Annotated in this window: 49 protein-coding genes and 1 tRNA gene (2 of these 50 running past the window's edge); 34 read left to right on the top strand and 16 right to left on the bottom strand. The window is 55.1% G+C overall.

All coding sequences use genetic code 11. The features are described 5' to 3' along the window. On the bottom strand, positions 1 to 34 hold the beginning of the coding sequence (fliS, locus tag HFD95_RS11820) for a flagellar export chaperone FliS (protein ID WP_010247609.1). It extends 374 nt beyond the left edge of the window; the window shows 34 of its 408 coding nt (coding positions 1-34); it begins with the start codon at positions 32 to 34; its stop codon lies off the left edge, out of view. 8 nt (positions 35 to 42) lie between these two features. Further along, complete coding sequence (gene fliD, locus HFD95_RS11825) at positions 43 to 1458, bottom strand: flagellar filament capping protein FliD (RefSeq protein ID WP_167430278.1); 1416 nt, start codon at positions 1456 to 1458, stop codon at positions 43 to 45. Positions 1459 to 1792: 334 nt separating this feature from the next. Between fliD and HFD95_RS11830 the strand changes: the two genes are divergently transcribed. From HFD95_RS11830 to HFD95_RS11875, 10 genes are all read left to right on the top strand, one after another. Further along, positions 1793 to 3103, top strand: a complete 1311-nt coding sequence (locus tag HFD95_RS11830) for a FliC/FljB family flagellin (RefSeq protein ID WP_167430279.1) — start codon at positions 1793 to 1795, stop codon at positions 3101 to 3103. A gap of 158 nt (positions 3104 to 3261) precedes the next feature. Continuing rightward, positions 3262 to 4464, top strand: coding sequence for a flagellin lysine-N-methylase (gene fliB / locus HFD95_RS11835; RefSeq protein WP_167430280.1), 1203 nt, complete (start codon positions 3262 to 3264; stop codon positions 4462 to 4464). Positions 4465 to 4769: 305 nt separating this feature from the next. Further along, positions 4770 to 5738: an HNH endonuclease signature motif containing protein gene (locus HFD95_RS11840; protein WP_167430281.1), complete on the top strand. Its 969-nt coding sequence runs from the start codon at positions 4770 to 4772 to the stop codon at positions 5736 to 5738. Between the two features lie 144 nt (positions 5739 to 5882). Further along, entirely contained in the window at positions 5883 to 6605 is a 723-nt protein-coding gene (locus HFD95_RS11845) for an RNA polymerase sigma factor FliA (protein WP_003854529.1), read from the top strand. Positions 6606 to 6655: 50 nt separating this feature from the next. Further along, the gene (gene fliZ, locus HFD95_RS11850; RefSeq protein WP_010247591.1) at positions 6656 to 7159 is read left to right on the top strand and encodes a flagella biosynthesis regulatory protein FliZ; all 504 of its coding nucleotides are present in this window, start codon (positions 6656 to 6658) and stop codon (positions 7157 to 7159) included. Between the two features lie 218 nt (positions 7160 to 7377). Further along, positions 7378 to 8364 (top strand): D-cysteine desulfhydrase, encoded by a 987-nt coding sequence (locus tag HFD95_RS11855; protein WP_122458274.1) that lies wholly within the window; start codon positions 7378 to 7380, stop codon positions 8362 to 8364. Between the two features lie 113 nt (positions 8365 to 8477). Next, on the top strand, positions 8478 to 9278 hold the full coding sequence (tcyJ, locus tag HFD95_RS11860) for a cystine ABC transporter substrate-binding protein (protein ID WP_064691418.1): 801 nt from the start codon (positions 8478 to 8480) through the stop codon (positions 9276 to 9278). Beyond that, positions 9278 to 9946: a cystine ABC transporter permease gene (gene tcyL, locus HFD95_RS11865; RefSeq protein ID WP_003854540.1), complete on the top strand. Its 669-nt coding sequence runs from the start codon at positions 9278 to 9280 to the stop codon at positions 9944 to 9946. The genes tcyJ and tcyL overlap by 1 nt, the downstream gene beginning before the upstream one ends. Further along, entirely contained in the window at positions 9943 to 10695 is a 753-nt protein-coding gene (gene tcyN, locus HFD95_RS11870; protein ID WP_010247571.1) for an L-cystine ABC transporter ATP-binding protein TcyN, read from the top strand. The genes tcyL and tcyN overlap by 4 nt, the downstream gene beginning before the upstream one ends. 464 nt (positions 10696 to 11159) lie before the next feature. Next, on the top strand, positions 11160 to 12245 hold the full coding sequence (locus tag HFD95_RS11875) for an acyltransferase family protein (RefSeq protein WP_010247569.1): 1086 nt from the start codon (positions 11160 to 11162) through the stop codon (positions 12243 to 12245). Positions 12246 to 13643: 1398 nt separating this feature from the next. Here the strand turns inward: HFD95_RS11875 and putA are convergent. Beyond that, positions 13644 to 17591 (bottom strand): trifunctional transcriptional regulator/proline dehydrogenase/L-glutamate gamma-semialdehyde dehydrogenase, encoded by a 3948-nt coding sequence (gene putA / locus HFD95_RS11880; RefSeq protein WP_167430282.1) that lies wholly within the window; start codon positions 17589 to 17591, stop codon positions 13644 to 13646. A gap of 451 nt (positions 17592 to 18042) precedes the next feature. Here putA and putP point away from each other — a divergent pair, with 451 nt between their 5' ends. The 5 genes from putP (at position 18043) to phoH (ending at position 24349) form a co-directional block, all read left to right on the top strand. Then, the gene (putP, locus tag HFD95_RS11885) at positions 18043 to 19527 is read left to right on the top strand and encodes a sodium/proline symporter PutP (RefSeq protein ID WP_167430283.1); all 1485 of its coding nucleotides are present in this window, start codon (positions 18043 to 18045) and stop codon (positions 19525 to 19527) included. A 189-nt stretch (positions 19528 to 19716) separates the two neighbouring features. Beyond that, a complete protein-coding gene (gene efeU / locus HFD95_RS11890) occupies positions 19717 to 20541 on the top strand; it encodes an iron uptake transporter permease EfeU (protein ID WP_010258496.1) in 825 nt (274 codons plus the stop codon). A gap of 52 nt (positions 20542 to 20593) precedes the next feature. Continuing rightward, positions 20594 to 21709, top strand: a complete 1116-nt coding sequence (gene efeO, locus HFD95_RS11895; protein WP_167430284.1) for an iron uptake system protein EfeO — start codon at positions 20594 to 20596, stop codon at positions 21707 to 21709. Between the two features lie 2 nt (positions 21710 to 21711). Next, positions 21712 to 22989 (top strand): iron uptake transporter deferrochelatase/peroxidase subunit, encoded by a 1278-nt coding sequence (gene efeB / locus HFD95_RS11900; RefSeq protein ID WP_163798613.1) that lies wholly within the window; start codon positions 21712 to 21714, stop codon positions 22987 to 22989. A 571-nt stretch (positions 22990 to 23560) separates the two neighbouring features. Then, positions 23561 to 24349, top strand: coding sequence for a phosphate starvation-inducible protein PhoH (gene phoH / locus HFD95_RS11905; RefSeq protein ID WP_010258505.1), 789 nt, complete (start codon positions 23561 to 23563; stop codon positions 24347 to 24349). Positions 24350 to 24520: 171 nt separating this feature from the next. Here phoH and HFD95_RS11910 read toward each other — a convergent pair. From HFD95_RS11910 to eptA, 6 genes are all read right to left on the bottom strand, one after another. Further along, positions 24521 to 24608 (bottom strand) — tRNA-Ser (locus HFD95_RS11910). 264 nt (positions 24609 to 24872) lie between these two features. Next, positions 24873 to 25406, bottom strand: coding sequence for a peptide-methionine (S)-S-oxide reductase MsrA (msrA, locus tag HFD95_RS11915; RefSeq protein WP_010670823.1), 534 nt, complete (start codon positions 25404 to 25406; stop codon positions 24873 to 24875). 59 nt (positions 25407 to 25465) lie between these two features. Continuing rightward, entirely contained in the window at positions 25466 to 26032 is a 567-nt protein-coding gene (locus HFD95_RS11920) for a flavin reductase family protein (protein ID WP_022625495.1), read from the bottom strand. Between the two features lie 310 nt (positions 26033 to 26342). Continuing rightward, entirely contained in the window at positions 26343 to 27401 is a 1059-nt protein-coding gene (pmrB, locus tag HFD95_RS11925; protein ID WP_045139876.1) for a two-component system sensor histidine kinase PmrB, read from the bottom strand. Further along, positions 27398 to 28078, bottom strand: a complete 681-nt coding sequence (pmrA, locus tag HFD95_RS11930) for a two-component system response regulator PmrA (RefSeq protein WP_010670822.1) — start codon at positions 28076 to 28078, stop codon at positions 27398 to 27400. Before pmrA ends, pmrB begins: the two co-directional genes overlap by 4 nt. Then, positions 28078 to 29706, bottom strand: a complete 1629-nt coding sequence (gene eptA / locus HFD95_RS11935) for a phosphoethanolamine transferase EptA (protein WP_167430310.1) — start codon at positions 29704 to 29706, stop codon at positions 28078 to 28080. The genes pmrA and eptA overlap by 1 nt, the downstream gene beginning before the upstream one ends. A gap of 453 nt (positions 29707 to 30159) precedes the next feature. Here eptA and otsB point away from each other — a divergent pair, with 453 nt between their 5' ends. From otsB to HFD95_RS12025, 18 genes are all read left to right on the top strand, one after another. Next, entirely contained in the window at positions 30160 to 30948 is a 789-nt protein-coding gene (gene otsB / locus HFD95_RS11940) for a trehalose-phosphatase (RefSeq protein WP_033757959.1), read from the top strand. Then, positions 30945 to 32381 (top strand): alpha,alpha-trehalose-phosphate synthase, encoded by a 1437-nt coding sequence (gene otsA / locus HFD95_RS11945; protein WP_010258527.1) that lies wholly within the window; start codon positions 30945 to 30947, stop codon positions 32379 to 32381. The genes otsB and otsA overlap by 4 nt, the downstream gene beginning before the upstream one ends. A 1020-nt stretch (positions 32382 to 33401) precedes the next feature. Beyond that, a complete protein-coding gene (gene flhD, locus HFD95_RS11950) occupies positions 33402 to 33755 on the top strand; it encodes a flagellar transcriptional regulator FlhD (RefSeq protein WP_010258528.1) in 354 nt (117 codons plus the stop codon). Next, complete coding sequence (gene flhC / locus HFD95_RS11955; protein ID WP_010258532.1) at positions 33752 to 34330, top strand: flagellar transcriptional regulator FlhC; 579 nt, start codon at positions 33752 to 33754, stop codon at positions 34328 to 34330. The genes flhD and flhC overlap by 4 nt, the downstream gene beginning before the upstream one ends. A gap of 133 nt (positions 34331 to 34463) precedes the next feature. After that, positions 34464 to 35351: a flagellar motor stator protein MotA gene (motA, locus tag HFD95_RS11960; protein WP_003849139.1), complete on the top strand. Its 888-nt coding sequence runs from the start codon at positions 34464 to 34466 to the stop codon at positions 35349 to 35351. Next, positions 35348 to 36289, top strand: coding sequence for a flagellar motor protein MotB (motB, locus tag HFD95_RS11965; protein WP_010258536.1), 942 nt, complete (start codon positions 35348 to 35350; stop codon positions 36287 to 36289). Before motA ends, motB begins: the two co-directional genes overlap by 4 nt. A gap of 11 nt (positions 36290 to 36300) precedes the next feature. Then, positions 36301 to 38283 carry a chemotaxis protein CheA gene (gene cheA, locus HFD95_RS11970; RefSeq protein WP_022625500.1) on the top strand — a complete coding sequence of 661 codons (1983 nt, stop codon included), beginning with the start codon at positions 36301 to 36303 and terminating at the stop codon, positions 38281 to 38283. A gap of 23 nt (positions 38284 to 38306) precedes the next feature. Further along, positions 38307 to 38804 (top strand): chemotaxis protein CheW, encoded by a 498-nt coding sequence (gene cheW, locus HFD95_RS11975; RefSeq protein ID WP_010258541.1) that lies wholly within the window; start codon positions 38307 to 38309, stop codon positions 38802 to 38804. A gap of 161 nt (positions 38805 to 38965) precedes the next feature. Then, entirely contained in the window at positions 38966 to 40639 is a 1674-nt protein-coding gene (locus HFD95_RS11980) for a methyl-accepting chemotaxis protein (RefSeq protein WP_167430285.1), read from the top strand. A gap of 194 nt (positions 40640 to 40833) precedes the next feature. Continuing rightward, positions 40834 to 42396: a methyl-accepting chemotaxis protein gene (locus tag HFD95_RS11985; RefSeq protein ID WP_022625501.1), complete on the top strand. Its 1563-nt coding sequence runs from the start codon at positions 40834 to 40836 to the stop codon at positions 42394 to 42396. Positions 42397 to 42502: 106 nt separating this feature from the next. After that, positions 42503 to 44179, top strand: coding sequence for a methyl-accepting chemotaxis protein (locus tag HFD95_RS11990; RefSeq protein ID WP_010258548.1), 1677 nt, complete (start codon positions 42503 to 42505; stop codon positions 44177 to 44179). Between the two features lie 80 nt (positions 44180 to 44259). After that, positions 44260 to 45132, top strand: coding sequence for a protein-glutamate O-methyltransferase CheR (gene cheR, locus HFD95_RS11995; RefSeq protein ID WP_010258551.1), 873 nt, complete (start codon positions 44260 to 44262; stop codon positions 45130 to 45132). Further along, positions 45132 to 46181: a chemotaxis response regulator protein-glutamate methylesterase gene (locus HFD95_RS12000; protein ID WP_010258555.1), complete on the top strand. Its 1050-nt coding sequence runs from the start codon at positions 45132 to 45134 to the stop codon at positions 46179 to 46181. Before cheR ends, HFD95_RS12000 begins: the two co-directional genes overlap by 1 nt. Positions 46182 to 46220: 39 nt before the next feature. Beyond that, entirely contained in the window at positions 46221 to 46610 is a 390-nt protein-coding gene (gene cheY, locus HFD95_RS12005; RefSeq protein WP_010258559.1) for a chemotaxis response regulator CheY, read from the top strand. Between the two features lie 9 nt (positions 46611 to 46619). Further along, positions 46620 to 47261, top strand: a complete 642-nt coding sequence (gene cheZ / locus HFD95_RS12010; RefSeq protein ID WP_003849160.1) for a protein phosphatase CheZ — start codon at positions 46620 to 46622, stop codon at positions 47259 to 47261. A gap of 188 nt (positions 47262 to 47449) precedes the next feature. Next, positions 47450 to 48601 (top strand): flagellar biosynthesis protein FlhB, encoded by a 1152-nt coding sequence (flhB, locus tag HFD95_RS12015; RefSeq protein ID WP_010258565.1) that lies wholly within the window; start codon positions 47450 to 47452, stop codon positions 48599 to 48601. Continuing rightward, on the top strand, positions 48594 to 50687 hold the full coding sequence (gene flhA / locus HFD95_RS12020) for a flagellar biosynthesis protein FlhA (RefSeq protein ID WP_010258569.1): 2094 nt from the start codon (positions 48594 to 48596) through the stop codon (positions 50685 to 50687). Before flhB ends, flhA begins: the two co-directional genes overlap by 8 nt. Then, complete coding sequence (locus HFD95_RS12025) at positions 50687 to 51079, top strand: flagellar protein FlhE (RefSeq protein ID WP_167430286.1); 393 nt, start codon at positions 50687 to 50689, stop codon at positions 51077 to 51079. Before flhA ends, HFD95_RS12025 begins: the two co-directional genes overlap by 1 nt. 162 nt (positions 51080 to 51241) lie before the next feature. Here HFD95_RS12025 and HFD95_RS12030 read toward each other — a convergent pair whose 3' ends face one another. The 6 genes from HFD95_RS12030 to HFD95_RS22230 form a co-directional block, all read right to left on the bottom strand. Then, positions 51242 to 51574, bottom strand: coding sequence for a HigA family addiction module antitoxin (locus HFD95_RS12030; protein ID WP_010258577.1), 333 nt, complete (start codon positions 51572 to 51574; stop codon positions 51242 to 51244). Positions 51575 to 51654: 80 nt separating this feature from the next. Further along, positions 51655 to 51972 carry a type II toxin-antitoxin system RelE/ParE family toxin gene (locus HFD95_RS12035; protein WP_061901364.1) on the bottom strand — a complete coding sequence of 106 codons (318 nt, stop codon included), beginning with the start codon at positions 51970 to 51972 and terminating at the stop codon, positions 51655 to 51657. Positions 51973 to 52046: 74 nt separating this feature from the next. Further along, a complete protein-coding gene (locus tag HFD95_RS12040; protein ID WP_167430287.1) occupies positions 52047 to 53045 on the bottom strand; it encodes an aldo/keto reductase in 999 nt (332 codons plus the stop codon). 209 nt (positions 53046 to 53254) lie between these two features. After that, on the bottom strand, positions 53255 to 54190 hold the full coding sequence (locus HFD95_RS12045) for a LysR family transcriptional regulator (protein WP_167430288.1): 936 nt from the start codon (positions 54188 to 54190) through the stop codon (positions 53255 to 53257). 87 nt (positions 54191 to 54277) lie between these two features. Further along, the gene (argS, locus tag HFD95_RS12050; protein ID WP_167430289.1) at positions 54278 to 56008 is read right to left on the bottom strand and encodes an arginine--tRNA ligase; all 1731 of its coding nucleotides are present in this window, start codon (positions 56006 to 56008) and stop codon (positions 54278 to 54280) included. A 209-nt stretch (positions 56009 to 56217) separates the two neighbouring features. Next, on the bottom strand, positions 56218 to 56340 hold the full coding sequence (locus HFD95_RS22230) for a hypothetical protein (RefSeq protein ID WP_009089698.1): 123 nt from the start codon (positions 56338 to 56340) through the stop codon (positions 56218 to 56220). A gap of 284 nt (positions 56341 to 56624) precedes the next feature. Between HFD95_RS22230 and HFD95_RS12055 the strand changes: the two genes are divergently transcribed. Beyond that, complete coding sequence (locus HFD95_RS12055; protein ID WP_050499102.1) at positions 56625 to 57215, top strand: VOC family protein; 591 nt, start codon at positions 56625 to 56627, stop codon at positions 57213 to 57215. On the opposite strand, the gene HFD95_RS12060 is transcribed toward HFD95_RS12055, so the two are convergent. After that, a protein-coding gene (locus tag HFD95_RS12060) for a MalY/PatB family protein (RefSeq protein ID WP_167430290.1) crosses the window boundary here: on the bottom strand, positions 57212 to 57671 show its end. Its footprint extends 686 nt past the window's final position; the window shows 460 of its 1146 coding nt (coding positions 687-1146); its start codon lies off the right edge, out of view — the gene reads right to left on this strand; its stop codon occupies positions 57212 to 57214. The genes HFD95_RS12055 and HFD95_RS12060 overlap by 4 nt on opposite strands.

Raw genomic sequence — 57671 nt, forward strand, 5'->3', positions numbered from 1 at the left:
TTGCATAGGCTTTGGTGCCTGTAGCGCTGTACATGGTCACTCCTATGATTTATTAGAACTTGAGGTATCGAACTGCTGCGTCAGATACGTACTGGTCGAGTTGAGTTTACTGATGGCCAGATCCAGCTGGGTAAACTGTGTTTTATAACGTGCGATATCCGCATCAATGCGATCGCTGGTGGTGTTATACAGGGCCGTTAAGTTATTCAGTGTTTTGCTGACGCCATCGGTAGCGGCCTGAACAATCCCTTTAGACGACAACCAGCCCGTGACGCTGGTCGCGATTTTGGTGGTAATACCGGTGGTTTTACCGTCGCCCACGATCATCTCTTTCACGCCTGCGGCATCTTTATCCAGCGCAGCACTGACCTTAGTGGAATCAATTTTCAGTGAACCGGTCTGTGGGTCGGTAGTGATGCCAATCTGCCCCAGTGATTTGTAGGATGACGAGCTTTGCGCGTTGGTCAGCATGCTTTTCAGCTGCGTCTCAATCGTCCGTAACGTGCTGTCGCCGATCAGGGCGCCATTGCTGGCGTCCTGTGAATCCGTGTTGGTATCCACTTTGGTGTATTTGGTCAGAGTATTGAACTGATCCAGCAACGAATTGTAGGCATCCACCCAGCCGCTGATCGCGCTGGAGGCTTTTGAGGTGTCTTTGGTAATCGTCAGCGTCTGAGCGCCAGTTGTCTGCGCGGTCAGATTTAAGGTAATCCCTTCCAGCGCATCGCTAATCTGGTTGCTGCTGTTCTCAATCGCAACGTTGTTAACCGTGAGCTGGGCATTCTGCGCTTTCACGCTTTCTGTCATCACATTGCTGCTGGCGCTGGCGTCAAAGCCCACAACGCCCTGCAACGTGCTGTCGCCGGTGACGGCGATGGTAGCCACTGCATTGTCGCTGCCGGTTTTATTGGCATTCATGGAGAGGCGGAAGCTACCGTCTGACACCTTAATAATGGTGGCGGTGACGCCGGCATTGGCGCCGTTGATGGCGTCACGCATACCGGTCAGCGAGGTCTGATCGCTGGAAAGCGTCACGCTTTTGCTTGATCCATCTTTTAAGGTAATCGCAATGCTGCGGCTGGCCACAGAGCTATCGCCCAGTGCGGCAGTGTTGCTAGTCTGCACCGACGAGGTCAGGACCTGCGCCTGTGCCAGCTGAGTCACATTAATCGCATATTTACCGGCCACGGTGCTGCCAGAGGTGGTGGCGCTGAACGCCGTCGAACTGCTGGCCGCGGTGGTCGAGGTAAACAGGTCCGCACTGTTCAGCTTGGTGTTTGCGGTCTGGAAAGTCGTCAGTGAGCTTTTCAGGGTGGCATAGGCACTGAGCTTGGCGGTATAAGCCGTCTGCTGCGTTGAAATAGGTTTGAGTGACGCTTTTTCAGCGGTGGTCAAACTGTCAAGCATGGTACTGAGTGGCAGGCCGGAGCCTACACCGAGGTTGCTTATACTAGCCATGTTAATTCCTTATAAGGTCGACAGAAAATTGATACCTGGGTTATCGGCCTTGAATAAGGAAAGTTTAAGGTTATTTGCCTTAGGGTAATGAGGTAAATAAGCACTATAGAGAAGGGTAATTCAGCGGCTAGAAAATTAATGAATTAAGTCTAAAGAAGTTCGGGCGAGTGGCGATAACTTAAAACGTGACAGGTTGAAGCAGAAAAATTCGCCTGGTACTAAAAAAATTCTAAAGGTTGTTAAACGGCAGACGATAACAACTTTGACGGCGCTGAAGCCGGCGGGTTGAAGCCCACACCTTAACCGAAAGACTTGATTAACAGGAAAATTCATCATGGCCCAAGTCATTAATACCAACAGCCTCTCGCTGATCACTCAGAACAACATCAACAAGAACCAGTCAGCTCTGTCTACTTCAATGGAGCGTCTGTCTTCTGGTTTACGTATCAACAGCGCGAAAGATGACGCTGCTGGTCAGGCAATTGCCAACCGTTTCACCTCTAACATCAAGGGCCTGACTCAGGCTGCTCGTAACGCTAACGACGGTATCTCTGCTGCGCAGACTACGGAAGGCGCGCTGTCAGAAATCAACAACAACTTACAGCGTGTTCGTGAGCTGACTGTACAGGCTCAGAACGGTACTAACTCTGATTCTGACAAAACCTCAATCCAGGACGAAATCAAATCACGTCTGAGCGAAATTGACCGCGTATCGGGTCAGACTCAGTTCAACGGCGTGAACGTGCTGGCTAAAGACGGTAAAATGTCTATCCAGGTTGGCGCTAACGATGGTCAGACTATCGACATCGACCTGAAGAAGATTGATTCTTCTACTCTGGGTCTGGCCGGCTTCTCAGTATCAGGCAACGCACTGAAAGTCAGCGATTCTATCACTCAGATTACTGGTGCTGCTGCAACTGCACCTGTTAAAGTTGACCTGTCAGCTGCTGCAACTTCGTTGAGCACCGCAACCGGTAAAACTGTAGATGCATCAAGCCTGAGCCTGCATAACACCCTGTCAGCCACTGGCACAGCAACAGCTGATTTCGTTGTACAGAGCGGCAGTGATTTCTACTCAGCCTCTATCAACCATACCACTGGTGCAGTGACTCTGAACAAAGCTGACGTTGAGTACAAAGATACCGACAACGGTTTAACTACCGCAGCGACTCAGGCTGATCAACTGATTAAAGTTGGTACAGACTCAACTGGCGCAGCTAAAGGCTTTGTAACCTTCCAGGGTAAAAACTACGCAACAACAGTAGGTACTGCTCTGGCTGATGACAACACTAAAACTGGTACCGATAATAAAGTCACTGTTGAGCTGTCAACTGCTACTCCAACTGCTCAGTTCGCTGGCGCGGCGTCTGCAGATCCACTGGCACTGCTGGACAAAGCTATCGCGTCTGTCGATACTTTCCGTTCAAGCTTGGGTGCAGTACAGAACCGTCTGAACTCAGCGGTAACTAACCTGAACAACACGACGACTAACCTGTCTGCAGCACAGTCTCGTATTCAGGATGCTGACTACGCAACTGAAGTTTCCAACATGTCTAAAGCGCAGATCGTGCAGCAGGCTGGTAACTCAGTATTGTCTAAAGCGAACCAGGTTCCACAGCAGGTTCTGTCTCTGCTGCAGGGCTAATCACCCAACTTATAAAAGACAAACCCCGCTTCGGCGGGGTTTTTTTATGCCTGCGATTAGCCTGTTTTTGCCCTGTTTCTCTGCCAATCAATCTCCCCGCGTTCCTTTATCCTCACAGTAAGACTCTTTTTTAAATGCCTTTGTTGAGCAGGTAAATAATGAAAAATATTACTGTCGTGGAACCGCTCTTTGTCAGCGCCTTCAAATGTATTGGCAGTGAGTGTCGCGATCACTGCTGCAAAGGCTGGGATATCAATCTGGATAAGCCCACGGTCAGGCGCTATTTAAAATCCTCTCAGATTGAAATCAAAACCCTGGCGACCGAAAACATCGTCATTACCGGAAAAAGCTTCGCCAACTGGGGCACCATGAAGCTGAATTCATCTGGCAACTGTGCTTTTATGGGTAAAGACCTCCTGTGCAAAGTGCACGCCAGTCTGGGCGCCTCCGCCCTGAGCAATACCTGTGCCACCTATCCTAGGAAGTCCAGGATTTTTAAAAATGAGCAGCAAAAAAACCTGGTGCTTTCTTGTCCAGAGGCGGCACGGCAGTTATTAGCGGCACCTAATGCAATGCTCTTCGCCCAGGCCCTCAGGCCTCAGGCTGAAGCTAATAAGGCCAAAGATCTCGATCAGCAAAAGAAGCTGCTGAATCTGATGTGTCTCAATATTGTTAAATTGAGCGGTGAGAAACTGGATGAGGCTCTTTATGCGCTGGCCACTTTTTTGCTGGGCGCTGAAAGAGTAAGCCAAGGCGAGGATTGGCTGGTAGAGATGGAGAATCATTTTTCTGACGTACTCAACACTCTGGCTCAGGGCAAGATCAGGCAGCAGCTAGATGATATTAGGCCCGACTATAATCTTCAATGGTCATTACTCATGCGTTTGCAGTCATGGTTAAGCACTAGGGAAGGTAAACGCGCCTTTTCCACCCTGAATCACTACGTTAATAAGCTGATTTACATTCAGGCCGAAGGCGCCAAAACCGACGACGTCAGTCAGCCAATGATCCGGCTGGATAACGTCTGGCAGAAGCAGGTTATGCCCTGGCTTGCTGAACGGCCATGGATAATGAATAACTATATTCAGTACCGCATTTATGATGATTTCTTCCCTAATAACGAAAATCGCAGCCCGTTACTGAGCTTATATCTTCTGACGGCAGAATGGTTCCTGCTTAAATCACTGATTGCGGCCAATGTTGAGTTGGTCGGAACCGTCAGTGAAGAGGATATTATTAATATCATCTACAGCTACCACTCAATAACAAAACATACGCCACAATCGGTGATGGCGTTTCTTGCCGAGATTGATAAGGTCAAGGTCAATGACGATTTGTCGCTGATTTATCTGCTTAAATGATCTGAGGCGATGCAGCTTCGCATCATCGGCATCGCCCATTTGTCCCTGATAGCTACGGGCGGGCATTATCTAATCGCTAAAAGAATTGCGGCTGGTGTGCTGGCTGATTTTTATGCCAGCAGCTCCAGGTAATGCAACGTAATTTAACACCCGCTTCCTTCAAACCGGTTTCCTGACCACAACCTTGCAGGCTGCCTGTCTCTCAATCCCAGGCAATCCCCCCAGCCCGTTACAGTTCCCCTCCAGACTGCCGATAACTCCTCACAGAACAACATCATTTTTGATTTTAACTTTGTGGAGTGTCTATGCGCTTCAATTATGACCTGTTACCGGGTGAGCGGCTGACCTTTGAAGAGATCGCCCGGCGTTATGCTCTGCAATACCCTGATGATAAAGAGCTGACGGCGCGCGCCTTGCTGAGTCCGTCAACCGGGCTGCGCACGCTGAAAATCCGTGCGGTGTTCGCGCAGGAAGAGAGCAACAGCCCGCTGGAGGATCTGCTGTTCATCTCCCATGACAACGAACGTAAAAATTACCTGCGTCGCTTTGAGCACTACCTTAAGCAGAATCTCTCCTTCCTCTATTTCCGTCGCAGCGATAGCGAGAAGCGCGACAACCTGTGGAAAGTGATGGGCAGCAGCCAGGTCTTCGCGATGATCGATCCCCAATCCGCCACGGCACAGAATCTGCTGAACAGTCGCGGCTATAAACTGGTGCTGATGCATCAGGATGATGAAGACGCTTACTGGCAGCTTTTCAATCCACAGGCGGATCCCTGTTTTCCGCAGTCGCAGCGCATTCAGTTCATCGTGGTGCTAAGTACGCCGCAGCACAAAGTCCCGGCGGCGGTGATGCCGGGAACTGAGGTCGGGCGTCGTGTTAAAGCCCGGGTGCTGCAGCGCGCCAGCAAGGCGGAATTCAGCGCCGGTGTCAAAGCCCGCTACGGCGCCTGTGTGATGACCGGTACCGAGCTGACCGAACGGCATAATTGGCCCTGGGTGGAAGCCTGCCATATCGACACGCAGGAAGGGGATGACGGTGTACTGGCAGATAACAGCATCGATAACGGCCTGTTTTTACGCAGTGATTTGCAGCGGCTGTTTATTAACCGACTGATTAGCATTGATGGTGAATCGGGCGAGATTCTGGTGCATCCTGGCGAGGAGGCGCAGCAGCATCTGGCGCCCTGGTATCAGGAACTGGAGGGTCGCGTCTGCAGCCTGTGGGCGGCAGTGCCGCCCGCCACCCGGCAACGGCTGCGCGCCCGTCGTTAATCCCCGCTGAAGAGTGCAGAAGGATCTGCACTCTGACGTAACAAAAATGAAATAGCCTCGTTTTACCCCGCCTATTCAGCCAATCGAAAACGCTACAGAATTGGATAATCATGCCGATAACTTCATTAACGCAGGGTAGTCAACGTGAACGATTTCTATACCGCCGAAGGCGTGATGGACAAGCATTCGCTCTGGCAGCGCTACGTGCCGCTGGTGCGCCATGAAGCGTTGCGTCTGCAGGTTCGCCTGCCGGCCAGTGTTGAGCTTGACGACTTGCTGCAGGCGGGTGGGATAGGGCTGTTAAATGCCGTAGAGCGTTATGACGCGCTCCAGGGTACAGCCTTTACCACCTATGCCGTGCAGCGTATTCGTGGCGCCATGCTCGACGAGCTTCGTAGTCGGGACTGGGCACCGCGCAGTGTGCGTCGTAATGCACGCGAGGTGGCCGGAGCAATGCACAGAGTGGAACAGTCGCTGGGGCGTTCTGCCTCTGAGCAGGAAGTGGCGCAGCAGCTGAATGTTTCCATGGAGGAGTACCGGCAGATCCTGCTGGACACCAACAACAGTCAACTTTTCTCCTACGACGAGTATCGGGAAGAGCACGGCGACAGCGCGGAGCTGGTGACGGAAGGCCATGAAGAGGCTAATCCGCTTCATCAGTTGCTTGAAGGGAGTCTGCGTGAGCGCGTCATTGAAGCGATCGAAGCGTTACCCGATCGTGAAAAGATGGTGCTGACACTGTACTACCAGGAAGAACTGAACCTGAAAGAGATTGGGGCGGTGCTTGATGTGGGTGAATCCCGTGTCAGCCAGCTGCACAGTCAGGCGATTAAACGCCTGCGTGCCCGACTTGCGGGAGCGCGCTAGCAGTATCAGTTCCTGGCGATTCAAAATTATAAAAAACCGGGGACTCAGTAATGGGAGCCAAGACCAAGGCCAGACCGTTAAGTCGTTATCTTAAAGACTATAAACACAGCCAGAGCAACTGTTCACACTGTGGCAAGGTATTAGATCGAATGGCGCTCGTTTTTCGTGGCCAGATCATCAATAAAGAGGCCATCGCTCGGATGGACCAGATGATTGATGAGCAGCTGTGGCTGAAACTTCAGCCCGAACTGACCGCGCTTTGTCGTTTTTGCAGTGATATTTTTTGTAATACCCATCCTAATTACTTCGACATAATGGCGTTTAAACAGTATCTGTTTGAACAGACAGAGATGAGCCCCAGCACGATTCGTGAATATGTGGTGCGGCTGCGTCGTCTGGATGAGATGCTGAAAGCCAGAAATTTCCCGGCCGACAGGCTTCAGGGAAATAGCTGGCATCAGTGTCTGGAAAGCGATCTGCCCGATGCCGGTAATAACAATTACCGCATCGCGCTGCGCAAGTACGATCAGTTCTTAGGCTGGCAGCAGGGTTAACCCTGATCTGCACCGATTGCTCCCCCGCGTGCCTGCGGCACGTTCCCCTTTTGCCCGCCAGCCGGGTAGAAGGGAAGGGGGAGCACGGCGCTTCTTTCTCCTGCAACTTTCACTACACATCTGTCTCACCGCATCTGCTGACACCTGAATCAGGGTGATCCTTTTCGCATCTTCTGCAACACTGTAAGGATAAATTGAATGCTCGAACGGAGGCAGCATTGTCTTTACATCTGTTACACCAATTCCCACGTCTTGAACTGCTGGGTGCACCCACGCCGTTAGAACATCTGCCTCGGCTCTCTGACTATCTGGGCCGCGATATTTTCATCAAACGCGATGATTTCACGCCGGTGGCGATGGGCGGCAATAAGCTGCGCAAGCTGGAATTTCTGGCGGCGGACGCGCTGCGTGAAGGCGCCGATGTGCTGCTGACCGCGGGCGCTATCCAGTCCAATCATGTGCGTCAGACGGCGGCAGTCGCGGCCCGGCTTGGCCTGAAGTGCGTGGCATTGCTGGAAAACCCGATTGGCACCCACGCAGAAAACTACCTGAGCAACGGCAACCGACTGTTGCTGGATCTGATGGACGCTGAAGTGGTTATGGTGGATGCGCTGAATAACCCTGCGGAACAGCTGGCTGAACAGGCCACGCGTCTGGAAGCCCAGGGTTATCGTCCTTACATCGTGCCGGTCGGCGGCTCAAATGCGCTGGGTGCACTAGGCTATGTAGAGTGCGCGCAGGAGATTGCTCATCAGAGCGAGGGTGTGGTCGATTTCGCCGCCGTGGTCGTGGCCTCGGGCAGTGCTGGTACCCATGCCGGACTGGCGGTGGGTCTGGAGCATCTGCTGCCGGAGACCGAGCTGGTGGGCGTCACCGTTTCACGCCAGGTTGAGGCGCAGTTGCCGCTGGTGGAGCGGCTGCGTCAGTCGCTGGCGGAGACGCTGGAAGTGCAGGCTAAGGCACCGATTAACCTGTGGGATGACTACTTTGCGCCACGCTACGGCGAACCCAATGATGAAGGCATGGCTGCGGTGAAACTGCTGGCGCGGCTGGAAGGGATCCTGCTGGACCCGGTCTACACCGGCAAGGCGATGGCCGGACTGCTGGACGGCGTCAGCCAGAATCGTTTCCGCCGTGAAGGTCCGTTGCTGTTTATTCATACGGGTGGCGCACCGGCGTTATTTGCTTATCATCCTTCGGTCTGAGACAAGCGAATAAAACAGTTTATACTCCGTGGGTTATCCTTCTGGACTGGCAGCGACAAGCCGTGCTGCCCTTATAAGAACACACACACAATACTGTCAATAATGGGGTGAATATGTCCTTTTCTCGTGCAGGTCGTCAGATGATGATGGGCGTCATGGCCGTGGCGCTGATTGCTGGCGTCAACGTTAAAACCTTTGCAGCGGAAAATCTGCTGAACAAAATTAAAGAGCGCGGCACGCTGCTGGTGGGTCTGGAAGGCACCTATCCGCCATTCAGCTTCCAGGATGAAAAGGGCAAGCTGACCGGCTTTGAAGTGGAATTCGCGGAACAGCTGGCACAGCACATGGGCGTCAAGGCGAGCCTGAAACCGACCAAGTGGGACGGCATGCTGGCCTCACTCGACGCGAAGCGCATCGATGTGGTCATCAACCAGGTCACCATCTCTGATGAGCGTAAGAAGAAGTATGACTTCTCCACGCCATACACGGTCTCCGGCATTCAGGCGCTGACCATGAAAGCCAATGCGAACACCATCACCAAACCTGCTGACCTGGCCGGTAAAAAAGTGGGCGTCGGTCTGGGCACCAACTACGAGCAGTGGCTGCGTGAGAATGTGAAGGGCGTGGACATCCGTACCTATGATGATGACCCGACCAAATATCAGGATCTGCGCTCTGGCCGTCTGAATGCCATTCTGGTTGACCGCCTGGCCGCGCTGGATCTGGTGAAGAAAACGGGCGATACCATGGCGGTCGCGGGCGATGCGTTCTCTCGTCAGGAATCGGGCGTGGCGGTACGTAAAGGCAACGAAGACCTGCTGAAAGCGATCGATCAGGCCATTGCTGAAATGCAGAAAGATGGCTCGCTGAGCAAGCTGTCTCAGAAATGGTTTGGCGCGGACGTGACGAAATAATGCAGGAAAGTCTTCAACTGGTGCTGGATTCAGCACCTTTTTTATTAAAAGGCGCGCTGTTTACGCTGCAGCTCAGCATCGGCGGTATGTTCTTTGGCCTGCTGCTGGGCTTTATTCTGGCGCTGATGCGTCTGTCGCGCTTCTGGCCGGTTCGCTGGCTGGCGCGGATCTATGTCTCGATCTTTCGTGGCACGCCGCTGATCGCCCAGCTGTTTATGATCTATTACGGCCTGCCGCAGTTTGGCATTGAACTGGATCCGATCCCCTCTGCGATGATTGGTCTTTCCCTGAATACCGCAGCCTATGCCTCAGAGTCACTGCGTGGCGCGATTTCATCGATTGAGCGCGGGCAGTGGGAAGCGGCGGCAAGTATCGGCATGACGCGCTGGCAAACCCTGCGCCGGGTGATCCTGCCACAGGCAGCCCGCACCGCGCTGCCCCCGCTGGGCAACAGCTTTATCAGCCTGGTGAAAGATACCTCGCTGGCGGCGACCATTCAGGTGCCGGAGCTGTTCCGTCAGGCGCAGTTGATTACCTCACGCACGCTGGAAGTCTTTACCATGTATCTGGCAGCCTCGCTGATCTACTGGGTGATGGCAACGGTGTTATCTGCGTTGCAGAACCGGCTTGAACAGCATGTTAATCGTCAGGATTCGGAGTCGAAATGAGCGCCATCGAAGTCAGAAAGCTGGTGAAGTCTTTTAACGGCCAGACGGTACTGCACGACATCGACCTTGATGTGGCCGCCGGTGAAGTGGTGGCCATTATCGGCCCCAGCGGATCAGGTAAAACCACGCTGCTGCGCAGTATCAATCTGCTGGAAGTGCCGGATAGCGGCACCATCCGCGTTGGAGAGATCACCGTTGATGCGGCGCTGGCACAGAGTAAGCAGAAAGAGCAGGTGCGTCGTCTGCGTCAGCAGGTCGGGTTTGTCTTCCAGAACTTCAATCTGTTTCCGCATCGTTCAGTGATGGAGAACATTATTGAAGGGCCGGTTATCGTCAAAGGCGAAGCGAAAGCGGATGCGGTAGCCCGCGCCCGCACGCTGCTGGAGAAGGTCGGGCTGCACGGCAAAGAAGAGAGCTATCCGCGCCGTCTGTCGGGTGGGCAGCAACAGCGCGTGGCGATTGCGCGTGCGCTGGCGATGCGGCCGGAAGTGATCCTGTTTGATGAACCGACCTCGGCGCTGGATCCGGAGCTGGTGGGCGAGGTGCTCAGCACCATTCGCGCGCTGGCCGAAGAGAAACGCACCATGGTCATCGTCACGCATGAGATGAGCTTTGCCCGCGATGTGGCTGACCGCGCCATTTTTATGGATCAGGGGCGGATTGTGGAGCAGGGCGAAGCGAAAGCGTTGTTCAGTAACCCTCAACAGCCGCGCACCCGTCAGTTCCTTGATAAATTTCTGAATCAGTAATCCACACTGCCTTCCCCGGAAGGCAGTTTTAACCCGTTTAAAACCCTCATTGTTTAAGCTGCCACTGGCTATGGTCACGCTATTAGCAGGCGCAATATCATAAATAACTCTGCCGCTGTTAAACCTTTTGGCACATCTGACAAATCTTTTCTGTTCATCGGGAATATATTGGCTTTTCCCGTTGCCACTTTCTCTTAATTATATTCTCTGAATTATGAAGCAATATTATCCTTTAAGCTGGCTGCGGCACTGCTAATTAGTGTGTTGCGTCGATATTAGTAAGTGTAAGGAAACGTTCTGCTGAGTAAATAACTGTGGTAACAGGGCCACGCAGCGGCTTTTAAGAGTTTCGCTACATTCATCACCGGTTCAATGGCGAATAATTGCCGGATAATCATAAAAGCAATACTGATTTCCTCGCTTTTACTTTCCAGCATTCTGACCTACACAGCAGGAGTCATTGAATGAACCAGACTAAGTCAGATCAGATATTGTGGGTAGATACCCTGAAGGGCGCCTGCATATTACTGGTGGTCCTGTACCACACGGTTTTACCCGGCTTTGAAGGGACGATGAAATATCTCTCTGCCGGATGGATCCCCGCCGAAATATGGATACAGTTTAATACGGTACTGTCGCCGCTGCGCATGCCCGCCTTCTTCTTTGTCTCGGGATTACTGGCGACCAATGGCATTCTGAACCGGCCATGGAAGCAGGTATTTACCAGTCGCATCACCAATCTTTTTTATCTCTATATTCTGTGGGGGTTTATTCAGTGGTGGTCAATTATCGGTATCTCTACTGAAATTACCGGCCAGCGTATTTCGCAGAACCTTAATGCCGCCTATGCGGGTTCGCTATTCGAGTTTCTCAAGCTGACCTTTATGGCTATGAGCACCTCGTGGTATCTGTATGGGCTGGGACTCTATTTCCTCTGTGCCAAAGTTTTCCGTCAATATAAGCTGGCCCTGGTGGCGGTGGCGATCCTGCTGAATTATCTGGCGGCAGAAAAAGTGATCCCGTTCTGGGGACCACAGAGCCTGGCCCAATATTTTGTGTTCTTCCTGTTAGGGGCATTCTGGAGCCAGACGATGCTGCGCCTGAGTGAATGGCGGCGGGAGAATCTGATGCCCTGGGCGCTACTGGCGGCAGCCGCCGGGATTCATGTGCTATTCGGTCTGGATAAGAGTCTGTTCCTGTGTGTACTGGCGGTGTTATTCAGTATCGCGGCCTGTCGCTGGCTGAATCAGCACTTCAGCATGCGCTATCTCAACTGGGTTGGCCGCAATACGCTGCAGATTTACGTCATCCATCGTATTTTTATCGAGTTTTTTGGTATGTCTGCGATTCTGTTCGCGCAGCGGCATCATCTGTTCGAGCAGGCGTGGTTTTCGTTTCTCTGGGCCTGTTTCTATCCGGTGGCCATCGTGGGGCTTTGCTCGCTCTGTTCAGTGGCAATCTGGTCGCTGACCAATCGCGGAGTCGGGCAGTCGCTGTTTGTGTTCCCGACGTTAATGAAAAGGGCGCCTGGCGGCGCGAGCGGTGGGTAAGTTACGCTTAGCAGCGGGGAAGTTACGCTTTGCAGCGGGCTTGCACTGAGCGGGTTACGCCCGCCAGGCGATGGGGAGTTTCAGGTTGCCTGTGCAGGCGGACGCGTCAAGGGGCGGACGCCCGCCCCTTAACAATCCCGGCGTCCGGCTGCCTGCGCGCCCCGCTGTGCGGGGTGCCTTCGTCACGCCCTGCGGCCGACGGACCGTCCGGACTCGCCATCCCTGGCTCGTACCGTCCTTTCGCCGACGTCCTGTCGGCCCATCCTGGCCTCTGGTTGTTCCTCAGCGCTGCGGACGCCTCTGGCAAACCCCCTGCCGGTGGGTTTGTCACCCGGACTGACTGGGCTCCGGCCGCTGAAAGCGGGGAAAGATACATAAGGTTTCGCTTTGCAGCGGGCTTGCACTGAGCGGTTTCGCCTGCAAGGCGATGGGGCGTCTTAGTTCACTTAGCCGCGCGTTAGCGCTGAGAGGGTTACGCCCGCCAGGCGATGGGGAGTTTCAGGTTGCCTGTGCAGGCGGACGCGTCAAGGGGCGGACGCCCGCCCCTTAACAATCCCGGCGTCCGGCTGCCTGCGCGCCCCGCGTAGCGGGGTGCCCTCGTCACGCCCTGCGGCCGACGGACCGTCCGGACTCGCCATCCCTGGCTCGTACCGTCCTTTCGCCGACGTCCTGTCGGCTCATCCTGGCCTCCGGTTGTTCCTCAGCGCTTCGGACGCCTCTGGGAAACCCCTGCCGGTGATTTCTTTGTGTTTTCTTTAGTGCAGCGTTGTCTGGTGACCCGAAAGCCAGTCTCAATTCCGGAATCTCACCGCAACACTCTTAGTGACCTGAAAACGAGATAACAGCGGTTAGGGTTGAATGCCATTCTGTCTGACGACCCGATAGCAAAGACAATCCCAAAAACCCACAGCGATAAAGTACCCGACATAACAAGAAGAGATAACAGCGGGTAGGTTGAATAACATTCGGTCTGCTGAGCCGAAAGTCAGAGGCAATCCCAAACTCACAGCGACAGCGAACCCAACATAAAAAGAAAAGATAACAGCGAGGGGGTGGGGAGGCCGTCAGAACCGCTGAGCGGATGAGGGATTTCAGGACGAGCGACAGGGATGTCGCGAAGAGGCGGGCTCGCGCCAGGGATGGCGCGTCCCGCTGGTCCGTGAGAAATCCTGAAGTAGTGAAGGAACCGCGAAGCGGCGGTGAAGCAGGCCGGAGCCCGGGGTCAAGGGGGCGCGGCGACTGGCGCCCCCTTGTCGGTCGCCTGCAGAGGCGAATCTGAAACTGCCTGGCTTACCAGGCGAACGAAACCTTCTCATAGCCCGTTCGCGCAGCGAACCATCCCAGCTTCAGCACCGCACCTCAGCCCGTTCGCGCAGCGAACAATCCCGCGAACGCCCCTTACCCTATGGTCATCAGGCTCGCATTACCGCCTGCCGCAGCGGTATTCACACTCAGCGAACGCTCAATCAGCAGACGCTCCAGCAGCAGATTGGTCTCGCCGCGGGCAAAGCCCTGCACCGACACAATCGCGCCTTCACGTGCGGCAATCTGTTCACACAGGGTACGCAGCTGATCGGCATCACCGTGATAGATCACCGCATCAAACTCTGCCGCTAACGGGTCACGCGCCAGCGTGATGCGAGCTTTAACTGCATCCGGCAGCGAGGCCAGCAGGGTGCGATGCAGCTCATCATCCTGCCACAGTGCTTTACTGCCGACGCTGGTCACCGCGGCCAGCTGGATTAACGCATCCTGCTCGTTATCAGCCAGACAGAGCACCTGATCACGCGGCAACAGTGAGAAGGTATTGCGCTCGCCTGTCGGGCCAGGCAGCAGACGGACCACGCCCGCCTGCGCCAGATCGCCATAGTGCTGGCAGAGTTCAGCCAGTTCAGGCTTATCCTTAGCCCAGTTGCTAAGTGCCAGATGCGGGGCCAGCAGTGACTGACGCAGCGTGCTGTCCGCCGGGCGTTCTGCATCCTGACGATCAAAAGTCAGACGCAGCGCACTATCCGGACGATGCGCCAGCAAGCGGTAAAGATAGAGCGGACCGCCGGCTTTCGGACCGGTACCGGATAAGCCCTCGCCACCAAACGGCTGTACGCCGACCACCGCGCCCACCATATTGCGGTTGACGTAGAGATTGCCGACTCGGGCGTTCGCCGTAACCTGTGCAATCGTTTCGTCGATGCGGGTATGTACGCCCAGCGTCAGGCCATAGCCGGACGCATTGATCTGCTCAACCAGCTGCGGCAGGTTATTGCGGGTGAAACGCACCACGTGCAGCACCGGGCCAAAAATCTCTTTATCCAGATCGCTGACCTGGCCCAGTTCAATCAGTGTCGGTTTAACAAAGGTACCGCTATTCCACTCTTTGCTGTCCTGTGGGTTATCCTGCACCGCCTGATAGACCGTGAAGCCTTTATTACGCATCGCCTGAATATGGCGATCGATATTAGCTTTCGCTTCGGCATCAATGACCGGGCCGATGTCGGTCGAGAAGCGTTCCGGATTGCCCATGCGGCACTCCGCCATCGCGCCGCGCAGCATCTTCAGGGTATGGTCGGCGACATCTTCCTGAATGCAGAGCAGGCGCAGGGCAGAACAGCGCTGTCCGGCACTGTCGAAGGCAGAGGCGACGATATCGATCACCACCTGCTCAGTCAGCGCGGAAGAGTCGACGATCATCGCATTCATCCCGCCGGTCTCAGCAATCAACGGCACAGGACGACCGTGCTGGTCAAGGCGACCCGCCAGATTACGCTGCAGCAGTGTCGCCACCGCAGTTGAACCGGTAAACATCACGCCACGCACCCGAACGTCACCGGTCAGCTGTGCACCAACGGTTTCACCCTGACCTGGCAGCAGTTGCAGCACGCCTGGTGGCACACCCGCATCCAGCAGGATCTGAACCGCCTGTGCGGCAATCAGCGGTGTCTGCTCGGCCGGTTTGGCCAGCACGCTGTTGCCCGCTGCCAGTGCAGCCGCAATCTGACCGGTAAAGATTGCCAGCGGGAAGTTCCATGGACTAATGCAGACCACCGGGCCCAGCGGACGATGGGTTTCGTTGTCGAAATCGTCACGCACCATTCCGGCGTAGTAATAGAGGAAATCAACCGCTTCGCGCACTTCCGCGATGGCGTTGTTGTAGGTTTTGCCCGCTTCACGCACCAGGATGCCAAGCAGCTGCTGCATCTGGCCTTCCATGATCTGTGCGGCGCGTTCCAGAATGGCGGCACGCTCCTGCGGTGGTGTGGCAAACCAGATTGGCCCGCTGTTTACCGCGGCATCCAGCGCCACAGAAACTTCCTGCTCTGTGGCTTCACGGACCTGACCTACACGGTCGCCAGGCGCTGCCGGGTTCAGAATGTCGCGCAACTCGCCGGCACCCGCTTCACCGTCGATCATCGGCTCGGCCAGGCAGGGCTGTGCGGCACTGCTCAGCAGGGCGCTGGAGAGTGAGGCAAGACGGTGTTCGTTGGCCATATCCAGACCCGCAGAGTTAACGCGGTTATCGCCATACAGATCGCGCGGCAGGGGGATTTTTGGATGCGGCAGACCAATGGCACCTTCGCTGACACCCAGCTTCTCCACCGCGCTCACCGGATCGGCCACCAGTTCATCAATCGGCAGCGAGGTATCGGCAATGCGGTTAACAAACGAGGTGTTGGCCCCGTTTTCTAACAGGCGGCGCACCAGATAGGCCAGCAGGGTTTCATGGGTACCGACCGGCGCATAGATACGGCAGGGGCGGTTAAGTTTGCCGTCCGCCACTTTGCCCACCACCTGCTCATAGAGCGGTTCGCCCATGCCGTGCAGGCACTGGAACTCATACTGACCGGGATAGTAGTTGTTGCCCGCCAGCTGATAAATCGCCGCCAGGGTGTGGGCGTTGTGGGTGGCGAACTGCGGATAGATCAGGCTTGGCACGGCCAGCAGTTTGCGGGCGCAGGCCAGGTAAGAGATATCGGTGTAAACCTTGCGGGTGTAGACCGGATAGCCTTCCAGGCCTTCCAACTGGGCGCGTTTGATTTCGCTGTCCCAGTACGCGCCTTTCACCAGACGAATCATCAGGCGACGGCGGCTGCGCTGCGCCAGATCGATCAGCTCATCAATCACAAACGGACAGCGTTTCATGTAGGCCTGAATCACAAAACCGATGCCGTTCCAGCCTTCCAGCTCTGGCTCGAAACAGAGTTTCTCCAGTAAATCCTGCGACAGTTCCAGCCGGTCCGCCTCTTCTGCATCGATGTTGATGCCGATGTCATAGGAGCGGGCCAGCAGCGTCAGCGATTTCAGAATAGGGTAGAGCTCTTCCATCACGCGCTCATACTGCGCGCGGCTGTAGCGGGGATGCAGTGCTGAGAGCTTGATAGAGATGCCGGGACCTTCATAGATGCCACGACCATTCGACGCTTTACCAATGGCATGGATCGCCTGCTGATAAGAGAGCAGATAGGCTTTGGCATCGCCTGCCGTCAGGGCCGCTTCGCCCAGCATGTCATAGGAGTAGCGGAAGCCTTTCTCTTCCAGCTTGCGGGCGTTAGCCAGCGCTTCGGCAATGGTTTCACCGGTGACGAACTGCTCGCCCATCAGACGCATCGCCATATCCACGCCTTTGCGGATCAGCGGTTCGCCACCCTTACCGATAATGCGGTTAAGCGAGCTTGAGAGATTCGACTCGTTGTGGGTCGAGACCAGGCGGCCGGTAAACAGCAGGCCCCAGGTCGCCGCGTTGACAAACAGTGACGGGCTGCGTCCCAGATGTGACTGCCAGTTGCCGTTGCTGATCTTGTCGCGGATCAGCGCATCGCGCGTTGGCTTGTCGGGAATACGCAGTAGCGCTTCAGCCAGACACATCAGCGCCACACCTTCATGGGAGGAGAGAGAGAACTCCTGCAGCAGGCTCTGCACCATGCCAGCGCGTCCGGTTGCCCCTTTCTGGTGCCGCAGCTTGTCGGCGAGCTGATAAGCGAGTTGATGGGTTTTCTCTGCCAGCGCCGCCGGTAAACGTGCCTGTTCCAGCATCATTGGCACCGCATCGGTCTCCGGACGACGCCATGCGGCGGTCACCGCTGAACGGGTCACTGACTGAGGTAAAATCTGCTCTGCGAAATCAAGGAACGGCTGGTGCGTCTCCTCTGGCTGGGTGTCGTCGGACTCCGCGGCCGCCTGAGCAGAAAGCGGGATCTCCGGCACGGTATCGCCGGTTTCCAGCTGGCCCAGGTAGTTAAAGATCGCCTGTTTAATCAGCCAGTGTGGCGTGCGATCGATGCGCTGCGCAGCCAGTTTGATGCGCTCGCGTGTCGCGTCATCCAGTTTTACACCCATGGTGGTTGTAGCCATGACTCCAGAGCTCCTTGATAGTGGTTCGATACGGCGTTGGCTGCACTATCACTTAAGTTGCAACTTTGTGCAACCGTGTTAAATGTGAGCCAGTTAACACCCTTTTAACGTCGACGATTGTTAAATCCCGCAATGCGGCACGGATATTGCTGCAAGATCCTCGCCAGGCTGGCAGACCCGATGAAAAGCGGGTTTCAGGCAGGTAATACGATGGTGCAACCGGATAACTGTGAGCGAGTGCAACCTATGAGCACGTTTTCACAAACGGTTAGTGAAATCACTGTAACGCCTGTGTTAAATCCATTGTGCGCACAACGCCTTTCCGGCAGGATACCGCGCCGCTGGGAAATGAGTGACGCCCTGACGAAGAAAATCGGCCCGCTTTGCCCCGTTCCGGCAGGCGGGTAGCTGGCGATTTCTCTGGGATATCAAATAATAAGTGGAGAGACAGATGAGTGTAAGTACACCAATGCTGGTGACCTTTTTGGTTTATATTCTTGGGATGGTATTAATCGGGTTTGTGGCTTATCGCTCAACCAAAAACTTTGATGATTACATCCTCGGTGGCCGCAGTCTGGGTAGCGTGGTCACGGCACTCTCTGCCGGTGCATCCGATATGAGCGGCTGGCTGCTGATGGGCTTACCGGGTGCGATCTTCATCTCCGGTATCTCTGAAAGCTGGATTGCGATTGGCCTGACGATCGGTGCCTGGCTGAACTGGAAAATCGTGGCCGGTCGCCTGCGGGTTCAGACTGAACATCACAACAACGCCCTGACGCTGCCGGACTTCTTTACCAGCCGCTTTGAGGACCACAGTAAAATCCTGCGCGTGATCTCCGCCATTGTGATCCTGGTGTTCTTCACCATCTATTGCGCCTCAGGCGTGGTAGCCGGTGCGCGTCTGTTTGAAAGCACCTTTGGTATGAGTTACCAGACCGCTCTGTGGGCGGGTGCAGCGGCAACCATTCTCTATACGCTGGTGGGCGGTTTCCTGGCGGTGAGCTGGACCGATACCGTTCAGGCGAGCCTGATGATTTTTGCGCTGATCCTGACGCCGGTGTTTGTGATTATCGCGGTCGGCGGCTGGTCTGATTCGCTGGCGGTGATTGAAGCGAAGAGCCTGGAAAACCTCGACATGCTGAAGGGACTGAACTTCGTCGCGGTGATCTCGTTACTCGGCTGGGGTCTGGGCTACTTCGGGCAGCCCCATATTCTGGCGCGCTTTATGGCGGCGGATTCGCATCGTTCAATCCGTACCGCTCGCCGTATCGGTATGACCTGGATGGTGCTCTGTCTGGCCGGTGCCGTGGCGGTGGGCTTCTTCGGTATCGCCTGGTTCCAGAACAACCCGACGCTGGCGGTTGGCGTTAACGCCAATGCGGAGCGGGTCTTTATCGAGCTGGCGCGTATCCTGTTCAACCCGTGGATTGCCGGTATTCTGCTGTCAGCGATCCTGGCAGCCGTGATGTCAACGCTGAGCTGTCAGCTGCTGGTCTGCTCCAGCGCCCTGACCGAAGATCTCTACAAAGGCTTACTGCGCAAAAATGCCAGCCAGAAAGAGCTGGTATGGGTAGGGCGTCTGATGGTGCTGCTGGTGGCGCTGATTGCGATCGCGCTGGCGGCTAACCCGGAAAACCGCGTGCTGGGCCTCGTGAGCTACGCCTGGGCGGGCTTCGGTGCAGCGTTTGGTCCGGTGGTGCTGTTTGGTGTCTGCTGGAAGCGGATGAACCGCAACGGTGCGCTGGCGGGCATGATCGTCGGTGCGCTGACCGTGCTGGTGTGGAAACAGTATGGCTGGCTGGGACTGTATGAAATCATCCCGGGCTTCATTTTCGCCAGCATCGCCATTGTAGTGTTCACGCTGATGGGCCGTGAGCCATCAGCAGAAGCGCAGCAGCGCTTTGCCGCTGCAGAGGCGGAGTTCCAGACAAAATAAGCGAGGCGTTAATCGCCTGGCCCGTCCCGAAAGGGGCGGGCTTTTTTGTTACAAAGATAAACCACTCAAAGATGAAATTATCTCCACCGGCAACTTGTTTTTTTCTCAGCGATAATGATAATCGGTATCGTTTACACTTTACCTTATTTTACTGTTTATTGACGCTGCTTAACATTCAAGAGGTTGGCGATGTTTGTTCCTTTTCTCATCATGCTGCGCGAAGGGCTTGAAGCCGCGCTGATAGTCAGCCTGATAGCCAGCTATCTCAAACGCACCCAGCGCACCCAATGGTTTCCCGCGATGTGGGCCGGCGTGTTTATTGCCGCCGGGCTCTGTCTGGGCCTGGGTCTGTTCATCAATGCCACCACCGGTGAGTTCCCGCAGAAAGAGCAGGAGCTGTTTGAGGGCATCGTGGCGCTGATTGCGGTGGTGATCCTCACCTCAATGGTTTTCTGGATGCGCAAAGTCGCCCGCAACATCAGGGTCGAGCTTGAACAGGCGGTCGATCAGGCGCTGCAACGCTCAGGTCGTGGCGGTCTGGCGCTGGTGCTGATGGTGTTTCTTGCCGTGGCGCGCGAAGGACTGGAGTCGGTGTTCTTCCTGCTGGCGGCGTTTACCCAGGATGTCGGTTATGCGCCGCCGATTGGTGCGGTGCTGGGTCTGGCAACCGCGGTCGTGCTGGGCATGCTGCTCTACTGGGGCGGTATCCGTCTTAACATGGCCCATTTCTTCCGCTGGACCAGCGTATTCATCCTGTTTGTCGCCGCGGGTCTGGCTGCGGGCGCCATCCGCGCCTTCCACGAAGCGGGTTTATGGAATCGCTTTCAGGATGTCGCCTTCGATCTCAGCAATACCTTATCGACCCATTCGCTGTTCGGCACCCTGCTGGAAGGGGTGCTGGGTTATCAGGAGTCCCCAAGCGTTAGTGAAGTGACCGTTTACTTCGCCTACCTGATCCCGGCGCTGATTCTGTTCTTTATGCCTGCGCGTTCTGCTGCGTCGGCCACTGTGTAATTTGACATTTAACGGGCGCATCTTACGCCTGCAACATGATAGGGAAAGAGAGATGACAATGCGTTTCCGCCGCAAGGCACTGCTGCTTCCTCTGCTGGCAATCTCCGCAACGGCGGCCGCGGCGGTTCCTCAGGTTACCGTAAGCGTCACCGACAAGCAGTGCGAGCCGATGAGCTTAACGGTCAAGGCCGGTAAGACCCAGTTCCTGATTAAAAACAACAGCCAGAAAGCGCTGGAGTGGGAGATCCTCAAAGGGGTGCTGGTGGTTGAAGAGCGTGAGAATATCGCGCCGGGCTTCAGTCAGAAACTGACCGCCAATCTGGAGGCGGGCGAATATGAGATGACCTGTGGGCTGCTGAGCAATCCAAAAGGCAAGCTGATCGTGCAGGCCGGTGAGGGCGCAGAGAAAAGTGGCACCTCAGCACGCCTGCAGCTGGAAGGCCCGATCACCGAATATAAAGCCTATGTGACCGACCAGGTGAACCAGCTGGTGAGCAACACCCAGGCCTTTACTGATGCCGTTAAAGCGGGTGATGTTGAAAAAGCCAAAGCGCTGTTTGCTCCGACCCGTCAGTATTATGAGCGCATTGAGCCGATTGCGGAGCTCTTCTCCGATCTCGACGGCAGCATTGACGCCCGTGAAGATGACTATGAGAAGAAAGCGGCCGATCCAAAGTTCACCGGTTTCCACCGTCTGGAGAAAGCGCTGTTTGCTGATAACAGCACGAAAGGCATGGCGGACTACGCTGAGCAGCTGAATAAAGATGTGAAAGATTTGCAGGTGCGCATCAGCGAACTGGCCTTCCCGCCAGCTAAAGTGGTCGGCGGCGCAGCCGGTCTGATTGAAGAGGTCGCTTCCAGCAAAATTTCCGGTGAAGAAGATCGCTACAGCCGGACTGACCTGTGGGACTTCCAGGCGAACATTGATGGCGCGCAGAAAATCGTTGAGCTGCTGCGACCCATGGTAAGCAAAGCCAATCCGCAGTTGCTGGCCAAGGTTGACGCCAACTTCAAAAAAGTGGATGCGATCCTGAGTAAGTACCGCACCCAAACCGGTTTTGAATCCTATGAGAAACTGACCAGCGCCGACCGTAACGCGCTGAAAGGACCGATCACCGCACTGGCGGAAGATCTTTCATTACTTCGTGGCACCCTGGGTCTGGATTAATCATGAGTCGCAAGGAAGATGACGCGCAGCCTGCGCGTCGTCGGTTACTAAAAGGGCTGGGGCTGCTGGGTGGCGCGGCAGCGCTGAGCGGCGGCTGTCCGTTCCATGCAGCCGCCGCCGACAGCTTTTCGCCGGGGACGGTTACGCCGCAGGCCCGACAGCAGATGCAGCCGTTTTATGGTCAGCATCAGGCGGGTATCACGACGCCACAGCAGGCATCGATGATGCTGGTGGCGTTTGATCTGCTCAGCAGCGATAAAACGGAGCTGGTGCGTCTGTTCCGGTTGCTGACCCAGCGTATTGCCTTCCTGACCACGGGCGGTCCGGCACCGGTAGTCACCAATCCGCGGTTGCCGCCAATGGATTCCGGCATTCTTGGGGCGACTATCGCGCCTGATAATCTGACGATTACCGTGTCGGTCGGCAATTCACTGTTTGATGAACGCTTTGGTCTGGCGCCGCACAAACCGAAAAAATTGCAGCCGATGACTCGCTTTCCCAATGATTCGCTGGATGCCAGTCAGTGTCATGGCGATCTGCTGTTGCAGCTCTGTGCCAACACCCAGGATACGGTGATTCATGCCCTGCGGGATATCATCAAGCATACGCCTGACCTGCTTGGCGTACGCTGGCGGCGTGAAGGCTTTATCTCCGATCACGCCGCGCGCAGTCAGGGGCAGGAGACTCCGATCAACCTGCTGGGTTTCAAAGATGGCACCGCCAATCCGGATACCCACAACCCTGCTCTGATGAATCAGCTGCTGTGGGTGACCGACGATCAGGACGAACCGGTCTGGGCGCGCAATGGCAGCTATCAGGCTGTACGGTTAATCCGCTTTCACGTCGAAATGTGGGATCGCACGCCGCTGGGCGAGCAACAGACTATCTTTGGTCGCGAGAAATTAAGTGGCGCGCCGCTGGGGATGCAGCATGAGCGCGACGTTCCGGATTACGCCCGTGATCCGGACGGTGAGGTAATTGCGCTGGATGCGCACATCCGTCTTGCCAACCCCCGCACGCCAGAGACGGCAAGCAGCCTGATGCTGCGGCGCGGCTACAGTTACTCCGCGGGTATCTCTGCATCGGGACAGCTGGAGATGGGGTTACTATTCGTCTGCTATCAGCACGATCTGGAACGCGGCTTTCTCACGGTGCAGCGGCGCCTGAACGGCGAAGCGCTGGAAGAATATATCCGGCCTTTTGGTGGCGGTTACTTTTTTGTTTTGCCCGGTGTACCAGACGCCAGCCATTATTTAGCGCAGTCGTTGCTGGAAGCCTGATTAAAATTCAACCACTGTGGGCGTCCCTGTTCTGGTCGCCCACGTTTTACGGTTTTCGTGCTTTGCTGGCTGAGGTTAAACTGAGTTTCAGCGGTTGTCTGGCATATATAAAATAAGCTAATACACTGTAATTAAAAGATTTTACATTTTGCCTTAAAAGAAATACATACACGTGATTAGCAATTCTTTTGCCAGCAGGTAAAATTACTATTGCAAAGGCCCAACAAAATGGTGCACTTTATTAAACAGGCGTAATCGGATGTGTTGATGTATCACACTGGAGTTCGCGCATGGGTCGAGTCTTTAATGGAAAGTCACTGTCAGTAAATAGATTGCGCCTGACCGCGAGGGCAATTCTGCCTCGTTATTTCTTCCTTCCTTCAACCATCTCTTTTGTTTTATCGCATCCTGTTTTATCCGGTGTTCAGCTACGCTATTGCGCTGCTGCATACCCACTATCCTGTCCTGTCATGGCTCAAAAGGAAGCCAACTGAAACCTCTAAAGCGTTCACGTTATCGCAACGGGCCACCGGCCTGACGCAGGAAATGAAACCAACTGAAAGGTGCCACTATGGGAAGACAGAAAGCAGTGATCAAAGCGCGTCGTGAAGCAAGAAGAGTGCTTCGTAGTGACTCAAGAAGTCATCGTCAGCGTGAAGAAGAGTCGGTCACTTCGCTGGTGCATATGAGTGGACTGGATGCCATTGGCATGGCGCGCGATACGCGTGACCGGTTGCCGATTGAAGCCCGTAATGAAGCTCAGGCGCACTATCTTAACGCCATAGAGAGAAAACAGCTGATCTTCGCAACCGGTGAAGCCGGGTGCGGTAAAACCTGGATCAGTGCCGCAAAAGCGGCTGAGGCCCTGATTAATAAGGATATCGACAGGATTATCGTTACGCGCCCGGTACTGCAGGCAGATGAGGATCTGGGATTCCTTCCCGGCGATATTTCTGAGAAATTCGCGCCTTATTTCCGCCCGGTTTATGACATTCTGGTTAAACGTCTTGGCGCATCCTTTATGCAATATTGTCTGCGTCCGGAAATTGCCAAGGTAGAGATTGCACCGTTCGCCTATATGCGTGGTCGCACTTTCGAAAATGCTGTGGTAATTCTGGACGAGGCGCAGAACGTCACCGCCGCGCAGATGAAAATGTTCCTGACCCGACTGGGCGAAAACGTCACGGTCATTGTTAACGGCGATATTACCCAGTGCGACTTGCCCGCTGGGGTGCCTTCCGGTCTCGCAGACGCGCTGGCGCGTTTCGAAGAGGACGAGATGGTTGGCATTGTACGCTTCGGCAAAGAAGATTGTGTGCGTTCTGCGCTGTGTCAGCGCACCCTGCACGCGTATAGCTAGCGTTTGATTGAGTAGAAGTGTAGCGCCCAAACCCGGCTCCGGCCGGGTTTTCTTATTGTGGGGCAGGGGCTGCGCACGTGGTCGTTCCCCGGCGGGAGTTATCACGCTCTCTCAGAGAGAAATATGCAAAAAAAAAGAGCCTGAACAAAAGTTCAGGCTCTTCTTTGAAGATGGCGGTGAGAGAGGGGTTCGAACCCTCGATACGTTGCCGTATACACACTTTCCAGGCGTGCTCCTTCAGCCACTCGGACACCTCACCAGATTTACTTCGCTGACCGCGATGGGTCAACGGGGCGGTACTATAGGGAGTCGGTTGAAAACGGTCAAGCACTATTTTTCTCTTTTGATCTATTCGCTTAAGCTCTGAACGAATCGATTTACTGCGGCATAAAACCCGCCGTTTTACCGGCCACATCCCGCCATCCTGATGAGCCCGGTCAGGTGAGTTTTATGGCAGCAAATAAACCGGGGCGGCGTTCTCACCCTCGTTATTGGTCAGACGCCGCCCCGACTGATGCCGGAATCAGCTCTTTACTCTGTTAGCGAAACTTTTCCGCAGCTTCTGCAGTTTCGGTGGAATGACCGCCATGCAGTAGCCGTTGCGCTGGCCCGCGCCTTCCCAGTAATCCTGATGATAAGCTTCAGCGGGATACCACTCTTTCAGCGGCTCAATGGTGGTCACCACCGGCACATCATGGTCAGCCTGAGCGCGGGCAATGGCAGCGCGTGCTTCCGCTTCCTGCTCTGCATTGGCCGGGAAAATGGCGGAACGATACTGGGTGCCAATATCATTACCCTGACGGTTAAGCTGGGTCGGATCATGCGTCACAAAGCTGATATCCAGCAGATCGCCAAAGCTGACTTTATCCGGGTCGAAGCCAATGCGGATCGCTTCCGCATGACCGGTCGCACCGCTGCAGACCTGCTCATAAGTCGGATTAGGACGAGCACCGCCGGTATAACCGCTTTCTACCGACTCTACGCCGATCACATCCTTAAATACCGCTTCGGTACACCAGAAACAGCCGCCAGCGATAACTGCGTATTCGATTGCCATAATAATTTACTCCTGTCAGGTCGAAAGAGGTGAATGGGGGCGCAGAAGAGCGCTTTCAACTAGATCAGCATCTCCGGTTTAAAATCGCCGCTCTTATCCAGTATTTTGTCGCTCATCACGCTGAACCGGCCTTCGCCAGTGTAGTGCAGGGTAGTGGGGTATTCCGGCTGCTCGGCAACGTGCGCTTTAACAATCTCAAAAATAAACAGGTTGTAGTTAGCGACCATCGAATCGTCATAAAGCTGACACTCAAAGCTGGCAAAACATTCGGCAATCATGGGCGCGCCAACCACCTGAGCGGGTTCCGGCGTCAGGCCAAATGCCTCAAACTTATCAATGCTGTCACCGTGGCTGTTGCCGATTGCCACAACTTCATCAATCAGCGAGGCAGAAGGAATGTTCAGCACGCACTGACCGCTGTTGCGGATAAGCTCATGGCTGTGGTTCATACCGGCAATCATGCAGCCAACCAGTGACGGAGAAAACTCCAGCACCGTGTGCCAGCCGAGCGTCATGATGTCATGTTGATCTTTGTACTGCGAACTGAGCAGCAGCACCGGTCCGGGCTCAAGGTATTTGCGGGCTTTGCTGACCGGAAAAGCATATTTGTGCATGCGTTGGCTCATGGCGTAACTCCTGAAACGGAACGTAGCCATTAAGTGTAGAGCACCGGGCGGATGCAGCAGGCGTGTCAGCGGGCAGAAATGCGAGGTTGATGGCGGCGTCCGGCAGCGCAGACATTTTTAGCGGCAGTGTCGCGAGCTTAAGGTTTCCTTAATATGCAATCGCGATACTGCCTGCTTTAACTGAGGATGATGCTATGAAAACTGCTCCTGTTGCCCTGTCTGTGACTGCTCCGCGTCCGATGAGTGAATATGCTGCACTGCTGATTGCCGCAGCTACGGTCGTTCTGTTCCTCTCCGCCTGGTTCAGCGCTTAAAACTTCACCACGGCACGACAACCGCTTCGGTCGCGGCGGTTCTCTAAGAAAAACTGAAACCGGTGTAACTGGACGATACGGCTGACGATGCTCAGCCCGAGTCCGATACCGCCGTAGCGGCTGTCCATCCGGATAAACGCTTTACTCAGCTCGCCACTTTTACTCTCATCAATTCCCGGACCCTGATCTTCCACCACCAGCATCGGCTGAGGAGTTAACACCAGCTGCACACTGATGGTGCTGTTATCCGGGCTGTAGCGATGGGCGTTCTCGACCAGGTTACGCAGCAACATCTTCAGCAGCGTGGCATCACCGCGCACAAACTGCTCCTGTGGCAGATCGAGCACCAGCGTCTGCTGATGCGCCTCCAGCATAATACTCAGCTCTGCCTCCATTGGCAGGATCACATCTTCAATCAGCCCCACGTTCTGATAGGTGCCAGAGGTAAAAGACTGCCCGGCGCGCGCCAGATTCAGCAGCTGCGACACACTGTGCGTCATCTGATCCAGGCGCTGCACCAGCGGCTGAACTTTGACATCGCTGTTACGTTCGATTAACTCCAGATGCAGCCGCAATCCCGCCAGCGGCGTGCGCAGTTCATGTGCCACGTCGGCGGTGAACAACCGTTCGCGCTCCAGACTGCTGTTCAGACGCGCGACCAGCTGGTTTATCGCCTGCGTCACCGCATCGATCTCCTGAACCTGACTGTGGCAGGCGACGGGATCAAGATTCTCTTCGCTGCGACTCTCCAGTTCACGCTGCAGCTGATAAAGCGGCCGGGTAATCCATTTCACCGCCTGATAGCAGAGCAGCAGCGTCAGGGTAATCATCACCAGACTTGGCACCGCCAGGCTGGCTACCGCTTCATGCACTTCACGCTTAACGTGACTGTCCATGTTGCGCTTCTGCAGCTGCGCTTCCACCAGAAACTGAATCTGCTCTTTGCTCTCATGCCACAGCCAGACCACGCTGATCACCTGGAAAACCAGCAGGATCAGACCGATGGTCAGGATAAGGCGAAAGCGCATACTGCGATGATCGAAACGTCTTATCATGTTGCCTCACGAACGCCATCCTGCGTCACCAGCGCATAGCCAAAACCGCGTACGGTGCGGATAGCGCTTTTGCCGATTTTGTCGCGCAGATTATGGATATGCACTTCCAGGGTATTAGTAGAAGGCTCGGTCTCCCAGTTATAGATATCCTGGTAGAGAATTTCACGGTGAACCGGATTCCCGGCCTTGAGCATCAGCCGTGACAGAATCGCAAACTCTTTGGGTGTCAGATCCAGCAGCACGTCGCTGAGCGTAATCTGGCGATGGGTCATATCCAGCGCCAGCGCACCCACTCTGACATGACTGTCGCCCTGATTGACGTGGCGGCGGATCAGGGCGCGGATTCGCGCCAGCAACTCATCCAGCGAGAACGGTTTGATGAGATAGTCGTCGGCGCCTGCGTCGAGTCCGGCAATGCGTTCGCTGATGGTGTCGCGTGCGGTCAGGATCAGCACCGGCGTCATCTTCTTCTGCCGCCGCAGTCGTATCAGAAAATGCAGTCCATCTTCATCCGGCAGGCCAAGATCCAGCACCACCAGGCTATACAGGCCGCTGGCGAAATGCGCTTCAGCATCCCGCACCCGCGTAACGCCATCACAGACATAGCCTTCGCCTTCCAGCGCCAGCATCAGACCCTGCAGCAGCAGGGCATCATCTTCAACAATCAGTATCTTCATTAAGGTTGGCTCCGACACGACGTCAAAATATCATCCGCAGGCACATATTCGTGGGTCGCGGTGCCGGTTAATCCCAGCATGGTTGAAAACAGATTATCCTGTGAAAAATCGTCTGTCGCCGCCAGTTTATTCAGACAGCCGCGATTAACCGCATAACGTTTCTGATAATCATCGGAGAGCCAGATCAGCAACGGCACATGTTTCTGGGTGTCCGGCGCGATAGCATAGGGCAGGCCATGCAGGTAAGCACCATTTTCACCCAGGGATTCACCATGGTCAGACAGATAGACCAGGCTGGTGGTGAAGCGGTCCTGATGTGCACGCAGTACGTTAATGGCTTTATCGACGATGTGATCCACATTGACCAGCGTATTGTCATAGGTGTTGATCAACTGTTGTTGCGAACAGTCCTGAATCTGGTTGGTGTCGCAGGTCGGTTCAAACTGACGAAACTGTGGCGGATAGCGATGGCTGTAAGTCGGGCCATGACTGCCAATGGTGTGCAGCACAATCACCGCGTTGCCTTTTAACTGACTGATGTAATCATCCAGACCGTGGAACAGCACGTCGTCGTAGCACTCACCATCAATACACATGCCGGGCAGGTTCAGGCTGGTCATGTCCTGATGCGGAACGCGGTCGCAGGCCCCTTTACAGCCCCCATCGTTCTCATTCCACAACACGCTGATCCCGGCGCGCTGAATAATATCCAGCAACCCCTCCTGATGGGCGGCCAGCACATCATCATAGTGGGCGCGCGGCATGTTGGAGAACATGCAGGGCACGGAAACCGCCGTCGCCGTTCCGCACGAGGAGGTGTGCGGGAAATAGATCACATCATCTTTCGCCAGCAAGGGATTGGTCAGACGACCATAACCGCCCAGCGAGAAATTTTGCGCACGCGAGGTCTCACCCAGCACCAGAATCGTCAGATTCGGTTTGCCACTGCTGCGGCTGGGCTGCAGGTGCGCATCTTCACCGATACGAATCAGCGGCGCGTTCTGCAACTGCTCATGCTTATACCAGGAGAGCGTCGCCGCGATGCTGTTAGAGGGGCTCAGCGCTTTTACCAGTTCGCGGTTGTTACGGAACAGCGAAGCGTAATCTTTATAAAAGAGCAGGGCGATCAGCACAATCAGCGCCGCTGACAGCAATACGCTGAGCAGTCGCGCCAGCACGCCACGCCACTGCTGTTTTTTGATTCGCGGCCAGAACAGCAGCAACGTCATCAGCACGCCCGAGGTGAGCAGGGTTACAAGCAGCTGTGGCGTAATCAGCGCAAAGGATTCCGAGGCGGTGGTATCCATCATGTTGGTGATCATCGAGCGATCGACCACGATGTTATAGGTGTGAATAAAGAACTGTGCCGAGGCTGAGAGCAGAATAAACAGCGCGGCCAGCAGCCGATCCAGCCAGATAAACGAGGCCAGCGTAATCACGATATTGATCACGCTAAAGGCGACCAGCGGCATCGATAAAAAGACCAGCGTGGTGTGCAGGTCGTTCAGCGGCATCACCGCCAGCACCTGACGGTAATAGGCAACGTTAAGGAAAACTGCGATGTAAACCGCAGCCAGAATCAGCAACGTAAGGCGGCTAATCAGCGGCCTCTTCAGGGTAAACGCCATGTGAGCAGGAACCAGAGTAATAAAAGTGTCACGAGAATGCGCTTTCAATATTAGGAATACCTTAAGAGCCTTAAGCTTTGGGGGGGCCGACTCTGCCGGGTGCGATACGTGCGTGACTCCAGTCAGCAGCGGATCGTGTCCGGCCTGAACATCAGAAGCGAAGCAGAATTGAATGGTGCTTTTATGCTGACTTAACCGCAGCGGCTGGCATGAAACCTGCATCTTTCTGGCATAACCCCTGTTAATGACTACACTTACTGTGAAGATGTTCTCAGTTAGCCAGTATTGTCAGCAATGCGCTTGCAAGTTTGAGGAGAGTGACCTATCCCGTTACCGCGTTTTATCCCTCAATCACCGCTTTATCAGAATTTCCCGCTTGCTGACCTGACTGCGTCAGGACATTCTTGTTTTAACTCAATGTTTTATTAAAATTCGATTTTCAGGAGAAGTAACGTGACCCAAGCGGCAGACACCCATGCCAGGTACCCGACATTAAGCGGCGGGCAGTACGCCTTCTTTTTTGATGTCGACGGCACGCTGGCAGCGATTCAGTCCCGTCCCGAAGCGGTATTTATTCCTGAGCAGGTCATCGCGCAACTGCAGCAGCTCTCTGCACTCTCGCAGGGCGCGCTGGCGCTGGTCTCCGGCAGACCTATAGAACAACTCGATGCGCTGGCCGCTCCCTGGCACGGCCCGGCTGCGGGTGTACATGGTGCAGAGCGCCGTGATGCAGAGGGTAATCTGCAACGCATCAGCCTGCCGGTCGAGGTGGAGCAATCGCTCAGGGCGGAATTGCAGGATGCCATGGCATCCTGGCCTGGCACCCAGCTGGAGGTAAAAGGCATGGCTTTCGCTCTTCACTACCGCCAGGCGATGCAGCATGAGCAGGATGTGATGCGACTGGCTGAACAGTCAGTGAAACGTTTTCCCGGACTGGCGCTTCAGCCGGGGAAATGTGTGGTAGAGATTAAACCGGCAGGTATCGATAAAGGCGCCGCAATCAGCGACTTTATGCAGCAGCCCCCTTTTGCCGGACGTACGCCGGTCTTTATTGGCGACGATCTGACGGATGAGAAGGGCTTTCTGGCCGTGAACGCACGGCAGGGCGTCTCGATCAAAGTCGGAGAAGGTTCCACCCAGGCCCATTATCGGCTTCATGATGTCGATGCGGTTTACGGCTGGCTGGAAAGAACATTATTACTATCAGATCAAGACAACGTCGGTAAGGAGTTTAGGTTATGAGTCGTTTAGTGGTTGTATCTAACCGTGTCGCCATGCCCGATGGGTCAAAAACCAGCGCTGGCGGTTTGGCCGTCGGTATTCTCGATGCACTGAAAAGCACCGGTGGACTGTGGTTTGGCTGGAACGGTGAAATCAGCGAGTACACAGGCGAAGAGGTAGAAGAAGTCACAGTTCAGGAACATGAAGGTATTGAGTATGCCTCGTTCCCGCTGAGCCAGAACGATTACGATCTCTACTATTGCCAGTTCTCAAACACTGTCATCTGGCCCGCATTCCATTATCGCCTTGACCTGGTTCAGTTCCAGCGGGAAGCCTGGGAAGGGTATTGCGACGTTAACGATGCGGTGGCACAGCGTTTAAAACCGCTGATCAAGCCGGATGATATTGTCTGGATCCACGATTATCACTTTTTACCGTTTGCAGCCGCGTTGCGTCGGGCGGGCATTAATAACCGCATCGGCTTCTTCCTGCATATTCCGTTCCCGACGCCTGAAATATTCAATGCGCTGCCGCCGCACAAAGAGTTGCTGGAAATGCTGTGCGAATATGACCTGCTGGGTTTCCAGACCGAATCGGATCGGGTGGCCTTCCTCGACAGCGTCAGCCAGCTCACTCAGCTGCAGAATAAGGGCGACAAAAAACATCGCGCCTTTGGCAACACCTTTATGACTGAGGTTTATCCCATCGGGATTGAGCCAGACAGTATTAAAGAGATGGCCGAAGGGCCGCTGCCACCAAAAATGGCCGCCATGAAGAAAGAGCTGGGCGATGCACGCAATATTATTGCCTGCGAACGTCTCGACTATTCCAAAGGTCTGCCTGAGCGCTTTCTTGCCTATGAAGCGCTGCTGGAGAACTTCCCGCAGCATCGCGGCAAAATTCGCTACTCGCAGATTGCACCGACCTCGCGCGGCGATGTGCAGGCGTATCAGGATATCCGTCATCAGCTGGAGACCGAAGCAGGGCGCATCAACGGTAAATACGGTACGCTGGGCTGGACCCCGCTCTACTACCTTAACCAGCATTTTGACCGTCGACTGCTGATGAAAATCTTCCGTCTGACCGATGTCGGTCTGGTTACGCCGCTGCGTGACGGTATGAACCTGGTGGCGAAAGAGTACGTGGCTGCGCAGGACCCTGATGATCCCGGTGTACTGGTGCTGTCGCGCTTTGCGGGTGCGGCTAACGAGCTCACCTCCGCGCTGATTGTAAATCCGTATGACCGTGATGAAGTGGCCGCCGCGCTGGATAAGGCGATTACTATGCCGCGTACCGAAAGGATTTCACGCTACAACGACATGATGGCGGTATTGCGTAAAAATGATATTACCGCCTGGCGTGAAGGCTTCCTGAAAGACCTGGAACGCATTGAACCGCGCAGCGTTGACCACAACACGGTTAATAAAGTCGCGACCTTCCCAAAACTCGCCTGATATCTGTTTTGACTCAGGGTTATGAAAGCAGCGGCGCCTCTACGGCGTCGCTGCTTTTTTTTCGGCCCAGGTCACAGAAAACTCGCCTGCTATCTGTTAATGACCGTTTGCTACGATTCTACGCTGATAACGTCAGTGGCTGCCCGGAGTGGCCCGATAAATGCAGGTAAGCCCGGAAATCCCCGTCCTGTCAGCCCCTGCCGCTTTCTTTACCTTCTTTACTCAAGTTTCTCTTCAGACTGCCGATAGTGATAGTGCCAACGCATAACCCTTCGTTAATTCATTCGACTTTCTTATATAACCCCTTGTTACAGTGGGAATCAGAGTCTGTACACCCCGCCACCACTGTTAACGTCAGGTTGCCAGAAATCTGACCTGCTGCCGTATAAACCTTAACGATTTCATTACTCACCCTCTGCGATACTCCCCTTAAGTAACTAATTTAAAAGCAAATACCTGAAGGTCGCAGCAGCATAATATGCTGATAACCTTTCTTTGGGTGGTTCTAAATAGGGTGTTAAAACGATTAACACCCGATATTCATTCCGGACTGCGCAAAGCGTCGAATAGCGATGCTTTTACCCCCTATTAAACCTTTCTCAGGACCAATTGGACTTAAAATCGGGCTTTTTTGCTCAAAAAATGACCAGTCGGTAAGTAATGGTAAAGGGTTGCTGAAGAAATTTGCGTTAAAAGTGTGATCTGCGTCACACTTTATCTAAAATTTCACATCACTGTCGTTGTATGTCGAAATCAGACGATATAGATTTGCGTTGTTTTCGGAATAGTCCTAAAAAATGTAAGAAGACGTCACGGAAGATGTCCAGAACTCGAAAATAAAATGGCATGGATTTTCGACCTTCGGTGGGTCTGAAACCCACACAAAAATGGAAGGCGAAAACGGTGACATTAACGTTACGTAAAGTTTTTTTTGCCATCTTTTGATTTAACAAACAGCAGCTCGAACCGCAGATTTATTCTGCGATACAGTTACGTCGCATCTCTCAGGATGGAAAAATAATGGGCACCTCTGAAGTACTGAAACATATTTACGATCTCAACTTGTCTTATTTACTGCTTGCGCAGCGTTTAATTAACCAGGATAAAGCTTCTGCAATGTTTCGCCTCGGAATTGACGAGAAAATGGCGAATGCATTATCTGAATTAACATTGCCTGAGATGGTAAAAATGGCGGAAACCAATCAACTGGTTTGCCAGTTTCGTTTTACCGATAGCAGCACCATTAATCGCCTGACGCAGGAATCACGCGTGGATGATTTACAACAAATCCACACCGGCATTTTATTATCGAGCCGTTTACTGCGTAATGCGTCTAAAGATGATGCACCTGCTAAAAAGAGAGCAATGTCATGAGTGAGAAAAGTATTGTTCAGGAAGCACGTGATATTCATCTCGCGATGGAGCTCATTACATTAGGTGCCCGCTTGCAGATGCTTGAGAGCGAAACCCAACTGAGCCGCGGTCGTCTCATCAAGCTCTATAAAGAATTACGTGGCAGTCCGCCACCGAAAGGTATGCTGCCGTTCTCTACGGACTGGTTTATGACGTGGGAGCAGAACATTCATGCTTCTATGTTCTGTAACGCCTGGAAGTTTTTACTGAAAACCGGGTTGTGCAGCGGCGTCGATGCCGTGATTAAAGCTTACCGCCTGTATCTTGAACAGTGTCCTCAATCGGACGAGGGCCCGCTGTTGGCGCTGACTCGTGCCTGGACCCTGGTCCGATTCGTTGATAGCGGTATGCTGGAACTGGCAGATTGTAAAAGCTGCAACGGCAGCTTTATTAATCATGCGCATCAGCCGGTTGGCAGCTTTACCTGCAGCCTGTGCCAGCCACCATCACGGGCAGTAAAAAGACGTAAACTTTCTGCAGAACCTGCCGATATGTTTCCACAACTGCTGGATGAACAGGTTAAACACGCCGTTTAAGTTTGTTCGCACTGTGGAAGCCATCCAGCAGCGGTTAATACCGCTGCTTTTTTTTTGCTTGCGGTTCAGGAATAACATCTGCGGCTCTCTGGCTTAACTTCCACCAACACGTTACGGACGTAAGGATTTTTTTGTGCTGATAATTATAGGTTACCTGATTGTTTTAGGCTCCGTGTTGGGCGGATATGCGCTGGTAGGTGGCCATCTGGGCGCGCTTTATCAGCCAGCCGAATTATTAATGATCGGCGGTGCCGGTGCCGGTGCTTTTTTAGTCGGCAACAACGGTAAGTCGATTAAAAAAACGCTGAAGGCGCTGCCTAAGTTATTTCGCGGCTCCAAGTACAACAAAGCGGTTTACATGGATTTGATGGCGCTGCTTTATCGCCTGATGGCGAAGTCGCGTCAGCAGGGCATGTTATCGCTGGAACGCGATATTGAAGATCCCAGCCAGAGTGAAATTTTTGCTAATTATCCCCGCATTCTTGCCGATAAACAGTTAGTGGATTTTATTACTGACTATTTACGCCTGATGGTGAGCGGCAACATGAACGCTTTTGAAATCGAAGCGTTGATGGATGAAGAGATTGAGACCTACGAACACGAGTGTGACGTACCAGCGCAAAGTATTGCTGCAGTGGGTGATGGTCTTCCGGCATTCGGTATCGTCGCCGCGGTAATGGGCGTGGTCCATGCACTGGCTTCGGCCGATCGTCCAGCCGCTGAACTCGGTGCGCTGGTCGCGCATGCGATGGTGGGCACCTTCCTGGGCATCCTGCTGGCCTACGGGTTTGTCTCTCCACTCTCGTCAGTGCTGCGTCAGAAGTGTGCGGAAACCACCAAGATGATGCAGTGCATTAAGGTGACATTGCTGTCGAGCCTGAATGGTTACGCGCCGCAGATTGCGGTGGAATTTGGTCGTAAGACGCTCTATTCCGCCGAGCGTCCGTCGTTCAGCGAACTGGAAGAGCACGTACGTAACGCCAAGAACCCGGCTAAACAGACTTCAGACGAGGCTTCATGAAACACGGCAATCGCCCAATTGTGCTGATCAAAAAGCGCAAACATAAAGGCCATGAAGGCAGCCACGGATCGTGGAAGATTGCCTACGCCGACTTTATGACGGCGATGATGGCCTTTTTTATGGTGATGTGGCTGCTCTCAATTGCCAACCCGCAGGAGCTGGTGCAGATAGCAGACTACTTCAAAACACCGCTGAAGGTAGCGATTACCGGCGGGGCGCGCAGCAGCGACAGCGAGAGCCCGATCCCCGGCGGCGGTGATGATCCGACTAAAAAGATTGGCGAAGTGAACAAAGTCGTCGATATGGACGCCCAGAAACGCAAGCTGGATGAGATTCGTCTTAACCGGCTGCGTGAAAAGCTCGACCAGCTGATTGAAGCGGATCCGCGTCTGAAAGCGCTGCGCCCGCATCTGATCATCAACATGGTGGAAGAGGGGCTGCGTATTCAGATTATCGACAGCCAGAATCGCCCGATGTTTAAGACCGGTCGGGCCGAGGTTGAGCCCTATATGCGCGATATTCTGCGTGCGATAGCGCCAGTCCTTAACGACATTCCGAACCGCATCAGCCTGGCCGGACATACCGATGATTTTCAGTATGCCAGCGGTGACAAAGGCTACAGCAACTGGGAACTGTCGACAGACCGTGCTAACGCCTCACGCCGTGAACTGGTGATGGGCGGCTTAGACAGCGGAAAAATTTTACGGGTGTTGGGTATGGCCGACACCATGCGCCTGAAAAATCGTGGCGGTAATGACGCCGTTAACCGCCGCATCAGCCTGCTGGTGTTGAACCACGACACCGAAGCGGCAATAGAAAAAGAGAACGCAGAAAGTGATGCCGTCCAGATCAGCGATCCGGCGGCCATTGAACAGATTACCGCACCTGCAACACCAGGCGGCGCGGTGAATACAGCAGCCCCCTCACAGCCGAGGTGATTCCCGTGAGTATGGACATCAGCGATTTTTACCAGACGTTTTTTGATGAAGCCGATGAGCTATTAGCGGATATGGAACAACACCTGTTGGGCTTAGACCCGCAGGAGCCAGATTCGGAACAGCTTAACGCCATCTTCCGTGCCGCTCACTCCATTAAGGGTGGGGCCGGAACCTTTGGTTTTACGGTATTACAGGAAACGACTCATATCCTGGAAAACATTCTGGATGGTGCTCGTCGCGGCGAGATGCAGCTCAGCACCGACATCATCAACCTGTTTTTGGAAACCAAAGATATTATGCAGGAACAGCTCGATGCTTATAAAACCGCGCAGGAGCCTAACGCGGAAAGCTTCAAATATATCTGTGAAGCGCTGCGCCAGCTGGCGCTAGAGGCCAAAGGTCTGCCGGTTGATGTTCCGGCCAGTGTTGCCACTGCCAGCGCAGAACCGGCCAGCACCAGCGGCCTGCGTGTACAGCTGATCGATCTCAAAGAGAAAGAGGTCGATCTGATGCTGGAAGAGATGAGTAATCTCGGCACCCTGACCAACGTACAGAAAGGCAGCACCACGCTGGATGTCTGCATTGATGGCGTCGGTAAAGATGACATCGTGGCGGTGCTCTGCTTCGTCATCGACGAAGCACAGATCCGCTTCCCGGCAGCAGACGAAGCCGTTGCCGCGCCAGCTGCTGTTGCAGCCGAGGCCGAACCGGTGGTGGAAGACGTTCACACCGCCACCGTCACCGAACTGCCGGTGGCCGCAGTGAAGCGTGAAAGTAAGCGCGTCGCGGCACCTGCCAAATCGAGCGAATCCACCAGCATCCGTGTTGCGGTGGAGAAAGTCGATCAGCTGATCAACCTGGTGGGCGAACTGGTGATTACCCAGTCAATGCTCGCTCAGCGTTCCGGCGAACTCGATCCGGTCGCGCACGGCGACCTGCTGAACAGCATGGGTCAGCTGGAGCGTAACGCCCGCGATCTGCAGGAATCGGTGATGTCGATTCGTATGATGCCAATGGAATATGTCTTCAGCCGCTTCCCGCGTCTGGTGCGTGACCTGGCCAGCAAACTCGGCAAAGAGGTCGAACTGACGCTGCTGGGCAGCTCAACCGAACTCGATAAGAGCCTGATTGAGCGCATCATCGATCCATTAACGCACCTGGTGCGTAACAGCCTTGACCACGGTATCGAAACGCCAGAGAAACGTCTGGTGGCCGGTAAAGTGGCAACCGGTAACCTGACGCTTTCAGCGGAACATCAGGGCGGCAACATCTGCATTGAAGTGTCTGATGATGGTGCCGGTCTGAACCGTGAACGTATTCTGGCTAAAGCCCTCTCATCGGGCCTGCCGGTTCACGAGAACATGAGCGACGAAGAGGTCGGCATGCTGATCTTCGCACCGGGCTTCTCCACCGCAGAGCAGGTGACGGATGTTTCAGGACGCGGCGTCGGTATGGACGTGGTGAAACGAAATATTCAGGAGATGGGCGGTCACGTCGAAATCGCCTCGAAGCAGGGCAAAGGCACCACCATTCGTATCCTGCTGCCGCTGACCCTGGCCATCCTTGATGGGATGTCCGTTCGTGTGGCCGATGAAGTCTTTATTCTGCCGCTGAATGCGGTGATGGAGTCGCTGCAACCGCGCGCCGAAGAGCTGAAACCGCTGGCCGGTGGCGAGTGCGTGCTGGAAGTGCGTGGCGAATATCTGCCACTGGTCGAGCTGTGGAACGTCTTTGATGTGCAGGATGCCAAAACCGAGGCCACTCAGGGCATCGTGGTGATCCTGCAAAGCGCGGGCAAACGTTACGCGCTACTGGTCGATCAGCTGATTGGCCAGCATCAGGTGGTGGTGAAGAACCTGGAAAGTAACTATCGCAAAGTGCCGGGCATCTCCGCCGCCACCATTCTTGGCGATGGTAGCGTGGCGCTGATTGTTGATGTTTCAGCACTGCAATCACTTAACCGTGAAAAACGTGTGGCTGGCGCTGCCGCCTGATTGATAACGAAAGGGTAAATAACATGAATGGAATGGCAACCGTGACAAAAATCGCTGGCGAAACTGTGGGTCAGGAGTTTCTGGTCTTCACGCTGGGCGACGAAGAGTACGGCATCGATATCCTCAAAGTTCAGGAAATTCGCGGTTACGATCAGGTAACGCGTATCGCAAATACCCCTGAATTTATCCGCGGCGTCACTAACCTGCGCGGCGTTATCGTGCCGATTATCGATCTGCGCGTGAAGTTTGCGCAGCCCGATGTTGAGTACAATGAAAACACCGTAGTTATCGTGCTGAATCTGGAAAATCGCGTGGTCGGCATCGTGGTTGACGGCGTCTCTGATGTGCTGTCGCTGACCCAGGATCAGATCCGTCCTTCACCAGAGTTCGCTGTGACCATGTCCACCGAGTACCTGACCGGTCTGGGTGCGCTGGGCGATCGCATGCTGATTCTGGTCGACATTGAGAAGCTGCTGAGCAGCGACGAGATGGCGCTGGTGGATAACCTGCGTAGCGCGTAATTGAATCATCACGGGCCGGTTATGGCTGGCCCGTGATAGTTTCACTGAGCGATAATTCCTTTCTGATCATACAATAAAGCCGCATTGCACTCTAATTTCCCGCTGTCACCTGCCGATAATCCCTCAGTCACTTTAATTACCTACTTTCTTCAGGGTTACTCATGTTAACGAAAATCCGTGTTGTCACCAGCCTGTTACTGGTGTTGCTGGTGTTTGGGCTGTTACAGGCCTTCTCCGGTTCTGTTTTCTACTCCGCATTAAGCCACGACAAGCAAAGCTTCGCCGTGTCGCAGCTGGCGATGCAAAATACGCAGTCGCTCAACGACGCCTATATGAGTCTTAACCAGAGTCGGGTGCTGCTGACCCGTATTCAGCTGCGTTTCGCCACCAGTAAGCTGGAAGGCAAAACGGCCGATGTCGCCACGCTGTTTGACGACAGCAAAAACTTTCAGCAGGCGGCCGCCGGTTTTTTCAAAGTCTTTAAAGAGACACCCGATACGCCGGGACAGAATAGTGAGTTAAACAACCAGCTGGAGCAGCGCTACAGCGACTATGGCGCTGCGCTGGATCAGTTGCAGACGGCGCTACAGGCAAACGATCTGATTGCGGCCGGTAAAGCCCCGGTGGCGCCAAGTCAGAGTGCGTTTCTGACGCTTTACCGTGAATGGCGAGCCGATCAGAATCGCCTGACTACGCTTGGTGTTGAAGAGAACAGTTCTGCTTACAGCCGTATGATGTGGATCCTCTCCACCATCATGGCCGTCGTGGTCGCCGTGATCGTGCTCTGCTGGTTTGGATTGCGCAAAATCGTGATGACACCCCTCAACAGCAGCATTAATCACATCCAGCATATCGCCCAGGGCGATTTAACCCAGCCGATTGTGGTGGAAGGGCGCAATGAGATGACTCAGCTCGCGGCCAGTCTGCATGACATGCAGCAGTCACTGGTGCGCACGGTGACCAATGTGCGTGACGGCTCGGATGCGATTTTCACCGGTGCCAGCGAGATCTCTGCCGGAAACAATGATCTTTCTGCCCGCACAGAACAGCAGGCGGCGTCACTGGAGCAGACGGCGGCCAGCATGGAGCAGCTCACTGCCACGGTGAAACAAAACGCCGAAAACGCCCGCCAGGCGTCACAGCTGGCACTCAGCGCCTCAGAAACCGCAGAAAAAGGCGGCAACGTGGTGGCGGGTGTCGTGAAAACCATGAGCGAAATCGCCGGCAGCTCGAATAAGATTGCCGATATCACCAGCGTGATTGATGGCATTGCTTTCCAGACTAATATTCTGGCGCTTAACGCCGCCGTTGAAGCGGCGCGTGCCGGCGAGCAGGGTCGCGGTTTTGCCGTGGTCGCGGGCGAAGTGCGTAATCTGGCGCAGCGCAGCGCCCAGGCGGCAAAAGAGATCAAAGGGTTGATCGACGACTCAGTGAACCGGGTCAATGTCGGTTCGCAACTGGTCGGCACCGCCGGGGAAACCATGAGCGATATCGTCAGTGCGGTTACGCGCGTCACCGACATCATGGGTGAAATCGCCTCGGCGTCGGACGAGCAGAGTCGCGGTATCGATCAGGTCGGGCAGGCGGTCACTGAGATGGATCGCGTTACCCAGCAGAACGCCTCGCTGGTGGAAGAGTCCGCTGCGGCAGCCGCCTCGCTGGAAGATCAGGCCAGCCGGTTAAGTCAGTCAGTGTCGGTCTTCAAAATTAAACGCGGCGCGTTGCAGCAGACGCTGACAAAGCATCTGCCGATTGCCGCACCCGCTACGGCGGCGCTGGCACCACGCAAAGCCCTGACGGCGCCGGTCAGTGATACTCACTGGGAAACCTTCTGATGTCACGCTGCGCATCCTGCGGGATGCGCAGCAACCCCTCGCGATTCCTCTGCGTAAAGCCAAACTCAGCAGCTCATGCTGATAAAAATAATTACAAAAGCCACTTCTCTCCTGAAAGCGCTGAATAGCGTTAATTAATCCTGTTACATCGCCGATATAGCCGCTGCACCTAAATTAACCTGCAGGGGAACAAGATGTTAAAAAAAATAAAAGTGGTGACCAGTTTAATCGCAGTCCTGGTCATCTTTGGCGCGCTCCAGCTAGTCGCTGGCAGCCTTTTCTGGTCAGCCCTCAATAAAGACAAAGAGTCCTTTGCGCTGTCTCAGGTCTCCAATCGCAATGTCACCGAGATGACTGACGCCTATATTTCACTGAACAACAGCCGTACCACGCTGAACCGCGGCATGCTGCGCTTACAGACCAGCATGGCCTCGCAGATGAACGGTGGTCAGCTTGATGAGCTGATCAACAAAGCCAATACCCAGTTAGCGGAAGCCGATCGCCACTTTAAAATCTATTACCATCTGCCAACCACGTCAGGTCTTGACGAAACCATGGGCGACACGCTTGAAGCGGATTACGCTAACTACGAAAACGGCCTGAAGGCGATGGTAAAAAGTCTGCAGGCGCGTGACCTGGAAGGGATGTTTAAACAGAACATTGAGCAGAAACAGGTCGCGATGCAGGAGAGCTACAACAAATGGCGTGCGCGTCAGACTGAGCTTTCCGATCAGGGAATGGCGCAGAACCAGAAAGCCTTTAAACAGATGATGTGGCTGCTGGCCGCGATTGGTGTTGCGGTGCTTGCGGTGATTATTACCTGCTGGTTTGGCCTGCGTCAGGTGCTGATTCAGCCGCTGCAACAGCTGCTGGCACAGATTCGCGCTATTGCCTCCGGCGATTTGACCCAGCCGATTGTGGTTGAGGGGCGTAATGAGATGAGCCAGCTGGCAGCAGGCATCCATGAGATGCAGCAGTCGCTGGTGATGACGGTGGGGAATGTGCGTGACGGCTCTGATGCCATCTTTACCGGTGCCAGCGAAATCGCCGCCGGTAACAACGACCTGTCGGCCCGCACCGAAGAGCAGGCCGCTTCGCTGGAGCAGACCGCCGCCAGCATGGAGCAGCTTACCGCCACGGTGAAGCAAAATGCTGACAACGCCCGTCAGGCATCCCAGCTGGCGCTGACCGCCTCCGAAACCGCGCAGCAGGGCGGTAAAGTGGTGAATGGCGTGGTCACAACCATGAAAGAGATCGCCGGCAGCTCGAAGAAAATCGCGGACATTATCAGCGTGATCGACGGCATCGCCTTCCAGACTAATATCCTGGCGCTGAATGCGGCGGTTGAAGCGGCACGTGCCGGTGAACAGGGTCGCGGTTTTGCGGTGGTGGCCGGTGAAGTGCGCAGTCTGGCCCAGCGCAGCGCTCAGGCCGCCAAAGAGATTAAAGGCCTGATTGAAGACTCGGTGTCACGCGTCAACAGCGGTTCACTGCAGGTTGAAAGCGCCGGCAGCACCATGAATGAGATTGTGGGTGCCGTGACCCGCGTTACCGACATCATGGGTGAGATCGCCTCCGCTTCCGATGAGCAGAGCCGCGGTATCGAGCAGGTCGGTCTGGCCGTTACCGAAATGGATCGCGTGACCCAGCAGAACGCCTCGCTGGTTGAGGAGTCTGCCGCCGCTGCGGCCGCACTGGAGCAGCAGGCCAGCGTCCTGACCCAGGCCGTCTCCGTTTTCAAAATTTCCCGCGCCTGATTTTTTCCTCTTTCAACATGGCGGCGGCGTAAAGCCGTCGCCATGCATAAAGTTCCCCCCGTCTCCGCCGATAAATACACACGAATCGCCAACCAATGAGGTGTTTATGTTTAGTCGAGTACGAGTCGTCTCCGGCCTGCTGTGTGTGCTGGCGCTGTTTGCGCTGCTGCAGCTGTTTTCCGGCGGAATGTTTTTCAAAACTGTCAGTTCAGATAAAGAGAATTTTGCCTACAACCAACGCCTGAATACTCTGCAACAGGCGATGGGCACCTCATGGGTTTCGCTGGTTCAGGCGCGCAACACCCTTAACCGCGCCGGTATCCGTTTTCTGCAGGATGCACAGATGTCGGGCTCGGGTGCCAGCGTGAAAGAGCTGGTCGCCCTGGCGGGCGAGGAGCTGAAGCAGGCTGAAGTCAGCTATCAGATATTCAACGATAACCTGTCAGAAGAAGGCAAAACGGCCGAAAACGTCCGGGCGTTACAGGCGAACTACAAGGCCTATCACGATGCGCTGGCGGAGCTGATGGTCTTCTTCACCGCCGGCAATTTCAAAGGTTTTGTGGATCAGCCGACCCAGAGCTACCAGGACAAGTTCCAGAAAGATTACAGCGAGTGGCTTGAGCACAATAAAGCGCTGTCTCAGCAGGGTGTGGAAGCCAACCAGCACGCGTATACCCGCTCCATCACTATCGTTATCGCCACGCTGGCAGTGACCTTGCTGATGATTATCCTGGTGTGGAACGTGATGCGCTCGGTGCTGATCCGTCCGCTGCGTCAGAGCATTGAGCATATCCAGCACATCGCACGGGGCGATCTGACCCAGCCGGTTGAGATTAGCGTGCGTAACGAAATCGGGGAGTTACTGACTTCGCTGCAGCACATGCAGCAGGAGCTGGTCCGTACCGTGCGAACCGTTCGAGACGGCTCTGATGCCATCTATACCGGTGCGAGCGAAATCTCCATCGGCAATAACGATCTCTCTTCGCGTACCGAACAGCAGGCCGCTTCGCTGGAGCAGACCGCTGCCAGCATGGAGCAGCTCACCGCGACCGTGAAGCAGAATGCCGAAAACGCCCGTCAGGCGTCCAAGCTGGCGCTGACCGCCTCTGAAACCGCGCAGCAGGGCGGCAAAGTGGTGGATGGCGTGGTCACCACCATGAAAGAAATTGCCGGCAGTTCCAAAAAGATTGCCGATATCACCAGTGTGATTGATGGCATCGCCTTCCAGACCAACATCCTGGCGCTGAATGCGGCCGTTGAAGCGGCGCGTGCCGGTGAACAGGGTCGCGGTTTTGCGGTCGTTGCCGGTGAAGTGCGCAGCCTGGCGCAGCGCAGCGCCCAGGCCGCCAAAGAGATTAAAGGTCTGATTGAAGATTCGGTTAGCCGCGTTAATACCGGCTCGGTGCTGGTAGAGAGCGCCGGTGACACCATGAGCAACATCGTCAGCGCGGTCACCCGCGTCACCGACATCATGGGTGAGATCGCATCAGCGTCAGACGAGCAGAGCCGTGGCATTGACCAGGTGGGCCTTGCCGTGACCGAGATGGATCGCGTCACCCAGCAGAACGCCTCACTGGTCGAAGAGTCAGCGGCAGCGGCTGCAGCGCTCGAAGATCAGGCAAGTCACTTAAAACAAGCGGTATCAGTGTTCAATATTGGTAAAGAATTTGTCGCTCAGGCCGTTAACAAGACAACGGCGATGAAAACTCTCCAGTCAGATGCACCGTTAGCCGTTGGTCGTTCGCCTGCTACCCGCAGCGACGACAACTGGGAAACCTTTTAAACGCCCGTGGCCCGGCCGCTATTGAGCCGCCGGGCATCGCAGCAGACAAATAATGTATTGAGTTCGGGCCAGGTGCAGAGATGAAAAAATCGACAATTTTAGATCAAAATGAGACGACAACGCTGCTGTCGCAAATGGTGCAGCGTTTACCGCTCTCCGATACGCATTTTCGTCGTATCAGCCAGCTGATCTATCAGCGTGCCGGTATCGTACTGGCCGATCACAAGCGTGAGATGGTTTACAACCGTCTGGTTCGTCGCCTGCGTACGCTGAATATCGATGATTTCGGTCGCTACCTGGCGCTGCTGGAGTCCGATCCGAACAGTGCCGAGTGGCAGGCGTTTATCAATGCCCTGACCACCAACCTGACCGCGTTCTTCCGCGAAGCGCATCACTTCCCGATTCTGGCGGAGCATGCACGTAAGCGACAGGGCAACTTCAGCGTCTGGAGTACCGCAGCGTCAACCGGTGAAGAGCCTTATTCCATCGCCATGACGCTGGCGGAAGCGCTGGGCACCGGACCGGGCAAGTTCCAGGTTCATGCCAGCGATATCGACACCCAGGTGCTGGAAAAAGCGGTGGCGGGTGTTTATCGCCAGGAGGAGCTGCGTACGCTGTCACCCGCGCAAATGCAGCGCTACTTCCTGCGCGGCACCGGTCCTCATGCCGGTATGGTGCGGGCGCGTCCCGAGCTGACCAATATGGTCACTTACGCGCAGCTTAACCTGCTGGCCAATGACTGGGCGCTGCCGGGTCAGTTCGACGCTATTTTCTGTCGCAACGTGATGATCTATTTCGATAAAGAGACGCAGGAGAAGATTCTGCGTCGGTTTGTCCCGCTCCTGAAGCCGGGCGGCATTCTGTTCGCCGGTCACTCAGAAAACTTCAGTCAGATCAGTAAAGAGTTCTGGCTGCGCGGGCAAACCGTCTATGGACTGACGAAGGAAAGATGATGAGCAAAATCACCGTGATGTGCGTAGATGACTCTGCGCTGATGCGGCAGTTGATGACTGAAATCATCAACAGCCATCCGGATATGGAGATGGTCGCTACGGCGCCCGATCCGCTGGTCGCCCGCGATTTGATTAAGCAGTTCAATCCGCAGGTGCTGACGCTGGATGTGGAAATGCCGCGCATGGATGGCCTCGATTTCCTGGAAAAACTGATGCGGTTACGGCCAATGCCGGTGGTGATGGTTTCATCGCTGACCGGGAAGGGCTCTGAAATTACCCTGCGCGCGCTGGAGCTGGGAGCGGTGGATTTCGTCACCAAGCCACAGCTCGGTATCCGCGAAGGGATGCTGTCTTACAGCCAGATGATTGGCGACAAAATTCGTGCAGCCTCCCGTGCCCGACTGCACAACCGGGCAGCGATGCCGGTGCCGGCGACGCTGAAAGCGGGTCCGCTGCTGAGTAGTGAGAAGCTGATTGCGATTGGCTCCTCAACTGGGGGGACCGAGGCGATTCGCCATGTGCTGCAGCCGTTACCGGCGACCAGCCCGGCACTGCTGATTACCCAGCATATGCCGCCAGGCTTTACCCGCTCTTTTGCCGAGCGTCTGAACAAGTTGTGTCAGATCACGGTGAAAGAAGCTGAAGATGGTGAGCGTATTCTGCCAGGTCATGCCTACATCGCGCCAGGCGCAATGCACATGGAACTGGCCCGAAGTGGCGCCAACTATGTGGTGAAACTGAATGAAGGACCACCGGTTAACCGGCACAAACCCTCTGTGGATGTGCTGTTTAAATCGGTGGCAACTTACGCCGGACGAAATGCGGTGGGGGTCATCCTCACCGGCATGGGCAACGACGGTGCCGCCGGGATGCTGGAAATGCATCGGGCAGGCGCCTGGACTATCGCCCAGAACGAAGCCAGCTGTGTGGTATTTGGCATGCCGCGTGAGGCCATTGCCACAGGCGGCGTGAGCGAAGTCGTGGATTTAAGCAACATCAGCCAGCACATGCTGGCGAAAATTAGCGCCGGACAGGCATTGCGTATTTAACAGGCCCGTCCCGCCGGGCGAGACAACTCAGGAGTAGATATGGCTGATAAAAACATGCGCTTTTTGGTAGTAGACGACTTCAATACGATGCGTCGTATTGTGCGTAACCTGCTGAAAGAGCTGGGCTTCAATAACGTAGAAGAAGCGGAAGATGGTGTGGACGCCCTCGGCAAACTGAAAGCGGGTGGTTTCGACTTCGTGATTTCCGACTGGAACATGCCAAACATGGATGGCCTGCAGCTGCTGCAGACCATTCGTGCCGACGCGGCAATGAGTTCGCTGCCGGTGTTGATGGTGACCGCGGAAGCGAAGAAAGAGAACATTATCGCCGCCGCCCAGGCCGGTGCCAGCGGATATGTCGTGAAGCCATTCACTGCGGCAACCCTGGAAGAAAAGCTGGGTAAAATTTTCGAAAAACTGGGCATGTAAGGGGATGTGATGAGCGACTTTCCGAAACCAACTGAGGATGCCGCGGCACACGACATCATTTCACGTATTGGCTCTCTGACGCGCATGCTGCGCGACAGCCTGCGCGAGCTGGGGCTGGATAAAGCCATAGCCGATGCGGCTGAAGCCATTCCTGATGCCCGCGACCGTCTGGATTATGTTGTGCAGATGACGGCGCAGGCCGCCGACCGTGCGTTGAACTGTGTTGAAGCAGCACAACCCCATCAGGATAAGATGGAAGCCGGGGCAACCCAGCTGAAAGGGCGTTGGGATGAGTGGTTTGAGAACCCGATTGAACTGGGTGATGCGCGGGAGTTGGTGACGGATACGCGCGCATTCCTCACCGCCGTGCCAGAGCATACCGCCTTTACCAACAAGCAGCTGCTTGAAATCATGATGGCGCAGGATTTCCAGGACCTGACCGGTCAGGTGATCAAGCGCATGATGGATGTGATCCAGGAAATTGAGCGCCAGCTGTTAATGGTGCTGCTGGAGAATATGCCAGAAGTCAGCGCTGAGAAGCGTCAGGAAGGCACCAGCCTGCTGAACGGTCCGCAGATTCACGCCGATGCACCGGGCGTGGTGGCGAACCAGGATCAGGTTGATGACCTGCTGGACAGCTTAGGGTTCTAGGTTTCGTCCGCCTGCGGGCGGGTGAAACAGCTGCAGGTTATAATAAACAGGGTCACCTTCGGGTGGCCCCGTTCCGCATTGTCAGACCCATCCCCGAAAGAACGCCTGTTTTCTTCATCTTATCTCCGCTTTAACTTAAGCCAGATTTGGCATCCTATGCTCAGAATTCCTGCCAACCGAGGTTTGTCGTGGCTGAAGATAGCGACGAAGACAAAACAGAATCGCCCACGGCCCACCGACTTGAGAAAGCGCGTGAAGAGGGCCAGATTCCGCGTTCGCGCGAACTCACATCCGTACTGATGCTGCTGGCCGGCATCATGATCCTGTGGATGGGCGGCAACATGATGGCGCACCGGCTGGCGGCGATGGTCGCCACCGGACTCCGTTTTGATCACGGCATGGTCAGAGATGACAAAATTATCGTCAGCCACATCGGCAGCCTGATCACGCAGGCACTGATGGCGCTGCTGCCATTGATGGGCGGTCTGGTGCTGGTGGCAATCGCCGCGCCCATGCTGCTGGGCGGTATCGTTTTCAGCGGTAAATCGATCAAGTTCGACCTGAAGAAGATGAGCCCGATGGCTGGGTTCAAGCGAATGTTTGCGGCGCAGGCGTGGACCGAACTGTTTAAAGGCATCCTCAAGACTATTCTGGTTGGCTCGGTGGGCTGGTGGTACATCTGGAGCCACTGGCCCGAGATGCTGCGGCTGATCAGCGAAGCGCCCGTCACCGCGCTGATTCACGGCATGGAGATGATCGCAGTCTGCTGTTCGCTGGTGATGCTGGGGCTGATCCCGATGGTCGGGTATGACGTCTTCTGGCAGCTGCACAGCCACTTTAAAAAGCTGAAGATGTCGATGCAGGAGATCCGCGACGAGCATAAGCAGCAGGAAGGTGACCCGCACGTTAAAGGGCGCATCCGCCAGCAGATGCGCGCCGCAGCGCGACGCCGAATGATGGCGGATGTGCCGAAAGCCGATGTCATCGTCACCAACCCGACGCACTACTCGGTGGCACTGCAGTACAACGAGAAGAAGATGAGTGCGCCGAAAGTGGTGGCGAAAGGCGCAGGTGAGATCGCCCTGAGAATTCGTGAACTGGCTGCCGAACACCGCATCCCGGTTCTGGAAGCACCGCCGCTGGCGCGTGCGTTATACCGACATACTGAAATTGGTCAGCACATTCCCGGCGCGCTCTATGCCGCCGTGGCCGAGGTGCTGGCGTGGGTCTGGCAGTCGCGTCGCTGGAAGCGCGAAGGCGGCCTGATCCCAACCAAACCAAAAAACCTGCCGGTTCCGGCAGAGATGGACTTTGCAGGAGAGAGCAAAAACGATGGCTAATAACCTGGCCGCAAAACTACGTTTACCGGGCAACTTTAAAGATATGCAGTGGCAGGTGCTGGCCGGGCCGGTACTGATCCTGATGATCCTGTCGATGATGGTTCTGCCATTACCGCCGTTCATCCTCGATCTGCTGTTCACCTTTAACATTGCGCTGTCGATCATGATCCTGCTGGTGGCGATGTTCACCCAGCGGACCCTGGAGTTTGCGGCGTTCCCGACCATTCTGCTGTTCTCTACCTTGCTGCGTCTGGCGCTGAACGTGGCTTCAACCCGTATCATCCTGATGGAAGGGCATACGGGTGCCGCCGCGGCAGGACAGGTGGTTGAAGCATTCGGTCACTTCCTGGTGGGCGGTAACTTCGCCATCGGTATCGTGGTGTTTATCATCCTCGTCATCATCAACTTTATGGTTATCACCAAAGGTGCCGGCCGTATCGCCGAAGTGGGCGCGCGCTTTGTGCTGGACGGGATGCCCGGTAAGCAGATGGCGATCGATGCCGACCTCAACGCCGGTCTGATCGGTGAAGATGACGCCAAACGCCGCCGTGCCGAAGTAACCCAGGAAGCGGACTTCTACGGTTCGATGGACGGTGCCAGTAAGTTCGTTCGTGGTGATGCCGTCGCCGGTATTATGATCATGGTGATCAACGTCATCGGCGGCCTGCTGGTGGGCGTGGTGCAGCACGGTATGGATGTGGGTCATGCCGCAGAGACCTATACGCTGCTGACCATCGGTGATGGTCTGGTCGCGCAGATCCCGGCGCTGGTTATCTCTACCGCAGCCGGTGTTATCGTGACGCGCGTTGCCACCGATCAGGATGTCGGCGAACAGATGGTCACCCAGCTGTTCAAAGATCCGCGCGTGCTGATGCTGAGCGCCGGCGTGATTGGTCTGCTCGGTCTGGTGCCGGGCATGCCGAACTTCGTCTTCCTGCTGTTCACCGCCGCCTTACTGGGTCTGGCCTGGTGGCTGCGCGGCCGCGAAATGCAGCCGAAGAAGAAAGTGGAAGTCACGGGCGGCATCGCCAAAACGGCGGATACGCCAGCCGCCACCGAAGCGTCGTGGACCGATGTGCAGCTGGAAGATACGCTGGGCATGGAAGTGGGCTATCGCCTGATTCCGATGGTCGATCATCAGCAAAACGGTGAGCTGCTGGGACGTATCCGCAGTATCCGTAAGAAAGTCGCTCAGGATGTCGGTTTCCTGCCGCCGGTGGTGCATATCCGCGACAACATGGAGCTGCCACCGGCACGCTATCGCATCCTGATGAAAGGGGTGGAGATTGGCAGCGGTGATGCCTATCCTGGCCGCTGGATGGCGATTAACCCGGGCACGGCTGCCGGAAGTCTGCCTGGCGAAGCGACCGTTGATCCCGCCTTTGGACTGGCGGCGGTCTGGATTGATAGCGCGCTGAAAGAGCAGGCACAGATTCAGGGCTTTACCGTAGTTGAAGCCAGTACCGTGGTGGCAACCCACCTCAACCATCTGATTGGCCAGTTCGCCAGCGAGCTGTTTGGCCGTCAGGAAGCACAGCAGCTGCTGGATCGTGTGACTCAGGAGATGCCGAAGCTGACCGAAGATCTGGTGCCGGGTGTGATCTCGCTGACCACCCTGCACAAGGTGCTGCAGAACCTGCTGGTGGAGCGGGTGTCGATTCGCGATATGCGCACCATTATCGAAACGCTGGCGGAACACGCGCCGGTGCAGAGCGATCCGCAGGAGCTGACCAGCGTGGTGCGTGTGGCGCTGGGCCGTGCGATTACTCAGCAGTGGTTCCCGGGTAATGACGAAGTGCAGGTTATCGGGCTCGATTCCACGCTGGAGCGCCTGCTGTTACAGGCGTTGCAGGGCGGTGGCGGACTGGAGCCGGGTCTGGCCGATCGGCTGTTAAGTCAGGCACAGGCGGCATTACAGCGTCAGGAGATGCTGGGCGCGCCGCCGGTGCTGCTGGTCAATCATCCGCTGCGTGCGCTGCTGGCGCGTTTCCTGCGCCGCAATCTGCCACAGCTGGTGGTGCTCTCTAATCTGGAGCTGAGCGACAACCGTCAGATCCGTATGACTGCCACCATCGGAGGTAAATAATGCGCTGGCTGGTGATGGCATTCGTGATGCTGCCACTGATGGCGCAGGCGGCCGGTGGTGCCTGGAGTGCCACGGCCAATGGGCCGCTGCTGGCGAACCGCGGCAGCTGGCAACGGGCGCAGCCGCTGACGCCGCCCGCTGACATTAGCGGGGAGGTCAGCGTCGTTAACTGGCGTTATCAGCTGAGCAGACCGGCCCCGTCCGGCCTGCAGGTGCGGCTGTGCGGCGAACAGCGCTGCACTTCCCTGGAGGGGGCCAGCGGCACCACGCGCGGGCTGGCACATCTGAGCGCCGGTGAGACCCTGCACATGGTGTTTGGTTTTGCCGGAAGCGGGGCGCTACCACCCGGATTAAGGGTGGTGAGCAGTGAAGTGATGGTCAATTACGAGTAAGGATATCGTTGCTGAATTGACTGAAGGCGAGCCGGAGATCGCCTCCTGGCTCCCTTGTTACGTGATGATCCTGGCTGTAAACCGATGCTAACCCTGACCCAGCGGCTGACAGATAATTGACCCGTTTCAAATCCCGTCATGACCAGTGCGTTATAAAGCTTTTCACGCCAGCTGATTCTCTTTCTGCACCAGAAAATCCTTCAACGGTGTTACGCGACTGATCTCCTCCTGTGCCCTGGCATCATGCATCACTTCCCAGATATCGACACTGTTTTGCAGATTAAGCCAGAACTCAACGCTGGTTTCGAAGGCTGCAGCCAGCCTGAAAGCCATATCCGGCGTCAGCTTCCGGTTATTGTTGACCAGGGCGCTGACCGTGTTGCGGTGCACTTTGAGCATCTCCGCTAAGTCGAGAATCTTCAGGCCGGTTGGCTCCAGATATTCGTAAAGTAATACGTCACCGACAGTGGTCGGTTTGCGGGTCGCCTGGTTCATAGTCTTGCTCTCTTTATTACTGACAGAGGTTGATGTGTTACATGCTGTCTTACAGCGCCTGATGCAGCCAGGCTCAGTTTTCATCGCTTGTGCGTTTTATAACTATGAGCATCCAGATAAAGGTCAACGGCCTTACCTTCTATCCATTTAAAGATCAGCCGATATTGCTCATTGACCCTGATTGAAGCATATCCCTTGAGAGGCGGGTTTAGTTCCTCATGACGATTGCCTGGCGGCGACTTTAAATCCTTATAGCTAATCGCCGCATTGATGATGTCGAGCTTTCGCGCCAGCGCTGATGAGAGGCTTGACGGTATTCTTTTGGAAAATTTGCCATATAAAAAATAATCCTTAAGCCAGTCATCCCTGAAACTTTCAATATTCCTTAACGTCGCCACCTCATTACCTCCCTGTATCACACTGAAAACAATTTAACGCACCGATGCACAGTGCACAAGTGCGTAGTTTGTATTCAGGCGTTCACCCCCTTCATTCCCTCCTCAGAGTAGCGACCGCCTTTAACTTCAATCTGCTGATGCACAGCGTTCAGCAACCCGATATCTTCCTCTTCCAGCTCGATATCTGCGGCCTGCGCGTTTTCAGTAAGGTAAGCGATCTGTTTGGTGCCCGGTATCGGCACAATTTTGTCATACTGGGCCAGTAGCCAGGCCAGCGCAATCTGCCCGGTGGTGGCGTGATATTTCTCAGCCAGTGGCGTCACCGCGTTAAGAAGCTGGAGATTGTGATCGATATTTTCCTGCCGGAAACGGTCATTATTTTTGCGGAAATCACCCTCGGCAAAATCGCTGTTTTTACGGTATTTACCCGTCAGAAATCCTCTGCCCAGCGGCGAATAGGGCACCAGTCCGATACCGAGTTTTTTCACCATAGGGAGAATCTCTTCTTCGATGTCACGCGTCCAGAGTGAATACTCCGTCTGCAGCGCGGCCAGCGGATGGATCGCCTGCGCCCGATTCAGTGTTGAAGCCGATGCTTCACACAGCCCAATCCGGGCAATCTTTCCCTCCTGCACCAGACAGCTGAGACACTGCATGCTCTCCTCAATCGGTGTCGCCGGACTGATCCGGTGCAGATAAAAGAGATCGATGCGCTCAACACCCAGCCGTTTCAGTGATTCATGGCAGCAGCGGGTAATGTAGTCCGGCTGATTGTTGATGGTGCGGGCATAGGCCGCATCAGCAGGACGTTCAATGCCACATTTGGTGGCCACGGTGAACTTCAGCCGTTCGGCCCGATTGAGCCCGGCAAGAAACTGACCTATCAACTGCTCGTTGTGACCGCGCCCGTAAAGATCGGCGGTATCGATAAAGGTGATATCCAGATCGCGCAGCTTATTGAGCAGTTGCAGGGAATGACGGTCATCGGTCTGACCATAAAATTCGCTGAGCCCCATCGCGCCATAGCCGATTGCGCTGACGTCCAGACCCTGAGTTAACGTTCGCTTTTTCATTGTCGCTCCTCGTATGTGAGACGCGATTGTTTCACTCCGCGTGAAAGCAATGAATTGCTCTTTCCGTCATGCAAAAAAGGTATCAGGCGAATGAAAGGGCTTCAGACATCCATCCGGCGTGTCGACACAGTAAGCTCTCAGCAACAGGTTGAGCGGGGATTAAGAAGGAAGAAGAGGGGGATGCTTCGCTGCGTTTCAGCGATGCAGCATCATGCGGACTTTATCGCATCCCCGGGATGAGAGAGTTCTCTCAGCGCATTAAGAACCGCCTCATTTTTTTCATCGGCGCGAATCGCCGCGTAAACATCAATCGCCAGCTGCTGTGCCGCATCTTCTGTCAGCGGGCGGTAACAGAGACCTGCCTGATTAAAGGTGCATTTTGACTGCGGCATCAGGGCGAATCCTTTTCCTCTGGCGATGTGTGACAGCATCAGCAGGGAATCGTCCGGCTCTCTCTCCCGTTTCAGCGAGACGCTGAGCGTGGCGAAGTAGCGCTCGCATTTATCGTAAAACAGCGGATTGGCGCTGCGGGCAAACCAGAACAGCGGCAGATCGGCCAGCGCTTCCAGCGAGACCCGTTCCGCCACACTGGCAGGATGCGCCGACGGTATGGCAATCAGCAGCGGCTCACGGTAAACCCAGGCGTACTGAATGGTGTCTTCCGTATCCGACCCCTTTTCTCCGGTGAGTATTAAATCCAGACTGTTTTTGGCCAGGCTTTGCAAAAGCTGAGGGGAGGTCAGGCGGGGCATCTCCATCTCTTCGCTGGCATGAAAAGCGGCGAGCTGCCGGTTAAGTGGCGCAATCAGTTCAAAGTTCAGCGTGCGGGTCAGCCCGATGCGTAGCCGTGCCGCGGCGGGCTGCGCATCCTGCTTCAGGGCATTCAGCGCAGTCAGGATCGCTTCCGCCTTCGCGACCAGCGCACGGCCAGAATCGGTGAGCGTTACCTCATGGGTCGTGCGGCTGAACAGCGAGTGGCCCAGCAGATCTTCCAGACTCTGAATCTGACGAGTAAGCGGAGGTTGCGTCATGCTGAGACGCTCTGCGGCCCGGCGAAAATTCAGCTCGTGCGCAACAGCCAGAAAGCACTGTAACTGTTTTATGGTGGGAAGGTGGCTGCTGATGAGGTGCGCGGCTACAGACATAACACCATCCTGCTGCGAAGATTTGGGGAATCAAAGCGGATATACGAATTCAGCAACGGAGAGGGAACCCCCTCTCCGTTTCAGAGATTACATGCGCTCGACGGTGTCGATGCCCAGCGTATCCAGACCCTGCTTCAGCGTCTTCGCGGTCAGCGCGGCCAGCTGCAGTCGGCTCAGACGGGTTGTGTCTGATTCTGCGGTGAGAATCGGGCAGTGCTCGTAGAATCCGGAGAACAGACCGGCCAGATCGTAGAGATAGGCACACATCACGTGTGGCGTGCCGTCACGAGCGACCTGCGTAATAACCTCTTCGAACTGCAGCAGACGGGTGGCCAGCTGCGCTTCACGCTCTTCGCTGATCACAATCTCCGCATCCAGCGAATCGGCATCAATGCCCGCCTTGCGGAACACGGAGAGTACGCGGGTATAGGCATACTGCATGTAAGGCGCGGTGTTGCCTTCGAACGCCAGCATGTTGTCCCAGTCGAAAATGTAATCGGTGGTACGGCTTTTTGACAGATCGGCGTATTTCACCGCGCTGATGCCAACCACTTCCGCCAGCGTTTTCACTTCTGCTTCGCTCATCTCCGGGTTCTTCTCACGCACCAGCGTGTAGGCACGCTGATAGGCTTCATCCAGCAGATCGGAGAGCTTGATGGTGCCACCGCTGCGGGTTTTGAACGGACGGCCATCTTTGCCCAGCATCATGCCGAATGCATGGTGCTCCAGCGGCACTGATTCCGGCACATAACCCGCTTTGCGGACGATAGTCCAGGCCTGAACCAGATGCTGATGCTGACGTGAGTCGATGTAATAGAGCACACGATCGGCTTTCAGCGTTTCGTAACGATATTTCGCACAGGCGATATCGGTGGTGGTGTAGAGGTAGCCGCCATCCTTTTTCTGGATGATGACGCCCATCGGTTCACCCTCTTTGTTCTGGAATTCATCCAGGAACACCACGGTCGCACCTTCACTCTCTACCGCTAAGCCTTTCTGTTTCAGATCGGAGACGATGCCAGGCAGCATATCGTTATAGAGACTTTCACCCATAACATCATTGCGCGTCAGCGTGACGTTCATGCGGTCATAGATTTTCTGGTTCTGACTCATGGTGATGTCGACCAGCTTCTTCCACATCTGGCGGCAATAGTCATCGCCGCCCTGTAATTTCACCACATAACTGCGTGCGCGCTCGGCAAACTCAGGATCTTCATCATAAGTGCGCTTGGCTTCACGGTAGAAGCCTTCGAGATCGGCCAGCGCCATCTCTGCATGATCTTCATTCTGCTGCTTTTCCAGGAACGCGATCAGCATACCGAACTGTGTTCCCCAGTCGCCAACGTGGTTCGCACGGATCACTTTATGGCCGAGAAACTCCAGCGTACGCACCGCCGCATCACCAATGATGGTGGAGCGGACGTGGCCCACATGCATCTCTTTCGCAACGTTAGGCGCAGAGTAGTCGACGACGATAGTCTGGGGCTCGGCCAGTTGCACGCCAAGGCGCGGCAGACGCAGCGCTTCCCGGGCATGACTGGCCAGCCAGTTGTGGTCAAGGAAGATATTGATGAAGCCCGGCCCGGCAATTTCGACTTTGCTGGCGATGCCGGTCAGGTCGAGGTGCTGAATCACCGTTTCCGCTAATTGTCGCGGTGCCTGTCCCAGCTTTTTCGCCACGGCCATAATGCCGTTGGCCTGATAGTCTCCAAACTGAACCCGGGCGGATTGACGAACCTGGGGTTCGCAATCGGCGGATGCGCCGGCTAAAACCATTGCCTGACTGACTTTTGCGGAAAGAAGTGCCTGAATATTCACCGAGTTACCTTCATGTGCTGAGCAACGCCCGGACCAGAAAGCCGGGCTGTCATCATCTTGCCTGAGCGCATCGCGTCACGAAGAGGCAGAAACGGATGGGGCAGACAAAACGGAAAAAAATGAGGGGAAAAGTATACGTGAAATGTCAGTGGGCGTCAGCAGTTGGATGAAGCGGGGAAACAGAGCTTAATAGATGTTTCCCTGAAGCATTAACGACGTCGCAGATGACGGCGTGGGTTCTTTACGCTTTTATCTTCACGCACCTTCCAATGGCGGGAGATTGCAAATCCCATCAGTGCGATCAGGACAGCGACAACGATGAGCATAGACATAGAGCCATTCCTTTTGGTTGTGTTAGGTCAAATTTATAGGAAGGCGGGGTGGGCTGCAATTGTTTGCCAGGTAAATGAGAGTTATCTTATTGTATTAAAGAAGTTGATATAAATCATATATTTAACATGCTTTCATCAAGAAACTCATGGTCCTAAACAGGAGATAAATCCGAAATGAAAGATGTTATTATGAGGATTAGCGTTAAATTTCGGGCCAAATAAGATGAATCTTATCATTATGTGATGCTGAGCACGCGGCGCGCCAAAAGGCAGGCGGGTTATAAATGCTAAACAAATTGAGAGGAAGTGGGGTAGTGAAGAGATCTTTTCCGGCAGAATTGGATGATTTAAAGACAGATTTAGGACGTTTTGAAGAATCGTTGCAAAGTTTTGCGCAGCGGCTCGGTTTGCACCTTACCGATCTGGAGGTGGACCATATCGCCGTGCGTTGCCATCAGGACACAACGGCGATGCGCTGGCAGCAAGGTTTGCAGCAGATTGGCACGCAGTTTTCGGCGGCGATGATCAATGGCAGGAAGATTTGCCTGTTTAAACTCCATGACCCGCTGATTGTCGCAGGCAGGCAGATTGATGTGGTTGAACTGCCATGGCCGGGTGAAAAGCGTTATCGCCATGAAGGCTGGGAGCATATTGAGGTGGTGTTACGCGGCGATCATCAGACGCTGGGCGTGCGCGCGATGGCCTTGCTGTCAGATGAGGCGCTGACGCAGCCGGGTATCTCATTTAAAACCAGTTCACCACAGGGCGAGAATGAGCGCCTGCCCAATCCGACCCTGGCGGTAACGGATGGGCAGACGACAATCAAGTTTCATCCGTGGCGACTGGAGGAGATTGTCGCCAGCGAGCAGAACTAAAGGCGGGCGGCTAACGCACGCTTCAGGCGCGCAACGGCTTCGTCGAGCAGCGCGCGGGTACAGCCGAAATTGAGCCGGACAAACTGGTCATTGCCAAACTCACGTCCGGCGGTTAAGCCCAGCCCGTGCTTTTCAAAATAGAGCGCCGGGCTGGCCATACCCAGCGCGCTGGCGTCGATCCAGGCCAGGTAGGTCGCTTCCGGTGAGGCGAGTGACAGGCCGGTCATCTTATTGACCTGCGACACCAGCCAGTCACGGTTACTGCGCAGATAGGCATTCTGCGCATTCAGCCAGGGCTCACCCTCGCGCCATGCCGCTGCTGCTGCCGTGAGTGCCAGAATATCAACATCTGGCACAATGCCGCGTCGTACCCGGTTGAATTGCGCGCGCAGCCCGGCGTTGGGGATGATGGCGATGGAAGCCCCCAGACCAGCAATATTAAAGGACTTTGAGGGT

Source organism: Pantoea sp. EKM10T (genome assembly GCF_011800685.1).
GTDB classification, from domain to species: domain Bacteria; phylum Pseudomonadota; class Gammaproteobacteria; order Enterobacterales; family Enterobacteriaceae; genus Pantoea; species Pantoea agglomerans.

Bases quoted from the DNA above. Each gene is read 5' to 3' on its own strand.
- HFD95_RS11840 (WP_167430281.1), top strand. From the start codon at position 4,770: ATGCGCTTCAATTATGACCTGTTACCGGGTGAGCGGCTGACCTTTGAA.
- flhC (WP_010258532.1), top strand. From the start codon at position 33,752: ATGAGTGAGAAAAGTATTGTTCAGGAAGCACGTGATATTCATCTCGCG.
- HFD95_RS12025 (WP_167430286.1), top strand. From the start codon at position 50,687: ATGCGCTGGCTGGTGATGGCATTCGTGATGCTGCCACTGATGGCGCAG.
- cheY (WP_010258559.1), top strand. From the start codon at position 46,221: ATGGCTGATAAAAACATGCGCTTTTTGGTAGTAGACGACTTCAATACG.
- HFD95_RS11830 (WP_167430279.1), top strand. From the start codon at position 1,793: ATGGCCCAAGTCATTAATACCAACAGCCTCTCGCTGATCACTCAGAAC.
- HFD95_RS12040 (WP_167430287.1), bottom strand. From the start codon at position 53,045: ATGAAAAAGCGAACGTTAACTCAGGGTCTGGACGTCAGCGCAATCGGC.
- HFD95_RS11990 (WP_010258548.1), top strand. From the start codon at position 42,503: ATGTTTAGTCGAGTACGAGTCGTCTCCGGCCTGCTGTGTGTGCTGGCG.
- efeU (WP_010258496.1), top strand. From the start codon at position 19,717: ATGTTTGTTCCTTTTCTCATCATGCTGCGCGAAGGGCTTGAAGCCGCG.
- msrA (WP_010670823.1), bottom strand. From the start codon at position 25,406: ATGGCAATCGAATACGCAGTTATCGCTGGCGGCTGTTTCTGGTGTACC.
- HFD95_RS22230 (WP_009089698.1), bottom strand. From the start codon at position 56,340: ATGTCTATGCTCATCGTTGTCGCTGTCCTGATCGCACTGATGGGATTT.
- putP (WP_167430283.1), top strand. From the start codon at position 18,043: ATGAGTGTAAGTACACCAATGCTGGTGACCTTTTTGGTTTATATTCTT.
- HFD95_RS11920 (WP_022625495.1), bottom strand. From the start codon at position 26,032: ATGAGCCAACGCATGCACAAATATGCTTTTCCGGTCAGCAAAGCCCGC.
- HFD95_RS12055 (WP_050499102.1), top strand. From the start codon at position 56,625: ATGCTAAACAAATTGAGAGGAAGTGGGGTAGTGAAGAGATCTTTTCCG.
- otsA (WP_010258527.1), top strand. From the start codon at position 30,945: ATGAGTCGTTTAGTGGTTGTATCTAACCGTGTCGCCATGCCCGATGGG.
- putA (WP_167430282.1), bottom strand. From the start codon at position 17,591: ATGGCTACAACCACCATGGGTGTAAAACTGGATGACGCGACACGCGAG.
- HFD95_RS11985 (WP_022625501.1), top strand. From the start codon at position 40,834: ATGTTAAAAAAAATAAAAGTGGTGACCAGTTTAATCGCAGTCCTGGTC.
- HFD95_RS11980 (WP_167430285.1), top strand. From the start codon at position 38,966: ATGTTAACGAAAATCCGTGTTGTCACCAGCCTGTTACTGGTGTTGCTG.
- eptA (WP_167430310.1), bottom strand. From the start codon at position 29,706: ATGGCGTTTACCCTGAAGAGGCCGCTGATTAGCCGCCTTACGTTGCTG.
- HFD95_RS12030 (WP_010258577.1), bottom strand. From the start codon at position 51,574: ATGAACCAGGCGACCCGCAAACCGACCACTGTCGGTGACGTATTACTT.
- motB (WP_010258536.1), top strand. From the start codon at position 35,348: ATGAAACACGGCAATCGCCCAATTGTGCTGATCAAAAAGCGCAAACAT.
- pmrA (WP_010670822.1), bottom strand. From the start codon at position 28,078: ATGAAGATACTGATTGTTGAAGATGATGCCCTGCTGCTGCAGGGTCTG.
- fliZ (WP_010247591.1), top strand. From the start codon at position 6,656: ATGGGAGCCAAGACCAAGGCCAGACCGTTAAGTCGTTATCTTAAAGAC.
- efeO (WP_167430284.1), top strand. From the start codon at position 20,594: ATGACAATGCGTTTCCGCCGCAAGGCACTGCTGCTTCCTCTGCTGGCA.
- HFD95_RS12000 (WP_010258555.1), top strand. From the start codon at position 45,132: ATGAGCAAAATCACCGTGATGTGCGTAGATGACTCTGCGCTGATGCGG.
- tcyN (WP_010247571.1), top strand. From the start codon at position 9,943: ATGAGCGCCATCGAAGTCAGAAAGCTGGTGAAGTCTTTTAACGGCCAG.
- tcyJ (WP_064691418.1), top strand. From the start codon at position 8,478: ATGTCCTTTTCTCGTGCAGGTCGTCAGATGATGATGGGCGTCATGGCC.
- tcyL (WP_003854540.1), top strand. From the start codon at position 9,278: ATGCAGGAAAGTCTTCAACTGGTGCTGGATTCAGCACCTTTTTTATTA.
- cheR (WP_010258551.1), top strand. From the start codon at position 44,260: ATGAAAAAATCGACAATTTTAGATCAAAATGAGACGACAACGCTGCTG.
- phoH (WP_010258505.1), top strand. From the start codon at position 23,561: ATGGGAAGACAGAAAGCAGTGATCAAAGCGCGTCGTGAAGCAAGAAGA.
- cheW (WP_010258541.1), top strand. From the start codon at position 38,307: ATGAATGGAATGGCAACCGTGACAAAAATCGCTGGCGAAACTGTGGGT.
- HFD95_RS12045 (WP_167430288.1), bottom strand. From the start codon at position 54,190: ATGTCTGTAGCCGCGCACCTCATCAGCAGCCACCTTCCCACCATAAAA.
- fliD (WP_167430278.1), bottom strand. From the start codon at position 1,458: ATGGCTAGTATAAGCAACCTCGGTGTAGGCTCCGGCCTGCCACTCAGT.
- cheA (WP_022625500.1), top strand. From the start codon at position 36,301: ATGGACATCAGCGATTTTTACCAGACGTTTTTTGATGAAGCCGATGAG.
- efeB (WP_163798613.1), top strand. From the start codon at position 21,712: ATGAGTCGCAAGGAAGATGACGCGCAGCCTGCGCGTCGTCGGTTACTA.
- HFD95_RS11875 (WP_010247569.1), top strand. From the start codon at position 11,160: ATGAACCAGACTAAGTCAGATCAGATATTGTGGGTAGATACCCTGAAG.
- flhA (WP_010258569.1), top strand. From the start codon at position 48,594: ATGGCTAATAACCTGGCCGCAAAACTACGTTTACCGGGCAACTTTAAA.
- cheZ (WP_003849160.1), top strand. From the start codon at position 46,620: ATGAGCGACTTTCCGAAACCAACTGAGGATGCCGCGGCACACGACATC.
- pmrB (WP_045139876.1), bottom strand. From the start codon at position 27,401: ATGATAAGACGTTTCGATCATCGCAGTATGCGCTTTCGCCTTATCCTG.
- fliB (WP_167430280.1), top strand. From the start codon at position 3,262: ATGAAAAATATTACTGTCGTGGAACCGCTCTTTGTCAGCGCCTTCAAA.
- flhD (WP_010258528.1), top strand. From the start codon at position 33,402: ATGGGCACCTCTGAAGTACTGAAACATATTTACGATCTCAACTTGTCT.